The sequence below is a fragment of the Streptomyces sp. NRRL F-6676 genome (assembly GCF_000725625.1).
Classification (GTDB): domain Bacteria; phylum Actinomycetota; class Actinomycetes; order Streptomycetales; family Streptomycetaceae; genus Streptomyces.
The window spans coordinates 1-57,196 of the sequence record NZ_JOHS01000052.1; the positions used below are offsets into that span (position 1 = coordinate 1).

General features: G+C 70.3%; 49 protein-coding genes, 1 tRNA gene and 2 pseudogenes (1 of these 52 cut by a window edge). 29 read left to right on the top strand and 23 right to left on the bottom strand.

Annotated features, from left to right (window positions below; translation table 11 throughout):
* Positions 1-343: 343 nt before the first annotated feature.
* Positions 344-1,891: a serine/threonine-protein kinase gene (locus IO29_RS25820; RefSeq protein ID WP_051707895.1), complete on the bottom strand. Its 1,548-nt coding sequence runs from the start codon at positions 1,889-1,891 to the stop codon at positions 344-346.
* Positions 1,892-2,067: 176 nt separating this feature from the next.
* Here IO29_RS25820 and IO29_RS25825 point away from each other — a divergent pair, with 176 nt between their 5' ends.
* Entirely contained in the window at positions 2,068-2,838 is a 771-nt protein-coding gene (locus IO29_RS25825; protein ID WP_030381875.1) for an IS5/IS1182 family transposase, read from the top strand.
* 66 nt (positions 2,839-2,904) lie between these two features.
* Here the strand turns inward: IO29_RS25825 and IO29_RS25830 are convergent, their stop codons facing one another.
* The 3 genes from IO29_RS25830 to hemC all read right to left on the bottom strand — a co-directional run bounded on the left by IO29_RS25830 (position 2,905) and on the right by hemC (position 9,829).
* A complete protein-coding gene (locus IO29_RS25830; RefSeq protein ID WP_030381876.1) occupies positions 2,905-5,472 on the bottom strand; it encodes a helicase-associated domain-containing protein in 2,568 nt (855 codons plus the stop codon).
* 300 nt (positions 5,473-5,772) lie between these two features.
* Positions 5,773-8,424, bottom strand: coding sequence for a hypothetical protein (locus IO29_RS25835; protein ID WP_030381877.1), 2,652 nt, complete (start codon positions 8,422-8,424; stop codon positions 5,773-5,775).
* A gap of 490 nt (positions 8,425-8,914) precedes the next feature.
* Entirely contained in the window at positions 8,915-9,829 is a 915-nt protein-coding gene (gene hemC, locus IO29_RS25840; protein ID WP_030381878.1) for a hydroxymethylbilane synthase, read from the bottom strand.
* Positions 9,830-9,957: 128 nt separating this feature from the next.
* Here hemC and IO29_RS25845 point away from each other — a divergent pair, with 128 nt between their 5' ends.
* Positions 9,958-10,449: a hypothetical protein gene (locus IO29_RS25845; protein WP_030381879.1), complete on the top strand. Its 492-nt coding sequence runs from the start codon at positions 9,958-9,960 to the stop codon at positions 10,447-10,449.
* Positions 10,450-10,529: 80 nt separating this feature from the next.
* Here the strand turns inward: IO29_RS25845 and IO29_RS25850 are convergent.
* From IO29_RS25850 to tap, 7 genes are all read right to left on the bottom strand, one after another.
* A tRNA-Met gene (locus IO29_RS25850) sits at positions 10,530-10,603 on the bottom strand.
* Between the two features lie 53 nt (positions 10,604-10,656).
* Positions 10,657-10,863, bottom strand: coding sequence for a cold-shock protein (locus IO29_RS25855; protein WP_030381880.1), 207 nt, complete (start codon positions 10,861-10,863; stop codon positions 10,657-10,659).
* 169 nt (positions 10,864-11,032) lie between these two features.
* Positions 11,033-11,314, bottom strand: a complete 282-nt coding sequence (locus tag IO29_RS25860; protein ID WP_024126850.1) for an HU family DNA-binding protein — start codon at positions 11,312-11,314, stop codon at positions 11,033-11,035.
* A 528-nt stretch (positions 11,315-11,842) separates the two neighbouring features.
* Positions 11,843-12,445 (bottom strand): hypothetical protein, encoded by a 603-nt coding sequence (locus tag IO29_RS38035; RefSeq protein ID WP_106969880.1) that lies wholly within the window; start codon positions 12,443-12,445, stop codon positions 11,843-11,845.
* Between the two features lie 48 nt (positions 12,446-12,493).
* Positions 12,494-14,905 (bottom strand): DEAD/DEAH box helicase, encoded by a 2,412-nt coding sequence (locus IO29_RS25875; RefSeq protein WP_051707896.1) that lies wholly within the window; start codon positions 14,903-14,905, stop codon positions 12,494-12,496.
* 38 nt (positions 14,906-14,943) lie between these two features.
* Positions 14,944-15,522, bottom strand: a complete 579-nt coding sequence (tpg, locus tag IO29_RS25880; protein WP_030381883.1) for a telomere-protecting terminal protein Tpg — start codon at positions 15,520-15,522, stop codon at positions 14,944-14,946.
* Between the two features lie 22 nt (positions 15,523-15,544).
* Complete coding sequence (gene tap / locus IO29_RS25885) at positions 15,545-17,896, bottom strand: telomere-associated protein Tap (protein WP_234307624.1); 2,352 nt, start codon at positions 17,894-17,896, stop codon at positions 15,545-15,547.
* 377 nt (positions 17,897-18,273) lie between these two features.
* On the opposite strand from tap, the gene IO29_RS25890 reads away from it, so the two are divergent.
* From IO29_RS25890 to IO29_RS25900, 3 genes are all read left to right on the top strand, one after another.
* Positions 18,274-18,909: a hypothetical protein gene (locus IO29_RS25890; protein WP_030381885.1), complete on the top strand. Its 636-nt coding sequence runs from the start codon at positions 18,274-18,276 to the stop codon at positions 18,907-18,909.
* Positions 18,910-18,990: 81 nt separating this feature from the next.
* The gene (locus tag IO29_RS25895) at positions 18,991-19,380 is read left to right on the top strand and encodes a DUF6354 family protein (RefSeq protein WP_030381886.1); all 390 of its coding nucleotides are present in this window, start codon (positions 18,991-18,993) and stop codon (positions 19,378-19,380) included.
* 45 nt (positions 19,381-19,425) lie between these two features.
* Positions 19,426-20,040, top strand: a complete 615-nt coding sequence (locus IO29_RS25900; RefSeq protein WP_030994047.1) for a hypothetical protein — start codon at positions 19,426-19,428, stop codon at positions 20,038-20,040.
* Positions 20,041-20,393: 353 nt separating this feature from the next.
* Here IO29_RS25900 and IO29_RS25905 read toward each other — a convergent pair whose 3' ends face one another.
* Positions 20,394-21,713 (bottom strand): hypothetical protein, encoded by a 1,320-nt coding sequence (locus tag IO29_RS25905; RefSeq protein ID WP_030381888.1) that lies wholly within the window; start codon positions 21,711-21,713, stop codon positions 20,394-20,396.
* Between IO29_RS25905 and IO29_RS38650 the strand changes: the two genes are divergently transcribed.
* Entirely contained in the window at positions 21,712-21,954 is a 243-nt protein-coding gene (locus IO29_RS38650; protein WP_033226417.1) for a hypothetical protein, read from the top strand. The two genes, IO29_RS25905 and IO29_RS38650, sit on opposite strands and share 2 nt — an antisense overlap.
* 81 nt (positions 21,955-22,035) lie before the next feature.
* Here the strand turns inward: IO29_RS38650 and IO29_RS25910 are convergent, their stop codons facing one another.
* Positions 22,036-22,623, bottom strand: coding sequence for a hypothetical protein (locus IO29_RS25910; RefSeq protein WP_030381889.1), 588 nt, complete (start codon positions 22,621-22,623; stop codon positions 22,036-22,038).
* A gap of 401 nt (positions 22,624-23,024) precedes the next feature.
* Between IO29_RS25910 and IO29_RS25915 the strand changes: the two genes are divergently transcribed.
* Positions 23,025-23,612, top strand: a complete 588-nt coding sequence (locus tag IO29_RS25915) for a hypothetical protein (protein WP_078618450.1) — start codon at positions 23,025-23,027, stop codon at positions 23,610-23,612.
* A 41-nt stretch (positions 23,613-23,653) separates the two neighbouring features.
* Here IO29_RS25915 and IO29_RS25920 read toward each other — a convergent pair whose 3' ends face one another.
* Positions 23,654-24,265 carry a hypothetical protein gene (locus IO29_RS25920; protein WP_030381891.1) on the bottom strand — a complete coding sequence of 204 codons (612 nt, stop codon included), beginning with the start codon at positions 24,263-24,265 and terminating at the stop codon, positions 23,654-23,656.
* Positions 24,266-24,623: 358 nt separating this feature from the next.
* On the opposite strand from IO29_RS25920, the gene IO29_RS35720 reads away from it, so the two are divergent.
* The 11 genes from IO29_RS35720 to IO29_RS35730 all read left to right on the top strand — a co-directional run bounded on the left by IO29_RS35720 (position 24,624) and on the right by IO29_RS35730 (position 38,242).
* The gene (locus IO29_RS35720) at positions 24,624-25,121 is read left to right on the top strand and encodes a hypothetical protein (RefSeq protein WP_051707897.1); all 498 of its coding nucleotides are present in this window, start codon (positions 24,624-24,626) and stop codon (positions 25,119-25,121) included.
* Between the two features lie 86 nt (positions 25,122-25,207).
* Entirely contained in the window at positions 25,208-25,360 is a 153-nt protein-coding gene (locus IO29_RS38655; RefSeq protein WP_158709371.1) for a hypothetical protein, read from the top strand.
* 202 nt (positions 25,361-25,562) lie between these two features.
* A complete protein-coding gene (locus tag IO29_RS25930) occupies positions 25,563-26,021 on the top strand; it encodes a hypothetical protein (RefSeq protein WP_024126829.1) in 459 nt (152 codons plus the stop codon).
* A gap of 81 nt (positions 26,022-26,102) precedes the next feature.
* On the top strand, positions 26,103-26,546 hold the full coding sequence (locus IO29_RS39080; RefSeq protein ID WP_024126828.1) for a hypothetical protein: 444 nt from the start codon (positions 26,103-26,105) through the stop codon (positions 26,544-26,546).
* 80 nt (positions 26,547-26,626) lie between these two features.
* Entirely contained in the window at positions 26,627-27,166 is a 540-nt protein-coding gene (locus IO29_RS25940; RefSeq protein WP_024126827.1) for a hypothetical protein, read from the top strand.
* A 1,690-nt stretch (positions 27,167-28,856) separates the two neighbouring features.
* Positions 28,857-29,702 carry a ParA family protein gene (locus IO29_RS25945; RefSeq protein WP_024126826.1) on the top strand — a complete coding sequence of 282 codons (846 nt, stop codon included), beginning with the start codon at positions 28,857-28,859 and terminating at the stop codon, positions 29,700-29,702.
* A gap of 602 nt (positions 29,703-30,304) precedes the next feature.
* A complete protein-coding gene (locus IO29_RS25950; RefSeq protein WP_030381893.1) occupies positions 30,305-30,748 on the top strand; it encodes a hypothetical protein in 444 nt (147 codons plus the stop codon).
* Between the two features lie 393 nt (positions 30,749-31,141).
* Positions 31,142-31,597, top strand: a complete 456-nt coding sequence (locus IO29_RS25955; protein WP_024126824.1) for a hypothetical protein — start codon at positions 31,142-31,144, stop codon at positions 31,595-31,597.
* Positions 31,598-31,979: 382 nt separating this feature from the next.
* Positions 31,980-34,499 (top strand): hypothetical protein, encoded by a 2,520-nt coding sequence (locus IO29_RS25960; RefSeq protein ID WP_030381894.1) that lies wholly within the window; start codon positions 31,980-31,982, stop codon positions 34,497-34,499.
* Complete coding sequence (locus IO29_RS35725) at positions 34,496-35,836, top strand: helix-turn-helix domain-containing protein (RefSeq protein WP_051707898.1); 1,341 nt, start codon at positions 34,496-34,498, stop codon at positions 35,834-35,836. The genes IO29_RS25960 and IO29_RS35725 overlap by 4 nt, the downstream gene beginning before the upstream one ends.
* Positions 35,837-36,439: 603 nt before the next feature.
* Positions 36,440-38,242, top strand: a complete 1,803-nt coding sequence (locus IO29_RS35730; RefSeq protein WP_158709372.1) for a hypothetical protein — start codon at positions 36,440-36,442, stop codon at positions 38,240-38,242.
* 7 nt (positions 38,243-38,249) lie between these two features.
* Here the strand turns inward: IO29_RS35730 and IO29_RS25975 are convergent.
* A pseudogene (locus IO29_RS25975) lies at positions 38,250-39,640 on the bottom strand (sporulation protein).
* A 320-nt stretch (positions 39,641-39,960) separates the two neighbouring features.
* Here IO29_RS25975 and IO29_RS25980 point away from each other — a divergent pair.
* The 3 genes from IO29_RS25980 to IO29_RS25990 all read left to right on the top strand — a co-directional run bounded on the left by IO29_RS25980 (position 39,961) and on the right by IO29_RS25990 (position 43,578).
* On the top strand, positions 39,961-41,727 hold the full coding sequence (locus tag IO29_RS25980; RefSeq protein WP_030381897.1) for an asparagine synthetase B family protein: 1,767 nt from the start codon (positions 39,961-39,963) through the stop codon (positions 41,725-41,727).
* 28 nt (positions 41,728-41,755) lie between these two features.
* Positions 41,756-42,196 (top strand): NUDIX domain-containing protein, encoded by a 441-nt coding sequence (locus IO29_RS25985; RefSeq protein WP_030381898.1) that lies wholly within the window; start codon positions 41,756-41,758, stop codon positions 42,194-42,196.
* Between the two features lie 65 nt (positions 42,197-42,261).
* Positions 42,262-43,578, top strand: coding sequence for a UDP-glucose dehydrogenase family protein (locus IO29_RS25990; protein WP_030381899.1), 1,317 nt, complete (start codon positions 42,262-42,264; stop codon positions 43,576-43,578).
* Here IO29_RS25990 and IO29_RS25995 read toward each other — a convergent pair.
* Both IO29_RS25995 and IO29_RS37030 read right to left on the bottom strand, forming a co-directional pair.
* The gene (locus IO29_RS25995) at positions 43,554-44,336 is read right to left on the bottom strand and encodes a restriction endonuclease (RefSeq protein WP_158717109.1); all 783 of its coding nucleotides are present in this window, start codon (positions 44,334-44,336) and stop codon (positions 43,554-43,556) included. The two genes, IO29_RS25990 and IO29_RS25995, sit on opposite strands and share 25 nt — an antisense overlap.
* Positions 44,337-44,589: 253 nt before the next feature.
* Positions 44,590-44,847, bottom strand: a complete 258-nt coding sequence (locus tag IO29_RS37030) for a helix-turn-helix domain-containing protein (RefSeq protein WP_078618444.1) — start codon at positions 44,845-44,847, stop codon at positions 44,590-44,592.
* Positions 44,848-44,982: 135 nt separating this feature from the next.
* Here IO29_RS37030 and IO29_RS26000 point away from each other — a divergent pair, with 135 nt between their 5' ends.
* The 7 genes and pseudogenes from IO29_RS26000 (at position 44,983) to IO29_RS26040 (ending at position 50,274) form a co-directional block, all read left to right on the top strand.
* The gene (locus IO29_RS26000) at positions 44,983-45,306 is read left to right on the top strand and encodes a DUF6087 family protein (protein WP_030381901.1); all 324 of its coding nucleotides are present in this window, start codon (positions 44,983-44,985) and stop codon (positions 45,304-45,306) included.
* 79 nt (positions 45,307-45,385) lie between these two features.
* Positions 45,386-46,578 (top strand): annotated as a pseudogene (locus IO29_RS26010) (IS3 family transposase).
* Between the two features lie 48 nt (positions 46,579-46,626).
* Positions 46,627-46,902, top strand: coding sequence for a hypothetical protein (locus IO29_RS26015; RefSeq protein ID WP_037840599.1), 276 nt, complete (start codon positions 46,627-46,629; stop codon positions 46,900-46,902).
* A gap of 124 nt (positions 46,903-47,026) precedes the next feature.
* Complete coding sequence (locus tag IO29_RS35735; RefSeq protein WP_267884687.1) at positions 47,027-48,196, top strand: competence protein CoiA family protein; 1,170 nt, start codon at positions 47,027-47,029, stop codon at positions 48,194-48,196.
* A gap of 588 nt (positions 48,197-48,784) precedes the next feature.
* Positions 48,785-49,153: a hypothetical protein gene (locus tag IO29_RS26030; RefSeq protein ID WP_030381904.1), complete on the top strand. Its 369-nt coding sequence runs from the start codon at positions 48,785-48,787 to the stop codon at positions 49,151-49,153.
* Positions 49,154-49,193: 40 nt separating this feature from the next.
* Positions 49,194-49,667: a GIY-YIG nuclease family protein gene (locus IO29_RS26035; protein WP_030381905.1), complete on the top strand. Its 474-nt coding sequence runs from the start codon at positions 49,194-49,196 to the stop codon at positions 49,665-49,667.
* Between the two features lie 40 nt (positions 49,668-49,707).
* Positions 49,708-50,274, top strand: coding sequence for a peptide deformylase (locus IO29_RS26040; protein WP_030381906.1), 567 nt, complete (start codon positions 49,708-49,710; stop codon positions 50,272-50,274).
* Positions 50,275-50,351: 77 nt separating this feature from the next.
* Here the strand turns inward: IO29_RS26040 and IO29_RS26045 are convergent, their stop codons facing one another.
* From IO29_RS26045 to IO29_RS26070, 6 genes are all read right to left on the bottom strand, one after another.
* Positions 50,352-51,281, bottom strand: coding sequence for a carbon-nitrogen hydrolase family protein (locus IO29_RS26045; protein WP_078618447.1), 930 nt, complete (start codon positions 51,279-51,281; stop codon positions 50,352-50,354).
* Positions 51,282-51,345: 64 nt separating this feature from the next.
* Positions 51,346-52,104 carry a PIG-L deacetylase family protein gene (locus tag IO29_RS26050; RefSeq protein ID WP_030381908.1) on the bottom strand — a complete coding sequence of 253 codons (759 nt, stop codon included), beginning with the start codon at positions 52,102-52,104 and terminating at the stop codon, positions 51,346-51,348.
* Between the two features lie 40 nt (positions 52,105-52,144).
* Complete coding sequence (fxlM, locus tag IO29_RS26055; protein ID WP_030381909.1) at positions 52,145-54,457, bottom strand: methyltransferase, FxLD system; 2,313 nt, start codon at positions 54,455-54,457, stop codon at positions 52,145-52,147.
* Positions 54,458-54,499: 42 nt separating this feature from the next.
* Positions 54,500-55,132 (bottom strand): M15 family metallopeptidase, encoded by a 633-nt coding sequence (locus IO29_RS26060; protein WP_234307627.1) that lies wholly within the window; start codon positions 55,130-55,132, stop codon positions 54,500-54,502.
* 20 nt (positions 55,133-55,152) lie between these two features.
* On the bottom strand, positions 55,153-56,193 hold the full coding sequence (locus tag IO29_RS37035; protein WP_030381911.1) for a bifunctional GNAT family N-acetyltransferase/NUDIX hydrolase: 1,041 nt from the start codon (positions 56,191-56,193) through the stop codon (positions 55,153-55,155).
* Positions 56,190-56,486, bottom strand: coding sequence for a hypothetical protein (locus IO29_RS26070; RefSeq protein ID WP_234307628.1), 297 nt, complete (start codon positions 56,484-56,486; stop codon positions 56,190-56,192). Before IO29_RS26070 ends, IO29_RS37035 begins: the two co-directional genes overlap by 4 nt.
* A gap of 125 nt (positions 56,487-56,611) precedes the next feature.
* Here IO29_RS26070 and IO29_RS26075 point away from each other — a divergent pair, with 125 nt between their 5' ends.
* Positions 56,612-57,196: the 5' portion of a site-specific integrase gene (locus IO29_RS26075; RefSeq protein ID WP_030381913.1), read on the top strand. 984 nt of this gene lie beyond the right edge of the window; 585 of the gene's 1,569 nt are visible here — the first part of the coding sequence; the start codon lies at positions 56,612-56,614; the stop codon falls past the right edge of the window.

A 57,196-nucleotide genomic window follows, 5' to 3' on the forward strand; every position in this document is an offset into this window, starting at 1 on the left:
CAGCAGCGGCTCCAGCTTCGGGCCTCGACGAGGAACAGACGCACCAGCAGCAGAAGTCACACCACAACTAACGATCAACTACTGGCGCAGGACACTAGACATGTATTGGCTGGTGAGGTCCGGGGCAGTCCGAGGCTTCGAGGGCGACGGCGTCGAGCTGCCTCCGCTGTTCGCTAGTCAGGCCAAGGCAACCGGGCACCGAAGTGGTGCGGGGCGAGGGACCTCGCCTTCTCGCGAGGTGCGTTTCGTGAGGGCGCTCGAGCCGGTGTCGCAGTCCGCGGTGGCCAGGATCTGGTCGTAACGGCGCCGGGAATCGCCTCGCCGTTGAAGGTGGTGGCGGCGTCTAAGCGTGGATTACGGCAGGCCGGGGCCGGGTGTCACGCCGGAGCTCGGTGCTTCCGGTCCGTGCTGGAGGAAGAGAGTCGTGGCGGGTGCGGCGAGGTGTGAGAACTGCAGTGAGAAGTGCTGTGGCTGGCCACAGCACCGCGCCGGCGGTGAGGTAGGTGAGGGGCGAAATGCCGGCGTGATGGGCGGCGAGCAGCACGGTGGCGGTCTGCAGGGCGCCGGCGGTCGTCGCGATGTCGCCGTACCAGGCCGTGCGGTGGAGCGCGTGCTCGACCAGGCGCCGCACACCACTGGCGCAGGCGACCATGGCGGGCCCGCCGAAGACGCTGATGGTCAGGGCGGCCGCCCACCGGGAGAAGTCGGTGACGAGGACGGCGGCTGCCGCGCCGCCGATGAGGAGCAGGAGGGTCATGAGGGCAGCCGTGGTGATCCTCAACTGCCCCGGGTGCGGTGGCTGGGGCGGGTCGAGAAGGTAGAGGACGGCGAGCAGCAGGCCGGCGAGAGCGCCGAGGCCGGTCGTCCAGAGCATCGGCAGGGTGGTGGTGAGCGAGAGGGCGCTGGTGATGGCGGCCGCGGTCAGTCCGGCCGCGCGCACGGTGGTGCCGCGGGCGCCCGGCTCGCGGTAGAGGGTGGCGGCGCTGGCGGAGGTCGTGGTGGCGACCAGCGTGGGTTGGTGCCGGGGCGCTGTCGCGGTGGGTGCGTCGGCGAAGGCGGCCAGCTCGGCGTGAAGCTGGGTGAGCCGCCTCCGGGTGTCGGCCGCGGTCGGCCGGCAGTCGGGGTCCTTGTCGAGGAGCTCCAGGACCAACTGCTCGAGCTCGCGGGGAACACCGGGGCGCAGGGCGGACAGCGGGGCCGGTGCGTCGTTGAGGTGCTGGTTGAGGACCTGCCAGCCCGTGCCGGTGAAGGGGACGTGGCCGGTGAGCAGCTCGTGGAGGAGGCAACCGAGCGAGTAGAGGTCGCTGGGTGCGCCCAGGCTGGTGTCGCCGCGGGCCTGCTCGGGCGACATGTAGGCGGGGGTGCCGATGGCGACGCCGGTCACGGTCAGGGTGTGGTGGGTGGCCTCGACCAGGCGCGCGATGCCGAAGTCGCACAGCTTCGCGGTGTTGCCGGATGCCTGGTCAAGGAGGATGTTGGACGGCTTGATGTCGCGGTGGACGATGCCGCGGTGGTGGGCGTCCTCCAGGGCCTGACTGATGTGGATCGCCCAGGTCAGGGCCTGGGTGATGGGGAGCGGGCGCCCGGTGAGCGTGTTCAGCGGCCGTCCGACCACGAGGTCCATGGCCAGGAAAAGGATTCGGCGGCCGTCGAGGTGGGCGGCGCCGTGGTCCCGGACGGCGACGACGTTCGGGTGGGACAGGCGCGCGGCGACCTGTGCCTCGCGGCGGAAGGCCGCTTCCTGTACCGGGTCCCCCTCCCCTACCAGGATGATCTTGAGGGCGACGTCGTGGGTCTCGTGGAGGTCCTCAGCGCGCCACACAGTGCCCATGCCTCCGCTGCCGATCGGCTCCTTCAGCCGGTACCGGCCGGCGACCGTCGTGTCGCTCATCAAGTCCTCCAGCCCTGCGTGTCCGAGCTCTGGGGCCGGCCGGCTCCAGGCGCCGTGGGCAAGGGCGTGCCCCGGTGCGGCGGAGCATACGAAAACGCCTTGCCGGGGCGGGGTGGAGCGATACTGGCGCCTAAGGGCTGTCCCGTAACTGCTGGTCACGGTGAGATGATCTTGCCGTGTCTGGTGTGATCACGGCGTCTGAGCCCTCCTGGATAGCCCCTTTCACCAGGCTGAGCCCGCGCCAGTTCGGGAAGCTGATCACCGCGCTCCGGCGTGAGGGTGTTGATCCGGTGCGCAAGGGCCGGCCCTGGAGCCTGCCGCTGGAGGACCGCGTGCTCCTGGTCGCCGCTTACTGGCGCACGAACCTGACCCTGCGCCAACTGGCCCCGCTGTTCGGGGTGTCCAAGTCGGCCGCCGACCGCATCATCGACCACCTCGGGCCCGCGCTCGCGCTCCAGCAGCGCAAGCGGTTCCGCAAGGACACCGTGCTCATCGTGGACGGCACTCTCGTTCCCACCCGCGACCACACCATCGCCGAGCAGTCCAAGAACTACCGGTACTCCACCAACCACCAGGTCGTCATCGACGCCGACACCCGGCTCGTCGTCGCGGTCGGCCGACCGCTCCCCGGCAACCGCAACGACTGCAAGGCGTGGGAGCTGTCCGGCGCGAAAGACGCCGTCGGAAAGACCACGGTCATCGCAGATGGCGGCTACCGGGGTACCGGCCTGGTCATCCCGCACCGCCGTGAGAAAGGCCAGAGCGAACTCCGGGACTGGAAGGAGGAGCACAACGCCTCCCACCGCAAAGTCCGCGCGCGCGTGGAGCACGCCTTCGCCCGGATGAAGGGATGGAAGATCCTTCGCGACTGCCGGCTCAAGGGCGACGGCGTTCACCACGCCATGCTCGGCATCGCCCGCCTGCACAACCTCGTCCTTGCCGGGTGACGCAGAAACCAGCAGGCCACCAGCCATGTCAGAGATCATTTACGGGACAACCCTTAGGGCCGCGTGTCAGGCCGGGGCTTCCGCATCTACGTCCTGGATGTGGCTCAGATGGAAGGTGCTTACCTCGTCGTCGGTTCCGGTCCAGGCGTACAGGTACGGCGGATCGAGTTCCAGAGAGTGGATGGTGTGGGTGGTGGGTCGGCCTGCGCCGGGTGCGTAGGTGATGGCGGTTTCGAGGGCGTTGTCGAGGGCGTGGGCGAGGCGGCGCAGGGCGGGCGGATCCAGATGCTGGGCGTCGCGGGCGAGGACCTGTTCGGTCGGAGAGAGCCGGGGCACCGGCATGTCACCGGTGGCCGAGAGGAGAACTTCGGCCAGGTCGGCGAGGTCGGGTGCTTCCGGCGCCGGTCCGGCGGTCCGTGGTGCGGGCAGGAGCGGGTGACGGTTGGGGGTGGGGCGCTCGAGCCGGATTGCACCGTCATGCTCTTCGTCGATGGGGGCGTACCCGGCGTCACGGAGGGCGGCGAGCACCGTGACGCCGGGGAGCGGGCTCGTCAGCACGGTCGGGGCTAGCACCCGCAGGCTCAGCGGGGTCAGCCGGTCGCTGGCGGCGATTTCGGCGATCAGGGCGGTGTCCGTGCTGTGCAGGAGGCTGGCCGGGGTGGTGAGGCGGACCCGGCCGTGCGCGTCGGCGGCTTCCCGGACAAGGTCCGTCAGTCGCTCGGGCAGGACTGTGGTGTCGGCGATGCTGCGCAGCGCGTGGAGGAGGTCGTCGGCGGTGTGCCCGGTGTCGAGGGCGCGGCGCAGCGAGGCTGGGGTGATGTGCCAGAGGGATGCGGGGTGGCGTACGGCGCGGTCGGCCATCTGGTCCAGGAGGGCGGCCAGTCGGGGCGAGCACACGCCGTCGACGGTGGCGGTCACGTCCGGGTCGGTGTGGAAACGCGCTGTCTCGGCCGGCGGTGGCAGCACCTGCTGGGCGCATGCGGCGAGCTCGGTCTCGTTCAGGGCTGGGTCCGTGTTGTGGTGGCGCAGTGCCGCGCCCAGTGGGCTGAGTGCACCCTGTGCCAGGACGCCGAGGAGTTCGGCTTCGCGCACCAGCGGCGCGAGGGCGGCCTTCTCGTGGTCTCGATCGCGCTGCCCCGAGTACGAGTACTTCTCCGTGCAGGCGCAGAACCTGGCGCGGGGCCGGTACCAGGCGAGCAGGTCGGCGAAGGCGCCGAGGAGATCGTCTGCGGTGTCGAGGGCTTGCTGCGGCCCGAGCGCGGCCGCGCTGTCCAGGAGGGCGGTACGTGTCGCCCGGCATCCCTCGCATTCGGCCCGGGAGGCCAGAGCGGGCGTCGGGCCGTCCGGCGCGTCGTCGTCGGTGCCGTAGCGGGTCGCGATCGGTGTGGTCCGGGTCGGGGTGAAGCGCATCATGCGCCAGGCCAGGGCGAGTGGCGCGTACTGCCCGGCCGGGTCGCGCGCTGTCCAGGCGTCGTACCCGGTCGTCGCCAGGATCCGCTGCTGACCGTCGTGCGCCAGGAGACCGGCCGCGTGGGCGCATTCGAGGACGAGGCGGACCGCGGCCGGCGTACAGCCGGAGGCCTTGGTGATCCGGGTCAGTTCGCGGGTGCCGATGCCGCCGTCCTTCAGCAAGGCCGGCGGCTGTTGGCCGCACGCGTGCAGGACCGTTGCGGCTTGGGCAAGGAAGGTGACGGCGGCGGCCGAGGCAGCCTCGGTGATCTGCTGGCTGGTGACGGCCGTGAGCGGGGTCTGCGGCGGCCGGGGGTGGAAGGGCGCGGCGGGCTCCGGTCCGCGCAGCGCGATCAGCACCTCGGCTGGCAGCTGGGTCTCCCGCTCCATGAAGAAGCCGGAGGCACCGGGGGAAACGGGCCGGTCCTTCGACGAGAGCAGGGCTCGCTCGGCTGCCCAGTTCTGGCCTTCCTGGCCGGCGGAGGACATGGAGATCGAGCTGTATGTGGTGGAGTTGTACTGGCGCAGATGCTTCAGAAGCTCCTGGGCGGGCGAGGGTGCATGGGTGAGGAGGTCACGCACCCGCTGACCGTCACGATGGTGGGCGAGGAGCATGGTGCGCTGCTCGCTTTCGGAACCTGCGTCGGTGAGAGCCAGCGTGTCGAGGGCCGTGGCCAGGCCTTCGCCGTGCAGGTTCTCCACGACGGTCTCGAAGCCGACAAGCCGGTTGCGCAGGCCCAAGGGCTCCTTCCACAGCTCGCGGAGCGCTTCAGCCATGATCAGGTTGCTCGGCTCGCCGGGAACCGCATCACGAGCCCACACGAGTCCCAGGGCGGACAGCCGGCCGAGGGCCCGCTCAAGGGCGGCCTCACCGTCGTCATTCGGCTTGCCGGGCTCCTGTGGCAGCCCGAGCATGGACGCGAGCAGGGGCCGGGGGCAGGGCGCGGGAAGGGCGGCAAGCGCCTCGGCAACCTCCACGCACGGCAAGGACAGCAGCTGGATGGCGGCCCGTTGGACGCTGCCGGGCCGCAGCAGCCGCTCGGCGATCTCGCTCAGCGTCCGCGGGCGCGGCTCGGTGAGCGCATCCCGGCGTTCGGCCAGAAGCTGCTCGAGCCCGTGAGGCCCGAGCGTGCGCAGATGATCGCAGAGTTGGTCAACGGCGGACGGATTGCTGTCGGACACCATGCTCAACCAAGCCTCTTCATTAGATGCGGTGTCCGGTCCCCAGCGGCCCGACCGCCGTCCACATGTAGCAGGCTCGGGCATGCCGGGTGTGCTCTTCGGAGGGAGTTCACCGTTGGCCGCGCCAGGACCGGCAAGAAAGGGCAGACCTCTGCACTCCAGGGCCGTTCAGATGTTCCCACTGCCGAGACCGGTGGGCCGGAGACGGGGGGAAGAGCAGCGCGGCGGACTGCGGTTGCCCGCCGGCGCCCCACGACCGGCCATCCCGATCGTGAGGCGTCAGTGCGCGGCGGCCCGTAGTGGTCAGTCCGTGTCGTCTTCGTGTCGGCGGCCGTGGAACATCATCGAGGTCCCGCCTTCGGGCAGGTACCAGCCGTCCGCGGCCATGTGCGGCGGGATGTAGGTCGGGTTGGTGTCGGTGTTCAGGCTCGATTCCGGGTCGGTGATGTCCCGGATCGCCCGGCGCTGGATCTCCCGGAAGTCGTAGCTGTCGGGTCCGTCGACCTCCCAGGTGATGTCGCGTAGGACGGCTTCGTGCTCGTCCGGATCGTCTGTCGCGGTGGCGGTCTCGATCATGGGGTGGACCTCGATCAGTCCGCCGTACAGGCACAGGACGATGAGGAGCTGGCAGACGCGGTCGGAGAAGTCGCCGAAGCCGTACTCCTGGCCGCAGCCGCAGGACGGGTCATGCGCGTGGACGTCGAATTCCACCTCGTAGGGCTTGCCGGTCAGCGCGTATGCCGGCAGGGCCTGGGTCTGTCCGCTCGGGCAGGGGTGCGTAGTGTCGAACAGGTTGATCCACACCTTGACCCTCGTGGCCGCGAAGCCCGTGTATTCGGCTTCGAGAGCCTTCTCCAGGCGCTGGTGGGCGGCGTAGGCCTTCTCGTCGACGCTCTTCCAGCCTTCGCCGAGCCGGTGTCCGGCCAGATGCAGGAACTGGTTGGTCAGCAGGGACAGTTCATCGAGCGTGGGCAGCGACTCGTCCGACGTGGCGGGGCTCGTCTCGGTCGCCGGGGCGTCATCCCCGCGGTTCGATGGATGGTCGGAGGGCCAGACCTCGGTGAGTTCGTCCCCGGGTTCAGCCCGGCGGATCAGCGCGACGTCCGACAGCGTCAGCCCGAACACGGAGCGGCCGTCCGACACCTGCAGCCACGGCACGTCGCGGGGGCCGGTGCTGTGCGCGTTCACGCTGACGATGTCGACGCAGATCTGCACGGGTTCGGGGAGCTGCGCAGCGGGCCCGAGCCACAGTGCGTGGACCCTGGTCTTCACGGGGAGGAACTGCTGCGCCTGGCGCACCGCGTGGGGGGCGTGGTCCGAGGGAATCCACCAGCCGCTGCGGGCCCACGCCTGGTCGGCGTCGACCGCGTCGCACCCGTCGAGGTCGTAGAGGGCTTCAGCCGCCTGCTGGCGGGCCTCGTCCCGGATCGCACGGCACAGGTCGTTCGCGGGCGCGGTGCTTCCCAGGCCCTGGGCATCGGCTCCGGCCACTGCTGCGCCGTCCCAGACCGGGACGCCAGCCGGCGTGAAGGGGATCTTGCCCAGGACGACAGCGAGCTGGTTCGCCCGGTCGATCCCGTGGGTGAGGCGGGCGTCGGCTCGGCTCCGGGCGGGGCGGTCGTCGTCAGGCTGAGCTCCGTACCGGCGGCGGGGGTCGTCGGGTTCTTCATCCAGGCTGTGCCCGAGGAGCATCGGGAACAGCTGGTACTTGAGCAGCGCTTCGAGCCCGTACTCGACGTTCGAGGCGTCCCCGGTGACGGCGAAGGGCTTCATGGTCTGCCCGAGTCCGTCGCTGAGGGAGTGGACGACGTGGAAGGGGGTGCGGTGGCGGTCGCGCTCGTGGCTCTGGGTCGTGAAAGCCACGGCGTAGGCGATGGCGGCGGGCCACAGGGCGTCGCGCCAGCGCACTCCGGATTCCCGGCACAGGGCCTTCGCCGCGGCGCGGGCGGTGGGGTCGTGGCGGTCGACGGCGTCGACGAGCGCGGCCAGGGTCGCGCCGGCGCCCAGGTGCTTGAACGCCTCGTGCCAGTGAGCGGGCGGCGGGAGCCAGATCCAGGATCGCTCCAGCGGCTCTCCCCAGCGTTCCATGATGATCGGCCAGCCGCCGCGCTCCTTCAGTTCGCGGTCGAGCCGCGTGCCCAGGTTGGGGCCGCAGGTCAGGGCGAGGACGGCCGCGACCGCGTCCCATCCCGCCGGAGCGACCAGGTCGTCGTGGAGAAGCCGGTCGAGTTGGACCGCGAGGTACGGCAGATCGGTGCGGTAGGCCTGGTCGCCGTCGAAGATGCAGGCGGGGCACACGGGGAGGGCGCTGGGCGAGTTCTTCAGCAGATGGTGCTCGGGGTACCGGTCTGCGCAGATCGGACACGACGCGGTGGAGTGCTCTTCTGTGCCCCGGACCCGGTGGAGCCGGGTCTTTCCGAGCTTGGAGTCCATGCGGCGCGCGGTGACGCGGACGGCTTCAGTGGAGCAGTCCGCGAGGCCGTCCTCGAAGTCCTCGACGGTCGCATTGCCCGACGGGCACATCGACGTCAGGTACAGCGACTTGGTCAGGTCCGATTGGCCCGGGTCATCCGGATCGTGTTCATCGCCGTCGGCATCGTCATCTGCACGTCCCACGGACAAGCTGAGACCCGCGACAGGCCCCGCGTAGACCGTGAGGCCGAAGCAGTCCACCTCGGGCTCGTGGTGGCCGGCTCCCCATCCCAGGAGACGGAGCTCCGCAACCAGGGCCTGCAGGTAGTCCCGCGCGAGCATGCGGCTGGGGACTTGGGCGGCCACAGCCGGGTCAGTGAGAATCCGGACGGCCTCCGCACGGCCGGCCGCGTCCAGGACCGGGGGCAGCAGCTTGCGCTCGGCGGCGTCGACGACGCGTTCCAGAGCCCGCTGGTATCCGCAGCCGGTCGCCTTGTTGAGCGCCCGGGCGATCTGCTGGCGGTTGGTGACGTTCGATGACAAGACAGCTCCTGCACGCTCCGCGTCATGCCGCCCCACCACGACAAACGCCGAGTGCGCAAAGGCGGTCAAAGACGAGGGAAACGCCATGCATCACCACTGCGTCACCTCCCAGCGGCAGCTGGATTCACCAGAGCCCGGAGGTGGGTCCGGGCAAGGCACGCCTCACGGTGATGTGCGTCCGCACGATGCTACCCGGACGTCTTTCTGCGGAGGGACGAACGGCTGACGTTCTCGTGGCCGACGGTGCGGGGCCATGGGGCTCTGGTAGCCGACGCGGGCGGGAGGGAGCGGCTGACGCTGGCTGCGCAGCACGAAGGCCGCGAGCATCGGTCGCCCGACGAGCCGGTGAGTGCGCGGTGATCGCGGATCGCGAGGTAGACACCGCCCTGGGAGCCGATCGGGCGCCCGCACGGGCCGAGGACGAATGCGGCCCGCACCTGGTACGGCCCGCCCGGCCTGTGGCCTTCCACCGAGGCCGGGAGGAGCCCGGTCAGCGGCGCCGGGAGGAGGCGAGGAGGTCGTTGGCGCCCTGGGCGATGAGGTCCTGGGCGACTGCTCGGCCCAGGGTCTGCGGGTCGGGTCCGGTCCGTGCGGCGGCCAGCATGGCCGACCCGTCCGGGATGTAGACCCGGGCGGCCAGGTGAAGCTCTCCCGCCGCATGGGCAGTGGCGTGACCGGCGATCGGGGCGTGGCAGTGCCCGGCGAGGGCGCGCAGCAGCGTCCGCTCCGCGAGGGCGGCTCGGGTGGCGGCGGGATCGGTGAGCGGGGTGAGGAGGTCTTGGTCGTCGGCGCGGATCTGCAGGGCGAGCTGGCCGGCGCCGAGGGCGGGCATCATCCGGTCGGTGTCGATGATCTCGGTGGCTTCGGACTCCCGGCCCAGGCGGCGTAGTCCGGCGAGGGCGAGGATCACCGCGTCGACGTCGCCGGAGCGGGTCAGGCCGAGGCGGGTGTCGGCGTTGCCGCGTACGGCGACGACGGTGAGGTGCGGGTGGGAGACGGTGAGCTGGGCGATCCGCCGGGGGGCGGAGGTGCCGATGCGGGTGCCGGCGGGCAGGTCGTCGAGCTTGGTTCCGGCAGGGTGGACCAGGACGTCGTGGACGTCGTCGCGTCGCGGGTACAGGCACACGGTGCCGTCGGGTTCTGGCTCGTCGCCGGGCATGTCCTTCGCGCAGTGCAGCGCGAGGTCCGCGCGGCCGTCGAGAACGGCCCGGGCGACGGCGCTGGTGAAGGCGCCCTTGCCGCCGACTTCGGCCAGGGGTCCGGTCCAGCTGTCGCCGGCTGTCGTGATGGGGACGAACTCCGGCACGGTGCCGGGGCTCGTGCGGGTGATCTCTGCCATCAGCCAGTTGACCTGTGCTGTCGCCATGGCCGAGGCACGGCTCGCGATCCTGATGTGCTGCGTCATACCGATGCACCGTAGGCCCGATGTGGGGGTGCTCATGCCGACACGGTGTCCGTCGCCGTGAGCCGGGCTTTGCCCGTGGCGGAGAATGCGCCGGAGATGAGCGGCGTACGAGGAGGGAGGGTCGGCAGGTGGGGCGTCGTGAGCGCAAGGTGCTGGAGCCGATGGTCAACGGGCTGCGGCCGACGATCACCGATACAGGTGATGCCGGGCCCGACCGGTTCGCCTTGACGTGCCCGGAGTGCGGTGAAGTGAGCCGGCACGCCTTCGCGCTGCTGGCCCGTAGAGCGTTCGAGGAGCACGCGGACGAGAACCATCCGGCCGGGCCCAGTCCGCTGGAGCAGATCCGTACCCTCGTTGACCTGGCCGAGACCGCTCCGGGTCGGTGGGAGTGCACGCTCGGGCCGGACACGTACCGGGTGTGCGAGCGCGGTGCGGGCCGGTTCGAGGTGGAGGTGGCCGGCCGCCGCGGCGTGATCGAGGCGAGGATGAGCACGCTCGACGACGTGCGGATCGCCATCGGTGGTCATGCCGGGCTGGTCGGCCGTGCTCTGGCGACGGCTGCCGCCATCGGATCGGGCCGCGTCTGTGTCTCCCCGGACAACGTCGTCTTGCTGGAGTGAGGCAGGTCCGGCTTGGCCGGGATGGTGCGTGGTTCGGATACGGCGAAGGGCCCGGATAGAAATCCGGGCCCTTCGGTCAGTAGCGGGGACAGGATTTGAACCTGCGACCTCTGGGTTATGAGCCCAGCGAGCTACCGAGCTGCTCCACCCCGCGTCGGTGAGACCACTCTACAGTGGCCGTCGCGGGGCGGCGCTCATTTTCCGGGGTCAGCCGCGGCGCACGATGTTCTCGGCCTGGGGGCCCTTCTGGCCCTGGGTCACGTCGAAGGTGACCTGCTCGCCTTCGACCAGTTCGCGGTAGCCGTTGCCAGAGATGTTGGAGTAGTGCGCGAAGACGTCCGGTCCGCCGCCGTCCTGGGAGATGAAGCCGAAGCCCTTCTCGGCGTTGAACCACTTCACGGTGCCGCTGGCCATGCGTGTGTCCTTCGAAAGTTGCCGGGTGTTCGCCCGGTTGGTCTGTGGGTGGTGCTCTCCGTCGTCGGAGGGCACTCGCCGTCCGTACTACCCCGTGGGCGGGATGCCTATCCGGCTTCGGCGCGGGTGAGGCGTGCCGTTGTGCCACCCAGCGGGGCGGAGGACGGGGCTACTTGCCCTTCGCGGCTTCCTTGAGCTTCGAGCCCGCGGAGACCTTCACGCTGTAGCCAGCCGGAATCTCGATGGGGTCGCCGGTCTGCGGGTTGCGGGCGGTGCGAGCGGCACGGTGGGTGCGCTCGAAGGTCAGGAAGCCAGGGATGGTGACCTTCTCGTCGCCCTTGGCGACGACCTCACCGGTGATCTCGGCGAGGGCGGTCAGCACGGCGTCGGCGTTCTTGCGGGTCACCTCGGCGCGCTCTGCGAGGGCGGCGGTCAGCTCACTGCGGTTCATGAAAACGGTGCTCCGTGGTGCTCGGGGTGCCGCGGCCGCTGGGCGGACGCGACGCTTCTGGCGCCATCCTGTCACCGGGGTCGGACAGCGCCGTGCCCCGGTGCCGACGGCGGCCGGGGCCTTGGGGCACCGACATACGTCCGCGCCCGCATGGTGAGTGCTCTGGCAGAGACTGCATCGCCGGGCTGGTGGGAATCAGATCCCTTGCACCTTCTCGGGGAAACACTTGGTGCACCACCGCTGTCCGTCTCCGAGAGTGTGGTCACCGCGCACCCTGAGCCTCTGCCCCGGGACGTGTATACCGTCCTCCGGCCCCTCGCTGCAGGACAGACGCTGGAAATCGTTCTCGGCGCGGCCGACGGCCCGGTGCACGACGCGCTCGTCCTCGCGGGGGTCCGCGGACCGCACGCGCTCACTGATGATCAACATTCACAGCTCCTTCTGCCGCGTCAGACGTTGGCGGGTTTCATCGGTGCGATGTCCTGTGTTTCGTCGGCGCACCGCATGGGGATCGGGGGATCGCGGCGGTCACCTCTTGGGCGTTGGGGCCTGCCCCTGCGCCAGCCCGTTGGCGAGTGGGCGTCCGAGGTCGGCGAGCGTATTGGGCGGGAAGCCGTCACGGAGCACGGGCAGCATGCGGTCGAAGTCCTGGAGAATCCCTCCGCCGTCGAAGGGCCAGAGCCGGGGATCGGTGACCGCGATGCCGACGTATGCCCGGCCAGGTTCGTCGTCCCAGGTCGGGTCCAGCACGGTGCCGTCCGGACGGACGGTCCAGGCGTGGGGCAGGTAGAAGTCGAGTCCGGCGTGGGTGAGGGCGAACCCTTCGGCGTATACCAGGCCTTCTTCCTGGTGTTCCTTCGCATACTGGGCGGAGTTGCTGTAGCAGAGCCGGTCGGGCATGCCGATCAGGCCCTCAGGGCGGGGTGTGGGAGCGAAGCGGCGGCCCAGGGCCAGCAGGAGGTGGTACTGGCTGCGGTACCTCCAGTCTGCGGGGATGTCGTAGGCACCCTTCACGATGAGCTCGGCGTGCTGGCGGAGGTAGCGGATGAGGCCGTCCTCGGCAGCGATGACGGTCGCGGTCGGGGAGGCGTCGTTCGCCGCGCAGCGGTAGTTCTCCGGTGTGCTGAGCACGGTGTGGGTGCGTACCTTTCGTGTCCGGGAGTTCGCCGGCGTTTCGGTTCAGGTGCCGGGGGTGGGGGTGATCGTGGTGAGCGGCTGGGGGTGGCGGGTGATGCCGGCGGCGGTGACGGCCTGGAGGTGTTCGGGGGGCAGTTTGTCCCAGCGTTTGCGGAGGTTCTTGAGCCACTGGCCGACCTTGTACTCCTCACCGTTGAGGGTGACCGTGTCGCGTTGGCGGATGTTCAGGTGGCCTTCGCGGTCGCGGAAGGCGGCGACGGCCGCCAGGCCCTGCTCGAGCTGCCGCTGCTGGCGGGCGGCGCGCCCGGTTGGCTGCGGCGGTTCGTTGTCGGCGGGCTCGATCAGGGTGATGCCCAGTTCGCGCACGAGCCGGAGCTGCTCGGGGTGGAGCGTGCTGTAGTCGGTGCTCTGGGCGCGGACCCATTCGCCGAGGGGCTCGTCGTCGTCGGTTACGAAGTCGGCAGGGAGGTCGTCGAGGGTGATGCTGGCGTCGGCGTAGGCGCGTGCGGTGTAGTAGAGGCGCTGCCAGGTGATCGACCAGGCGGGGTTCCAGTACGGATCGATCTCGGCAAGTGCGAGGTCGGTGGGGTCGGGTTCGAGTCCGTTGTCCGCACGGGCGCGGGCGGCGGCCCGTCGGTTGGTGAGCCAACGGCCGAGGGCGAAGTCGCCGGCCATCTCGCCGGTGGGGGCCGCGAGGTGTCCGTGGCGGGCGGCCCAGTTGCGGGCGTGGAGCAGTCCGCGTTCGGCGGCCTGGGTCTGGAGGTTCCAGATGATGCCCAGGTGTTCGAGGGCCTTGATCTGAGCGGGCTTGAGGGTGCCGGCCGCGTACGCCTTGCGCGCGCGGTTGATCCAGCGGCCGAGCGCGAATCCGGTCTCATCGTCGTAGAGCCGGGGGACGTCGAGATGCCCGTAGGTCTGGTGGTAGGTGGTGGCGGCTTCCAGGCCGCGGCGGAAGGACGCCTCGCGGGGGTGAAGGACCCGCAGCCGGAACGCCTGCGCGATGGTGTCGGCGGGGAAGGGGCGGTCGAAGGCGACGTCCACGGGCATGCCCGTCTCCTCGTCCTCGTCGTCCGGGACCGGGTGGGCGGGCTGCTGGGGGACGGCGAGCCGGTCGGCGATGCGGTCGTCGTGGGCGCGCAGGGCTTGGAGGACCCGCCAGAGCGGCCGGTACAGGTTGGAGCCCATGAGGTCGTCGGCGTCTTCGCCGGGGGCGACGTAGACGGGGACGATGAGCGTGGCTTTCTTGCCCTGGCCGGGTTTCTGGCGCAGCGCCCTGCCGACGGCCTGGACCGTGTCGACGATCGACTCCTTGGGGTCGGCGAAGACGACGGTGTCGATCGAGGGGATGTTGACGCCCTCGCCGAGAAGGCGGGCGTTGGCGATCAGGGTGCGGTGAGCGGGCTCGAGGAACTCGCCGGGGCGGCCGTCGAACCGGTCGAGGAGCTCGCGGCGGTAGGCGGGGTCCTGGTTGCCGTCGAGGCCGGTCGCCCACAGCTCGCCCGGGTCGGGACAGCTGGTTCCGGTCTCGTCGAGGGCGTAGAGGCGCGTGGCGGTCTCGCGGAGGGTGCCGGCGAAGGCGTGGGCATCGGCGACCCGGTGGTGGAAGGAGACGACGCGGCGCAGGTCGAGCTCGGCCATGGCACGCAGGACGGCGATCTGGAGGGCGGCTTGGCGCAGTTCGGCTTCGGTGGCCTTGTCGGAGATCCCGAGCCGGGTGCGGATGGTCGCCTCGTGCACTTCCATGACGACGACGCGGTAGTCGGCCAGGAGGTCCATGTCGATGGCCTCGGCGAGCGGGAGGCGGAAGCAGGTGTCGCCGTACAGGTTGGGGTTGTCCATGGACGCGACGAGCGAGTCGTCTTCGTCGTCTCCGGGCTCACCGGCCGACCAGATGCGGGGGGTGGCGGTGAGGTAGAGGCGCTTGTGGGCGGGGATCAGCTCGTCGTCGTGGACGGCTGCCCAGCGTTTGCCCAGGTGACCGCTGGTTCGGTGGGCTTCGTCGATGGCGATCAGCGACCAGGGCGGGAGGGCGAAGCGGTGGTGGGCGTCCTGGACGCGGTGCAGGGAGTGGTAGGTGGCGAAGACCGTCAGGCCGGGGTTCTGGTGGACGGTGGCGGTCAGGGCGGCCGGGTCGGTGGTGAACGCGACGGCTTCGCCTGTGGTGTTGGGGCGCTTGGAGCACAGGGCGAGGATGGGGCCGCTCATGCCGGCGGTGCGCCAGTCGTCGATGGTCTGGGCGAGGAGTTCCAACGTGGGCAGGAGCACCAGGCGGGTGCCCTGGGGAGCGACGCGGGCGGCGGTGCGCGCGGCGACGTACGTCTTGCCGGTGCCGCAGGCCATCACGACGGAGGTCCGGGCGGTGTGGCGCAGCGCGGTGTGCGCTGCGTGGACGGCCTGGGACTGGTGCGGGCGCAGCCTGATCCTGGGCGGCGGGGTGGTGATGGTCGCGGTCACGGTGGTGGCCGGTCCTCTCAGCCGGGGACAGTCGGCGGTCAGGTGATGCTGAAGCGGATGTGGTCGATGGCGGTTAGCTCGACCTTCTGAAGCGAGCCGGCGCGGGTGCCGCCGTCGGTGAAGTAGTCGTCGCGCAGTCCGTCGGCGATCAGCTGGGCGAGGTCTTCTTCGGAGGCGCCGGCCGCCTTGGCCTCGAAGAGGGCGGCCGCGGTGGCGGCGTCCAGGCGGCGGGTGAGACGCCGGTAGCGCGGGTCGTTGGTGCTTCCCTTGGGGGAGGTGAATCCGAACTTGCCGCGGACGTCGACCTTGATGCCGCCGGTGGTGACGGCGGCCTGGAGCTTCTTCGCCTTGACGATCGGCTGCCAGAGCTTCTTGACCTCGGCTTCGATGAGAGCGGCGGTCTCGGGCTTCGCCGTCTTGATCTTGTCGTCGCGGTAGCGCTCGACGGTGCGCTGGGACTTGCCGATCTTCTCGGCGACCGCGCGGGCGGCCTCGGCACGGCTGACGCCCTTCTCCTGCTTGAGCAGGAAACGGATCCGGGCGCCCAGGGTCTTGGGGATCGGCTGGGAGTAGGCGGTCTCGGCGGCCTCTTCCAGCCGGTCTTCGATCAGTCCCACGTTCAGTCAGCTTCCTTGGGGTTCAGGCCACGCGGACGAGCGAGTCGTCCTTGATCTCGTTGGCGATGTTCACTCCGTCGGCGAGCAGGTCCAGCGCCCAGTCGATGGTCTGGGAGCCCTGGTGCTTGACGGAGCCGGGGTTGACGCCGAGGCGGAACCCGCCGCGGATCGGCTGGCCGTCGGGGCCGTGGAGGAGGGGCAGCGGCGACAGGCTGTCGGTGGCGTAGACGACGCAGTCGGTGTTGACGGCGAGCGGGTAACGGCCCGCCGTGGTGGCGAGGTTGTGCATCTTGCGGTGCATGTTGGTCCGTGCCTTCGACAGGATCATGGCGCGGATGTCGGGCCGCCACGTGACCCGCTTCAGGGCCGGCCACGGGTCGCCGAAGGCGTGGCCGATGCCCATGTTCGGGCGCTGGCGCAGCTTGCCGATTCCTGACTTGGCGGTGGCCTTGATGGCGTTCGCCAGGGTGACCAGCAGCGGATCGCCGTCCTTGTAGCTGGCCATCGCCGCGAGGAAGGCTTCGTCGTCGAGGTCCTTGGTGACGCCGAGGTCGGCCATCACGGTCAGGTAGGCGTCGCGCAGCGTCTCGTACCAGGGCTGGAGGTAGGGGCTGTGGATCTTACGGACCCAGGCCTCCATCGGGCGGACGTCGGCGCCGAGCTCGACGGCGTAGGCGACGGTGGGGGTGGCGTACCAGCCGGGACCTTCGGGGCGTACGCCGCTGGAGGTGAAGGGGCTGGGCATGCGCGGGTCGGTCTCGACGTGGGACAGGTCCACGTACCAGGAGCCGGGAAGCTCGGGGTCGAAGGCGGGGTTGCGGGGGTAGTGGATGGCCGGGCCGGTGCCGACGTGGAGGCGTCGGCACGCCGCCAGGAACGCCACCTGCACGTCCAGCGCGACGACGTGGGTGCAGGCCCGCTCGACGTCGGTGATCAGGTCGGCGGGGCGGACCCAGATGCACGCCTCCTCGTCGAGGGCCTCGCTGGCGGGCCGGGAGCCTTCCTCCGGGTAGTCGGCGGCGACGACGGGGTGCTCGTCGGGGGCCTCGCACGGGGCGGGGTCGACGACGGTGTGAAGGGTGTGGGGCACCTTCACCGAGACGTACTTGTTCTCCTTCTCGCTCCACTCGGCCTTGGTGGGCGGGCGCAGCGAGGTCATGAGTTCCTCGCCGGTGACGGCGACGGTGCCGCGGGGGGTGATGACCAGGCGGGCGTAGGTGCCGAGCATCCGGGCGAGGTCGCCCGCAGGCAGGTCGCCGGCCTGCCCCCAGACGCGGTTTTCCAGGGCACCCCAGGGCGTGAGGAAGAGCTGAACGCAGTGGCGCTTGCCGTCGACGCGCTTGAAGATCCTCGGCCAGGGCCCGAACCCGGACTTGGTGAGCTCCCACCCGGCCTTGATGAGGCCCTTGACGGCCTTGTGGTCGGCCGGCAGGCGGAGTTCTTCCTGGTCCGCGAGGTCGGCGGGCAGGCCGAAGTGTGCGACAGCGCCCTCGGTGAGGACGAGGAGCGGGTCCTGGTCGAAGCCGTTGTCGTGGACCTTGGCCGCGCCCAGGCGGATCTTGCGCTTGTCCAGCGCCCACGTGGCCAGGGCCTGGAGGGTCTTGGCCGGGCACGGCACGGTGCGGCCATCGACGAGGTGCGCGGTCAGGGCGCCGTCGGTGACGTCGAGGACGGCCAGCGGCCCGTCGGCGTACTGCGGCGGCACCGGCTTCGCGCCCGGCTTCTTCGCCGTGCGGTTCACACGGCGAGAAGCCGGCGCGGCGCCCGGGCTGCGCGGCGCGGCCGACGGCCGGGCGGAGGGTGCGGCAGCGGCAAGCGCAGTGGCCGAAGCGGCAGCCGGGGCTGCGGAGGCCGGTGTGACCGCCGCCGAGGCCGCATCGGTCTGCGGGACGGAGGCAGGCGCGGACCCGGCGGTGGGCCGGGCGCCGCAGCGGGGCATCCCCATGGCGGCCATGGCCTGGAGGTACACATGGCGGGGCCGGCCACCGACGACACTCGACGTCGGGTGCCCGCAGCGGACGCATAGCCGGGTGACCCCCTCGGGCAGGTCGACCCACGAGCCGGGAGTGTCGAACTCGGGTTCCGCCGTCTCCGTGTGAGCCGGGCTGGACTCGGTGTTCTGCCAGTCGAGTTCGGGCGGGTCCTCGATGTCGAAGTCGAGCTCGAGAGGGGCCTCCTCCGCAGCGACCGCAACGGGCACCGGTTCGGGTTCGGGGGTGGCGGAGCTGCCCTCCGCATCAGCGCGAGACAGTTCGGCTGCGAAGTAGGCGAGAATCCTGGCGTAGCGCTGCCCTTTCTCGCCGCGCGGCGTGCGAGGAGGATCCGATTCCCAGGTCCACACGGTCTCGCGGCGCACGCCGGCGGCTTGGCCCATCTGCGTCACGGTCCAGCCGAACGCTTCGCGAAGCGTGGCACGCTCCGCCGGATCCGGCAGTTGTGGCACCGGGCCGTCGAACCGGATTCGCTCGAGCACCGCTGCCACAGGGTCGCTGCCCCCCATCTCCACCTCCACCCTCAAAGTCCAAAATCTAACGCGAATCTAACGCACTCGGTGCGACGGTGCAAGCGTCGTGTTTACGTTTCAGTGTGTACTGTACTTGTTGTGCAATCTAGTTTCAATATGTAGTGTGATGGCTGGTTGGCCAGGCGGTCGGCACGGCCGCGTTCGCGGTGTCCCCCGTACGAGTCAGCCCCCTTGCCCCGTCGGCAGCTCGCCCCCATCCGACAAGACAGCTGAGGAGTACGACAGCCATGCCCTTCCAGTCCCCCGAGCCGGGAGAGCCCGCCGCGCCGGGATCGCGGATCGTCGTAGAGGCCGGCGACATCCTGATGCGCCGCAGTCTCACCGACCACGCCCCCGCCGCCCAGGTGCACGTGATCGACGCCGCCAAGGCTCTGGAGGACTTCCGCCTCGGCCACGGCACTGCGCGGCTGGATCGTGCTGAGGTCCTCCTCGGCCTGGCGATCGCGACGTTCCAGGCGCGCACCGGCGAGCACGACGAGGCCGCCTGGCAGGCCGCCGCGGTCTACATGGTGGAGTTGTGGGCGACGCGATACAGCGCGGCCCGCCCGACCGCGTTCGACCCGGCCCCGCCCCCGCCGTCCCGGTTCACTCCGGCGCATCCGCTGCGGCTGGAGACGGTCAGCCGCGAGGCCCACGACCATATCCTCGGCGCCGGCCGGTCCCTTGAGCGCAAGACGCGCGGTGTGGACCTGATGGACGTCGTCCGCGCACAGCACGGCATCCACGAAGCCGCCCGGCTGCTCCATGACCAGCTCGACGGGCTGTCCATGCCGCTGTGGGTGCTCATCGCCCGGTTCTGCGCCGAGGTCCAGGCGGAGAACCTCCGCATCCTCAAGGCTCCCGCCCCCGGGACCACGGCCTGACGCGCCCCCTCATACGCTCGTCGCCGGGCGCGCCAGTCGCCTGGCACCAACCCAACCCTTCGTCCCCGTTCAGGAGTTCCCGTGAGCACCAGCCCCTCCCCCGTCCCTTCCACCGTCGGCCGGGTCCGGGTCGGACAGTTGTGGCAGGACATGGCCCCCGACATGGTCACCCGCGAGCGGATTCTGCGCGTGACCGACGTGAACGAGACGCACGCCGAGTGCGTGGTCGAGCGCGACAAGCAGGGCACGGCAGGCCGTAAGACGCGGCCGATGGCCCTCAAGCGCTTCGCGACGAGCGCGTTCAGGCTGATCGAGGACGTCGTCGACGACGCCGACCAGCCGCTCTACGCCCGCTTCCTGGCGGCGATGACGGCCGTACAGGGAGCCAGCCCCTCGCCCATGGAGTACGCGACCGCGGCACTGCGCGTGCATCACGAGGTCATCGCCGAAGCAGCGAAGCCCCAGGACTGAACCGGGGGTCGCTGTGCGGAATCACTGCTGAAAGGGAGCTGATAGGTGGTGACGATTACCCAGTCCGGGGCCCGGGCCGCCTCCGAAACTCGGCCGGCGGGCGAGGCGTACAGGGCCGGTGACATCGTGCGGGTGGAGGGCCGGGCGGGCGAGTGGGAGCTGATGAAGCCCGGGCCCGGTCCGGGTGTGTGGACCGTGGAGTCCGCGCGGCTCGAGGACCGCGTGAGCGCCCAGGTCGTGGTGAGCGCGCTCCAGCGGTTGGCCGATGCTCCCCGCGTCCGGCGGGGCGACCTGGTGATGCAGCGATACCCAGAGCAGGAGCGTGCCGCAGTGGTCGGTGACGTGGTCCGGCTTGGACGGTGGGTGGCAGTGAAGTCATCCGCTCAGGCCGACGGCAGCATCTGCCGCACGCTGGACTCCGTCGACCGGCTGGAGGTGGTCACCGCGGAGCAGATCGCCGCGGCCGTCCGGCTCGATCTCGCTCACGGAGTACACGTGGGCCGGATCGTGCAGGCGGTCGTGTCCGCGCGCGCCGGTCAGTTCCGCGTGGTGTGCCGCTGCGCGCCGGGTGCCGGCGAGATCTGCCGCGACGGCCGCAAGGTCACCTGGTGCCCCACCCTCGACAGCGCCCGCCAGCTCTGGGACTGGCATGTCTCCTGACCCGCCCCCGCGCCGCGCGGGTGTGGACAGTCGCGGTGGGGCGTGATCTTGTGGCCGACCTGGAACCCGTAAGGCAGCTGGCCCGCGTCCGTTCCGGCCAGAGGTAGCGCGCCGTGGGGGCCAGCCGGTCGCATCCCGGCAGGCCGCCCACGGCCCCTGCTGCCCCGCGAGGGGCCGACGGCTGCGCGACGACACGGGCGTTCGTCTCGATGAGCTCGCGCTGCCCGGGCGCCTGTTCGGTCAGTTCGTCCAGCGTCAGGTCCGATCCCGCCACGACGGGCACTCACCCCTCCGTGCCGGGGCGGACAGGCTCGTACCCCCGCCGCAACGGCGGCTCGGTGGCGGCCGGGTGATCAGATGCGGTGGAGCGGCGCGGAGTGCTGCCAGTGCCAGTTGACCGGGCCCCACTGCTTCTTCAGGGCCGTGCGCTGACGGGCGTACGCCCGCAGTGCCTCCTCGACGGTTGCCGCGAGGTCGGTGAGGTCGTCGGGGGCAGGGACGCGCAGGATCAGGTGCTGCTTGGTGTGGGCCAGCAGCAGGTCGCCGTTGGGGGCACATGATCCGAGGGTGAAGTGGGTCAGCGGCTTGAAGGTCTTGGTGCCGCTGTCCAGCTTGGCGCGGAGCGCTCCTGCCCGGTCCCAGGCGTAGAGGCCGTAGCGGTTCAGGTGGAAGGCGTGGCCCCGGTGCGGGTCGGCCGCGAGGTTGAAGCAGAAGCCGGTGAAGGGCGAATCGCGCCACTCATGCAGGCCGTGGAGCCGTCCGGTCATCTCCCCCTGGTCGTTGACGAGGGCGAAGACGAAGGGCTGGCCGCGGCTGCCACCTCGGAACGTCCTGGCGTAGAAGGGGACGACGAAGAGGTCGTCGGAGAGCGGCACCGGTCGGCCGAGGCGGGACTGCTCCCATTTGGAGAGGCGGTCCTCGGCGGCGACGAGCTCAGTCAGGGCCGGGCGTGGGCGGTTCGCCATCCCTATGGGATCGCCCTTATAGGTGGCGTGCGGGCGCAGGTCGACGGCGCTCTGGTGTGCCGGCTCGGGGTCGAGCGAGGCGAGCGCGCGGATGGCCGGCTTGGACTCGGCGGTCAGAGCTCCCTCGGCGATGCCCACGAGGTTGGTGATGACGCTTCCGAACCTCCAGACCCCGTACTCAGCGAGGGTGCACAGCAGTCGGCCCGAGGGGGTGACGCTGATGGACCCGGCGAAAGGGTCGCCCTCCTGCGGCGTGAAGTCCCGGAAGGGCCGGCCGTCCTTGGAGTCGTAGACGGCCAAAACGCGGCTGAGGTCCGGCGCGACGAGCGTGGTCATGTCTGGCGTCGCGGTGATGGCGAGGACCCCGTCGGGCAGTACGCACAGGCTGATGTCGCCTCCGTCAGCGACGTCCGAGCCCCCCTCGCGCGCGCCGCCAGTACGGAACTGCGCGCTCGCCAGGACCTCGCCCTCAGCGGAGTACCGGGTGATGATCCGGTACCCGAAGTTCGCAACCCGCGGGTCCTGCTCCTCGTCGGCGACGCCGTGGGTGTAACGGCCAACGCCGTAAAGGGCGTACACCTCGCCATTCGCGGCTCCGGCGAGGTCGAAGAGCGTCAGACCCCAGCCCGTTGAGTACAGCGCGGTCAGGTCGAGAGCGTGGTGGTCCACCAGCGGGCTCGGCAGGGCCAGGGGAAGAGTATGGATCATGCCCTTCATCGTGCGTCACGGCACTGACAAGGGCACCCTGGCCGACCTGCCCGTCATCCACCACCACGGCGAGCGTCCGGTACGGCGCCGGGTGGCGGACCTGTCTGGCGCGCATCGAGCGGCAGGCCCGTCCCCGCTGGCACGCGGCGACGCCCGACCGGCTCGATGCGGAGGGCTCCTGACGGCGGCCGCCGCCGTCGAGCGCGGTGGTGCGCGCGGCGGGACCGCGGACCTGCCCTGAAGGGGTCGCTCGGCGAATCGGCCGGCCAGGTTCCGCCGGCGCGCTCGGCCAGTGGTCCCACGCGGTCGACGGGGGGCTCCGTCAGTCGAAGAGGTCCAGGAGATCCGTCCGGGAGCCCGCGTCGCCGGCGGAGCGCGCCCGCATGGGGCGCGGTTGCGGGTAGGTCTCCGTCGCGGCCCGTGCGCGGACGGCGTCGGGCCCGCCGCACGCCTGGACGGCGAAGTCGCCGAAGACCCTGGCGAACGCGGCCGGGTCGCGGAACTCCGCGCCGAACGCCTGGCCGTCCGACAGCGGCACCCACACCGCCCGGACGGCCCGTGGCCATCGGAGCACCGGCTGGTCGTCCGCGGTGGACCGTCCCTCCAGCCACAGCCGCGCCACGTGCAGCAGGTTCACGCTCTCCATCGGCAGCCGCTTGCGCCCCACGCGCAGTTCCACCGGCGTCAGCTTCACGCGCCGGTCCTTGTTCGGGTACCAGGCGACGCCGATCCCGAAGGGCACGTACAGCACGATCCCGATCAGGGGCCATGCCACGGCGTCGCGCCATGACCGGATCAGCCCGCCGTCCAGCAGGTACAGGGGTCCGAAGACCAGGACCCACTTCGCCGTCATCCGCCAGAATCCGCTGCCCTGCCGGTACAGGACCCTTGGCTTCCCCGTGTTCGCCATGCCCGCACGCTATCCGCCGCTCCCGGCGCGCCGGGAGCGGGCCTCGCCCTCGCGGGGTGCCGGCGGCGGCCGGTGGGTTCCGGCGGAAGCGCCTTGGACGGCTCCTCGTACTTGGTCCCGGTGTTCGAGAGCGACGCCTGCGACGGGTGTCGTGGCTCAGGCCGGTCGTGGGCAGCCGGCCGGTTGCCGCTGCGGGCAGCTGAGGGTGGTAGCCGGGTGCTCGTCCGGTGCCAGGCGGGGAATCCCGCCAGGACCGGTTCTCTTGGCCCGTCCTTGCTAGCCACATGGGGTCGCCCGCGTCTCCGGCGGTTGTCCGACACCGGGCGGCCGCCGTGCGGATGGAGCACCCTTTTGGCCGGACGGCCCACCTCGTCCGGGTCGTGGAGGCGAGAATGGCGGCCATGTCACTCTCCCTGGCCCGCTGTGTCGAAGCGGTTGCCCGCCTGCTGGACGGCTGCGGCCCGCTGGAGCCGGTCCGGCTGTGCATGAGCGGCCGGGACGTGCAGGCGGAGGTGTGCGCCAGCGGGCCGGCCGCCTCGGCGAGCATGGCGCGGCTGGCAGCGACGACGGGCAGCGAGGCGGCCGGACAGACCGACGGCTGTGACGACGGTGTGCTCACTGTGGACCTGGGGGAGGAGCTGGTCCTGGTGGCCGCCGTGGACGCACCGGTGCGCGGCGCCGTGCCGGGGGTCCGTTCGACATCGACGTTGGCGGCGGCCGAGCTGCTGCGGACGCTGGCCCCGTGGACCGCCGTACTGGACCAGGACCTGCTGCGCGGGGCCGAGTTGTGGGTGGAGGACGACGGCCGGGACTTCACGGTCCGGCTTCTGGCGACAGCAGCGCGCGGCGACGATCTGGAGAGAGTCGCAGCTGCCGCCGGCGCAGGACTGGAACAGGTCCGGACACGGCGCACGGACAGCGGCCTGGACGGGCACGGGAGCCTCCCCTGCGGCCGGCCCGTTCATCTCGCCGTCGTCTGTCTCTCCTGACCATCGCTGAGACAATCACCGGATCGCTCGCTCCCCGGGCACTAGGCCAGGCCAAGGTGCTCCTGGTGCATCTTCGCGACCCGCACGGCGTCGGAGTGGCTGATGCCTCGGAAGTACTCCTTCTTGACCAGTACGCCGACCTTCAGGATCTCCGTCACGGCGGTCAGATGATCCTTGACCCCTTTCTCCCATGCTTCAGCCGTGATGCACGGACGGGAGATCCACGCCCGGAAGAGGAGCGCCTGAGTGACCTGCGCGTCGCTCTCATGACGTGAGATGCGATCCGAAACCTCGCGGGTGTTGTCGGGCCTGTTCTCCGCCCGCCCGACCTTGATGTAGGACAACTTCTCGACCATGGACCGAAACTCCAGGACGTAGAGCCGGTCACCGACGGCGTCGAGCGGCCCTCCCGCTACTTCCAGGTCCTCCCACGCCGTGTGCCGTACGGCGGCGCAGATCGCCTTGGGTGGCGTACGCCCCGTGTCGAAGTAGTCGAGCAGCCGAACTCTGGCTGCCGGCAGCAGATGCCGGTTCTTGAAGTTCTTGGTCCTTCGCGACTTCGGCAGCGCCTCTCCGTCCCACAGGGGCGCGTCGGTGAGGTGGATGACGTCGTCGCCGAGGTACTGCTCTTCCTGAAAGTCCTCTGCACGCATGCCCCTGATGGTGGCCCAGGAGCGGAGCCGCGATCCCCGGAATGGCTGAGGACGAGCAGACAGCGAGCGCTTCGGTGGCGATGCTCCCGAAGGACCCGCTCGCACGAGGTGGAGGTCGTACGCTCTCGCCGTGACCACCGAGGCCACCCGAAGCTGCGCCGCGAACGGGCCGTCCTGAAGGTCCTGGAGAAGCACGACGGCTTGCCTGCACGGTGCTGGAAGAGGCCACACCACCCCCGAGATGTTGCTTATTCGGGTTTCACTATGTATTGTTGTTGGTGTTGAGGGCACCGTTCCCCTCCACCTCACACCCCCAGGAGCCACACGCCGCTCCTCCATGCCCCTTGCGGAGAACCCCATGTCCGAAGCCGAAGCAGTTCGCTCCGTCATAGCCCGTCTCACCGCCCATGCCGACGAGACCCAGACCCGTCTCACCCACGAACTCTTCCGCCAGGCCGGCTACCTGTGGCGCTGCGGCAATCCGTCCTGCCCCGCCTACAACTACCGAGGGCTGCGCTACTGCGAGGGCTGCGGCTGGGGCAGCAAGGGCAAGCCGGTCGGCGACCTCCACCCGTGCCTGTACACCGAACGCCGGTGGGCCGCGCTGCGCCGCGCCCTCCTCAAGCACTACGCCAACCAGGCCCCGATGCCCGACGCCGTGGTGTTCGAGTACTGGGGCGGGCCCGGCTGGCGTGGCGCCGAAGTGACCGAGATGTATGGCGGCACGACCAGGGAGGTAACCGGCGGATTTGGCGACCGCGACCACTTCACGGACATCGCCGCCGCGCTCGACTCCCTCACCCGCTGGTCGAAGCCCAGCCACGGCGAGCACATCCGCGTCGTCCTGGCCTCCTAGCCCCGCCGCCACGAGAGCGAGCCGCTGCCTGCCCACTCTGCTGTTCGGCCACTGGTCCCAGGACGGCGCCCCCTCAGCATCACCGCATGCCACCCGGTTCAATGGCGACCAGGCCGCCATCGACGCCCTGGTACGGCCCGCATCACCGCGCCGTGCAGCGGGTGTACGAGGAGTACGCCCGCGACTACCGCACCTGGGTCGACGACACCGTCGAGCACTTCGAGCCCGTCACCCACTGATCACCAACACGCGCGTGGCCGGCTACCGGCGTCCCGCGCCGCAAGGCCGGTCCTGTGGATCAAACGACGGGTCTGGCGCAAGGACCCCGCGTACTCACAGCTCGTCGTCGACACGCGTGTGCCCGTCCGCCGGCAGAGCGTCCCCCGGCGGTAACACGCCTTCCGCCCGTTCTTACCCTTCCTCTTCACAGGAGTTCACGTCATGAGCGACCTCCCCAGCCCGGCGCGCGCCACCAGCTCGGTGCTCGCCACCGAATCGATCATCGATTCCCTCCTCGACGCCTTGGACGAGCAGCAGCTCGACGAGCTGGCCAGGCGCATCAGCACCCGCCGCTTCGCACGGGTCGAGGTCCGGCTCCTGGCCGCGCTCCGCGCGGACAGTGCCGTACTGCACCGCGAGGGGCTCACCGACCATTCCGAGCCGGTCACCCACGTCACCTTCAGCACGCACGACAACGACTACGACCCCGTGTGCTGGAGCGTCAACGCTGCCGCCCGGCACAAGTCGGGGGCGAAGACCCCGGTCGACTACGGCGGTACCGACATCGAGCACGCGCTGCGCGACTACTCCAGCTTCACCTGTCCCGTAGCGGGATCGCGGCTGGTGGTGGACCTCAACACCGGCCAGTTCACCGTCCGGGGCGCGTGGGAGCCCGAATGAACCCCGGCCCTGCCAGCGCAGGGCGACGCCACCGACCGCCCCTCCCTTCTCTGCTCCCCCACACCTCCAAGGACTTTCCTGATGAGCGAACGACTCGAATGGGCCCACGCCTCCAGCGGGGCTGAACTGCTGTTTCCCGGCGAGGACATCGATGGCGCAGTGGTGGAGCCCGGCGAGATCGCCGTCGCCGTGTGGACCGGCAGCAACGGCATCGCCCTCCACGGCCCGCGAGAGGCAGTACGCGACCGGCTGCTCCAACTGGCCCTCGCCGTGCACGAGGCGCCCCCGGTCCCCTTCGCCGACGCGTGCATCCCGGAGCGGACTGACCCCCGCCGTTGGCGGCCGGCCCCGCTCCCCCGCCCGCTGGCGCCCAACCCCGCAGGACCGGCCCTGTGTGGAGGCGCCGACCGCCCGGCCGCCGCCGACCCCCGGCTGGCCACCTGCCCCGACTGCATCGAGAGGTGGAACAACGACGCCCCCCTCACTCGGCTCAGCCTGACTCACGCCGTCCCCGCCCCGTCCTGACACCTCCGGCTCCTCCTGCCCCATCCACGCGGCCGGATTCGCCCGATGCGGGTCCGGCTCCGCACCCCTGAGGACCACAGATGACCACCCCTAGCGCCCGCACGGCCGCCGCCGAAGCGCTCCTGGACGCACTCACCTCCGAGGCGTCCCAGTGGGCCAGCGACGACACCGAGGACCAGCAGCTGCTCGACGCAGTCGACGCGGCGGCCCCCGGCGACAAGCTCGCGCTGCTGCAGAACTCCAGCCTCGTCCCCTCCCACCTCTTCTCGGCCGTCGCCGACGCCCTTCTCGCGCTCGACCCCGCCACCTACTCCCCCGACTCCGCTCCAACCACCCAGGGACCCGCCATGCCCGACCCCGAACTCCACCGCGTCCGCGAAGCGTCGATCACCGTGGTCGACGCCTCCCCGAACGACAACACCCCCAGCGACGTCTACGAGATGCAGGTCCACGGCATCAGCGTCCTCATCCGCCGCCGCACCCAGTGGGGCCCCGCCACCAACGTCCCCTACATCCACATCGAGGACCGGAGCGAAGGGCAGGGGCTGCTGCTCGTCGAGGTGAACAACGGCGGCCCGCACGAGCACCCGCGCCCCTCACCCGGCGAATCCGCAGCATGAACGCCGGCTACGCCTAGGCCACTGCCCACCAGCTAAACGACCCCGACTGACGCCGACTATTCAGACCATCACCGGCTGGACACAGCCCACCGACCCCACCCTCCGCAAGGGATAGTTCACGAATTCACACACTTTCACGCACGCACGCACTCACTTCCTCCACCGAGCGCGTTCACCTGCGCGCTCACCTCGCTGCACGTGCCCCCGCGAGCGAAGCCCCAACCGTTACACCGCACTCCTTCCCATCGCCTCTCGCCTCCCACCGGCCGCGAGCACGATGGAATCACTAATTCACACACTTTCAGGCACGCACTCACGCCCGCGACCACACCCGCGCATCTGCAACGCCAACCCGTTTCGCCTGACGCCACACGCCACACCTCTTCCGTTGCACTACACCCCACCTCGCCATTACTCCCCGCCCGGCACGAGCGCACGCGTGCGTTTCACTAATTCACACACTTTCACGCACGCACACTTACGCGCGCTTCCTCGCACGCTCCCTGACTCCTCGTTTGCATCACTCGTGCTGCCTGCACCTCGCTCGCTCTTGCCTTTGTCGTCTATCGCCTACGCATTCTCATTCTTCCTCTCTAACTAATCCGCTTACTACCCTCTAGAATCGCTCTCGTTCCTCTCAACGCCCTTCACCGTCTGCTTGCGCGCACTCCTTCCTTTCCGCCCTCTTACTCACTTATTTACATTCCTCTACTCTTTCTTTCTCCCGGCAGTCCTTACACTTCCACTAGCTTGCGTTATCACTTACCTCTACACTCGCTCGCTCTACTTCTGGCCTTCTCTCCTGTAGAGCTATCTTCTTGCGTGCTGCCGTAGTCACAGCCACTCTTCCTTATCCGCCTACTTACATTGCTTCTCGCGCTGACACCCGCACCCGTATTCACGTACTTCGTTCCACGCGAGCACGCTTGCGCTCTGTCTCCCGCTCTAGCTTTCCTACTTGCTCAAACCATCTGTTGCGTGCGCACATCCGGGCAGGCAGTCTCCTCTGCTTCGTTCATGGCGCACATACTTTCTCGCTTCCTCGCGCGCTCGCCCCCGCTGCTACTTGAGTTCGTACCTCGCTGCCTTGCGCCGTGCTCTCACACGGCAGCGCTTCCGCCTTTGCGCTGGGGCGCAGGCTCGGCCCGACACGATGGCACCTAGCTGCTCATGCGGATCCGCGTCGGAACGGAAAGACGCCTTCTCAGGCGTATCTCCTTGCCACGGCTTCTGCTCACCTACTGGTATCTCGCGGCGCGACCGCACACCCCTCCCGCGCACGCGGCGCCTATCAACGCGCGCTTCCGCTCGCCTATCTCGCTGGGCGGTCCGGCACTCGTCGGCCCTGACTATCAGCCGCCCGCCCTGACCGGCCGGAACCCGTGCGAGCACCTCACAGCACACCAGTACGTTCAGCTGCCGTCCGCTTCGAACTCATGGGACGCACCAAACCGGCCTAAACCGGGGCACTTGCCAGCGCAGGCGAGTCTGACAGGCTCGCCCGATCCCCGATCGCCGATGACCGACACGCTGTAAGTGCCCAGGTTCCACGCAGAGAGCCCCCCTCCTGCTGTTAACCTTCTGGCCGTCAGCATGAATCTGTCAGTCTCAGTCCCCATCGCCGTCGGCAGTGCAACCCGGAAAGCAAAGATCTAGGGCGAGGCACCTGGGGAATGGGAGGAAGGCACCCATGAAGGTCATCGTCCTAGCCAGCCAGAAGGGTGGAGTGGGTAAAACCACGACATCCGCCAACATCGGCTCGAGCCTTGCCAGTGGTGGAGCCCGCGTCGGCATGGTCGACCTCGAGCTCCAGGGCCAGCTCGGAGTGTCCTTGGGTGCGTTCGCGCGCAAGCCCCAGGACATTGGAAGCGCACTGCTCGACTACATCGACGCGGTCGACTCAGACGAGCTTGCAAGCATGACGCCCCTGCGTAGCCGCATGGTTGACAGGACCGTCCTGCTCAAGGACTTCGAGAGGCCCGGCACGCTCAGCGTCATCGGCTCGGTCATGAACGTGACTGATCGCGCTCGCACTGAAATCGCGAAGCGAGGCTGGGAGGCCGTGTCAAGCCTTCGCCATCTCCTGCTCACCTTGCAGGACGACTTCGACTTCATCATCGTCGACACCCCGCCGTCAGCCGACGCCCTGGCCTCCGTAGCCCTCGCCGCCGGCGACTACGTGATCGCCGTCTGCAACCCCCGGCTTGCAACCGCGGACGGCGCTCGCGTCGTTCGGAACAATGTGGCCAAGGTGCCGGAGCGTACGGGAGGCACTTGCCGCCCCGTATTCCTCGGAACCGTGATCAACGAGGCGCAACCACCGTCGAAGCGCACTGAGGAAGCAGACGCCGTTGACGCCTTCCTCAACAAGCACGACCTGGCACCTTTCACGAAGGAGATCAGGACAAGCCCGCAGATCTCCGCGTCGTACGGCATCAGTCGACCCATCGTCATTGACGAGCCAAGCTACGCAGCAAGTGGCTGGTTTGAGGATCTCACCGTGGAGATCATCGACCGGATTCGAGGGCTGTCATGACGCCTTCACCTGAGGAGTCGACGCAGGGAACGCCGAAGTCCCCGCGGAGGAGGGGACGTGGCAAGGCGCGGTCTTTCGACTTCAGCGCGATCGAGCATGTGGGCAACGACGCCACTGAGGGCGGGTTCCTGGGCGATGACTCTGCTGAGTCCGAGCGACGAGGGACATCAACTGCCGTCGCGGTACCGCCCACGCTGACTCTCGACTACGACTCTCCTGGGCCGAAAGAGGGAGAACACACCACCACCGCCCCTCCTGGGTCGGAGACTCGCCCCTCTACCCACGAGGGGGCAGAGTTCTCGCCGGCACCCGTCGCCCCTGAGGCGTCCCCTGTCGTTCCCTCACCGTCCCTGCCTCCTGAGGGCGCAGCCACCCCTGCGGCTCCTGACAAGGCTTCTTCCGACCCCGAAGCGGCAATCCCGAAGGCGTCCCCAGCGGACGAGCCGGCTGAGGAGATCGAGAAGCCTGGCGGTGCGAAGGCTTCGCCTGAACCCCCGGCTACGGGTCGTCGCAGGAACGACGGTCCCGGTTTCACAGCCACCTCTGCTGAGCCGGCTTTGAAGCCGCGCACTCGCAAGAAGGCTGCTGACACGAAGCCGCCCATGCAGGCCGCCGTCCTCGGTTCGTTCATAAAGCACAGGACGGAGCGCAACTGGCCGACTTGGTCCGGCCGCATCGAGGGGGAGACCAAGGCGCGCCTTCTCAAGAAGGCTGATGATGACGCCGAGTCTTCTGGGCGCAATCTCATGCCCGGGCACTACCTCGACGCTGCACTGAGGCTTGTTAAGGACTCGAGCCCCGAGGAGCTCGCGGCCCTTGCCAACGAGTGGCTGATCGACAAGTGGTCTGGCGAGCACCCGCCTGGTGTAAGCATTCAAGCTGGCGTGTCTCCGGAGATGTACCAGTTCCTCAAGGGACTCAAGCGTCATCTACGCGGTCAGCGCGGAGCGGGCAGCGGGGGTCTTATCCTGGACGTGGTCTCAGCATCGGTGGATCGCTTCCTTGATGCCGCCGACGAAGAAGGACCCTTCCCTCCAGCTCGCTGAAGGACACGGAAGAGGGGTGGCCCGACCTACTTGGACGGGCCACCCCTCTTCTGCTTTCACTTATTCACCCACTTCCACGCACGCGTCACGCCAGGCTCCGTCACACGCACCCACGCGCACAATCTGACGATCAGCCTGCCCTCTCTACTGCGCACCGGACGCATCCACAGCATCACCCGCAATGACACTGTCACACTCACCGAACGGCCAACGTGCTTCTGACATGCTCACACCGCCACAGCCGCCAAGTCCCATTTGCGCAGGTCTAGGGCCCTTTCGCGAGTGATCTTGCTGAACCTCTGCTTGAGGATCAGACACACGATGGTTCTGTCATTACCAAGACAGGGCTGATCAGTGAGTAGGATGCTCTTGGAAGAAAGCGAGGACTGATTCATGAGCACGGCGCCCAGCGGTTGGTCACTTCGCGCCCTGGCGCAAGAGGCGCACGTCCTGCCCAAGGTGGCCCGAGATGCCGCCGAGGAAGGAGTGATCGACGCCCAACACACCGTAGAGACGGACATTGTCCTTGTCCGCCTCTACGGGGCCTTGAAGCGCCTCGTCTGGCCCGAAGAGCGCCGGCCAGCGAACAAGGACCAGGGACTGCGCGTCTGGGAAGCCATAACGATCGAGACCGCGCGAGCTGCGCTTCCCGACGAAGTGCACGACGACACGGGCCTCTTCGTTCACCAGACAGGTTGCGAGCTCGTCTCGGGTCCGGGGCCGAAGGCCCTTGCCTTCTTCAAGTTCGCCGAACAGCCCTTCTACTACGCCCCGTTGGGCCGATGGTTCAACGAGCTACCGACACGACGCCGTCTCGCAGAAGAGATGACGGAGAAGGCCAAGGACTGACAGCCCCATCACACGCCGAGTAGGTCGGCCAAGACCCGCCCGACAAGGCGCTACGGAAACTGGCCCGGGACTCCGCAATCCCGGGCCAGTCGCGTCGAGGAGGTGAGCGCCGCTCCACATCCCTAGCTGAATACCCGTCGCGCGTCCGGCCTTCCAACCTCCCCAGGCGGTGCCGGTTGGCGATGAGGGTTTCCCTGTTACTCCTCGACTGGAGCAGATCATAGCTACCCGTACGAGGGTCGGCTCAGTCATGCCTGAAGCAAGCGACAGCCTACCCAAGAAGTCTCATTCTCCAGGTCCGGCGCCCTTGACCACGGGCTTCTCATCAGAGTTGCCGCAGACTCTCGCCCGACCAACTTCAGCCCTACAACTGGGCCGCGGCATGCGGTTCCGGCTGTTGGCAGCTGTCCGCGCCCTGCTGGCAGATGCCCGGCTCGTCGGCCGCAAGGACGTGGTGCGTCTCGGCACCCTCGTGCTGATGGCGAAGGCCGCGCATGGCACCTGCCGCGTCGAGACCACGGCCCGGGAGCTGGGTCGTTGGCTCGGGGTGTCGGAGTCGACGGTAGACCACGAGGTGCTGGGCGTTCTGCGGGAGGTTGATGTCGTCGCTACGCGGGTCCTGCGGGGTGACGACGGCCTGCCGACGGGCGTCGAGTATCGGGTGGAGCCTCTGTGGGAGGCCCGCAACGCCGTCGGCGCGCCCTTGGCGTTGTCGAAGGCCGAGTTGGCGACGCTTCTTCGGTTCGTGGAAGCGCTGTTCGCTCCGGGGTGGGGGGAGCGGTGCGCCACGCCTCCGGGTCTGCTGGTGGGGCGGCGGGGGAGGGGCGCGGCGTCGGATCGCCTGGCTCTGCTTCTGCTGGCTTTGCATGCGCGGCCGGACGGGCGGGTGCCTCTGATCGGCGGTCCGTTGGCGAAGACAGTGGCTCGTCATGGGCGGGCGGCGGTGACGCTGGCGCGGTTGCTGGGGTGCCGGGTGCCCGTCGCCGCGACGGTGCTGGGCCGCCTTGTGGCCGCGGGGGTGGTGTCAGGCGGTCCGGGTCGGCTCGTGGTGCCGGCGGTGGCGGCCGCTCACGGGTCCGAGGCCCGGGTCCAGGACGCTGCTGTGCTCACGGGTTCGGCATCACCGGATCCGGTGCCTGCCGGTGATGCGGCGGGTTGTGCGCGGTGTGCCTGCCGCGACGATGCCGGTGACGAGCTTGTGCTGGAGGGAGATGGCTGGCGGCAGCTGTCCTGGGATGATCTGGGGGGGGCCGAGGAGGCTTCCGGAACTGCACCCAGAGGTCTCGACGACGCTGAGAGCGATCTTTTCGCAGGTCAGACCGGCTTTGAGTCGTTCGAGGCGAGTTGTGTTGCTGCAGACCCTCACGCCGACCACGCTGTTGTGGCTGATGTACGTGGTGAGGGTGCTGGAGGTCTTGGGTTTTCCGGCGAAGCCGCGTCGGGGTACTGCCGTCAGCCGGTACGTGCGCGCGAGGGCGGGAACTCCGGGGCATCGGATGGTGGTCTCCAGGGTGACGTGCCGGTCGTCGACGGCGGGGGCGGCCCGCTTCGCGGGGAGAAACCCGATCTGCTGCTTGCGGAGAGGGAGTCGGAGGCGTCGGCCGCGGCGTCGACTCTCCAGGCGTGGCGGGCTGCGTCGGGTGGGCCGCCGCCGGTGTGGGCTCAGGTGCCTAAGGGGCTGGAGCGCGTGCTGGAGCCGGTGGCCATGGTGTGGGGCCGGCTGGACCGGCTGACGACGCGCCGGTTCGTCACGAAGGTGGCGCGGGCCCAGCTCGGCGAGATCTCGGGAGCGTGCGGCCCGGAGGTGGATGCCGAGCGGATCCTGCGGGAGCGGCTCAAGCGCCGGTTGGCGGAACAGGGCGCGGTGCCCATCACCGACCCGGTGGGCTGGCTGGTCGGCCGTGCTCTGCCACGCCGGGCGGTGTGCCCGGATCTCCGGTGCGACGACGGACGGCGGATGGACACCCGGGCCGACTGCACCGCCTGCCAGATGCTGATCCTGGACGGACGAGCGCTGCGGGCCCGCGCCTTCACCAAGGCGACCACGGCCTTGGTCGGCGGCCGGGTCGACCGTTTTGCGTTCGAGGCGGAGCTGAACGCGTGCTGGCAGCAGGAGGCCGCCTTCGCGGCAGTCCGCCGCGAGCAGGCCGCTCGAGAGCGGCACGCCCGTGAGCGGGTGTGGGCCAAACAGCGGGCCCGGTCCGCGGCCCAGGAGGCCGCACGGCAGGCGCTTGCGTGTGAGGCGTGCGGGAAGCCCAACACGGCCGGGATGTGCGGGCAGTGCCGCGATGAGCGCCGTGTCGAGGAGCTGGTGGCCGAGGCCGTCGACGTGGCGGTGGCCACCTGGGGCCTGGGCAGTGAGCTCGATCGGCTGGACGTCGTTCGCAGGACCGAGCGGGACATGCGCGGAGCGGTCGACCAGGCGGTGGCGGAGCTGCTCGCCGCGGGCGGAGGCGCCCTTCCCGAGTCGGTGGCACTCGCGGCGCGGCTGGCCGCGGAACTCCAGCTGGGTGCCCTGCGGCGGCGGGCGGTGAGCCTGTTCGCCAGCCAGCCCTCGGCCCTGGCCGAGTACAAGAAGGTCCGCCGCATCGAGTTGCACCGCCTGCGGCGCAACTTCGACGCCAGCGATGACGAGATTCGTGAGGCTGCGGAAGAGGCTGCGCACGCGGCCCGGTTGAACACGGCGCATGCGCTCCTGGAGGACCGGCTGCGTACGCTGCGGTCCGCCCGGTCGGCCGCGGAGGTGGACGCCGAACCGGACTGGTACGCGCAGGCGGCCGCTCAGGTCCGTGCTCTGATCCGCCCGGCGCCACCGGAGCATGCCGTGTCCGTACGGCGGCCCACGACATCCGCGGCCGCGCCGACGGTCGGCAGCGGGGAGCCGGCGGGGGTGGGGGCATGAATCGTCCCGTACGCGTCCTCGCGCAGCGGCCCGCTCGGCGGCCGTCGTTGACCGAGTGGGTGGAAGGGCTGCCGGGCCTTTCGGGGCGGGCGCGCCGGCTGCTGCTGGAAGGCGACACCGAACGCCGGTACGCGGGCAGGACGTCAGCCGATTCCGGGTACCGGCTGACGATGGCCTTGGCGGTCGCGGTCTCCCAGCCCGGCCGGGAGTGGACCTTCGCGCAGTGGTGGGAGGCCCTGGTGCTGCGCCCAACCGCGGGCGGCGCCTGGGTGAGGTCGCTGCGTTCACGCAAGGGCGAGCGGTACGCCGAGGGCAAGCTCGCTGGGATGCTCGACAAGGCGCGCGCGTTCGTGGGCACATCGGGGGCGATCGTGTGCCGGGCCGATGCCATGGTGGCAATCGCCCGCGTGCGGGCCGCCGTGGAAGCTGTCGTGTGGCCGGGGCCCGGCGGGGGCACGGACCTCAAGAACCTCACCGCGCGGCTGCAGCTGGCCGAACAGGCCGGCGGTCTCGAGCACGAGGTGTCGGTACGGCAGCTGGCCGAGCTGATGGGCTGCGCCCGCTCGACCGTGGAAGCGAGCAACACCCGCCTTCGCGCCGCCGGGTGGCTGTCCCTGGTCACGGCCGGCACCGGTGAGCGCAGCTCGACGTGGTCCCTGCGGATCCCACAAGAGGCCGAGGCATCCTGTGCGCGCCCGGGACACCGTCCAGCTCCGGGGGAGAAGGGGGCAGAGGGTGTCCCGGACGTGCACACGGGCCGGGAGGTGAGCACCCGCGCCCTGGGCACCGTGATGGGTACGGACGCCTGCCACCACTACGCCCACGGCACGTCCGGCGCTCGGATCCTCGCCGCCCTCCACCCGCTCGACGGCCTCGACATCGCACACCTGGCCGCGGTAACCGGCCTGCACCGCACCACGGTCCGCCGCCGCGTGGACAAGCTCGTCGAAGACGGCCTGGCCGAGGAAGCCGACGGCCTGGTCTACCTGCCCCGCCACCTGGCCGGCGACGAAGGCCTTCGCCCCGACCCCGACCAGCTTCGGCAAGTCGCTCTCGACCGCGGCACCGCGGGCCTGGGGGAGCGGCGCCGGAAACGGCACAGCGACCAGCGGCGCTACTACCGGGAATGGCTCACCGCACGCGCACAGCGCGCCGCCAAGCGTCGCCAGCCCGGCCGGGCGCGGCTGCGGCTGGTGCCCGAGGGCGTGGTCGACCAGAACACGGGAGAGCTCCGCGACCCGGCGTGGCAGGGGTGGATCGTCGACGATCCGTACCGGCCGACCTGGCCCACGCCACCCTGGCCCGGTGACGCATCGCCCGAGGCGGGGTGCGGATGACTCCGCCTCCACGACTCCGCACATGGTCCAGCGCCGGCCGCTCGCGGGCGGGAGCAGGCTCTTCCCTCTGGGCGATCATCCGGCCCCTGCACGAACTCGGACATCGGCGCCCGACAGACGCCCAGGGAGATCAAGATGCCAGGTCAGCCGCTCAGGCCCCAGTCGCGGACGGCTCGGAATGCGGTGACGGGCGCGAGGCCGGCGAGCGGCCACCTTCTCGGGCGACCCCATCGACGCCACGGGCCTGAAGAACACCATCCGGCCCGAGCGCGGAGGATCAGCGGGTTCGAACACCGCCGCGTAATCGATCAGGCGGTAGCGACCCACAACAGGTGAACTCCCCTCAACCACAACACCCTTGCACGCAAGGGCATGCGACAGATCAGAGTTTGCCGTGCCGTCCGACCTCACGGCATGAAACGCCAGGAAGTGGACCCGATCGAGTGACAAGGACATCTTGTCGCCCCGCTCCGATCTGGGAGGCCAGGAGCGGACGTCCGCTCGGTCCTTCCGGCCCGCCGACTGGCCCCCCATAGGCGTCCCGGCCCACTGGCGGGTCCGCCGTGGGCGGAACGCCCGCGCGTACGGAGCCCGCGATCTATCGTGTATTACAGAGAGTTCAGTGGGGGCGACGTGGTGCGGGACACGAGGCTGGTGCAGACCGCGGTCATCGGTGATGAACACTCCGATGTCCCGATCATCCTGCCGACCGAAGCGATCGAACTCGACGTCTTCCGCCGCGCCCATCAGCAGGACACCTTCTGGTGCGGGCTGCTCCTGGGCGGCTGCGGGGGCCAGCTCGCCACCAAGCTCTACGTGGATCGCCAGTGTCACTTCCAGCACAATCCACTGCCGAACGGCGCCCCCAACACCTGCCGTCGGCCGTCCGTCGGCGAGTCCAGCGCGGACCACCTGTACGTGAAGTCGGCGATGTCGCGCTCGCTGCTCGAGTACGGCCGGGCCGCCCGGTTCGCGTTTCCGCCGCCGATCGGCTCCCTCGTCGACGTCGATCTGGAGGACGGCCTGTCCCTGCGCATCCACATGGATGCCGCCGTGCGGCCGGACTGGGAGCGTCAGGGCGCGGTGATCCTCGGCCCCGGGGTGGTGCCGGATCCGGACGTGCTCACGGGCTGCCCGTACGTCTACCGCGTCAGGTGCGACAGCGACGGGGCGAATCGCCGCGTGTGGATCGGAACCCAGAGCCTGGCCCGGCCCACCGAGTGGGTCCCGTTCAGCGAGTGCACGTGGACAGACGAGGGGCTGCTCACCCCTGCCGCCTCACGCATCATGCGGGACCGTTCCGCGGCCGGGAGCCGGCCCGCCGCACCGGGGCCGTCTGCCGGCCGGGGCGCTCTGCCGGAGAGTGTGGTCACGTTCGTCCGCGGCCTGGAGGCGGCGCAGCGGACGGGGACGGTGGACCACGTGCGCAGGCTCTGCAACGGCAGCAGTTCCTTCCTCGACGGCCTGTCCTCCTCGGCTCGCGCCGAAGCCGAGCGTGCCTTGACGGAGGCGAAGGCGTGGCTGGCCACCCACGAGGAGTACCAGCGTCGCATCTTCAAGGACCTGGAGGCCGCGGTCCGTGAACGGCGGGCGTGGGATGTCCGTTCGGGCATTCAGCAGGCCGCGTCCCTGACCCGGCGGGGTGCCAGCGCCGAGGAGCACCGCATCCTGGCTGCGGCCCGCGCCTATCTGCGCGAGCACGACTACGCCGATCAGTCCCCGGCCCAGGCGGCCGTGCGCAGGCAGTTGCACTACAAGCCGGCGCCGGCCGCGAAGAGGTCCAAGAGCAAGAAGCCGAACCGGGCGAAGGAGTCGGCAGCAAGAGCCCGTGTTCTGCTGGAGCGGCTCGACCGCGAGAGCGACCTCCTGGCCGACGATGAGCTGGCGCAACTGGTGGAGGAGCTGACGCGAGCGGCGAACATCGCAGGCCCCAACCTCAGGGGTCCCGAGCGCAAGCGGGTCGCCAGCTGGGGGCGCAAGGTGCGACAGCGACGCCCGGCGCGCACCGCGGCCACACAGCCCCGTGCCCGCACGAAGCCCCCGGCGGCCGGGAAGCCGGAGAGCCCCGCGCGGGTGAAGCTCGACCCGCTGGCCGCCGCGGTCAAGACCATCCTGCAGAAGGCGGCAGCGACCGGCACGACGCTCACCTGGGCGCAGATTCGCGCCCAGCTCCCGCCGGGTCTGCCCGCCCTCGAGCGGAGCCAGCAAACCATTGTGCTCATCCAGGTGGACCGGAGCCGCGCGGGGACCGCGCCGTTGCTGTCCGCGCTGGTCACCGGGGCCGATCACGACATGCATCCGGCCTACCCCCGGATAGCGGCCGCAGCCGGCCGGCCGCAGCCGCGGGGAAACCTTGAAGCGGTGGCGCAGTGGGCCGTGGAGGTCTCCCGGTTCCAACGGGCGTAGTAGCAGTTCAGGCCGCGATGCTCAGTTCGGTGCGGGCGCGGTGAGGGAAGTCGCGGACGGCCGGCTCCCGGCGCCACGGGGCGAGGGCGTCGGTGAACTCGCGGACGTAGTCCTTGGCGCGGCTGGACTGGACACGGGCGAGGATGTCGACGGACCGGTTGCCGAGATCGAGTCCTTGGTCGAGGTCACGGGCCTGGAGGTGGGCGGTGCCGACGATGGCGAGTCGCATGCCGACGGAGCGGGTGAACACCCCGGACGGCATGGCGGCGGCCTGCTGGTTCCAGGCCAGGCGGCCTTGGGGTTCTTCAGGTCCCGGAAGACCTCGGCGGCGTCCGCCGACAGCCGGGCGTGGTGATAGAAGTCGATCCACCCGGGCTCATCCCCCGGCCGGGCGTCGGCCAGGCCGAGGAGGGTCTCGGATGCGGCCAGCGCGCGGGATGCCGCCTTGGGGTCGTTGTCGCGGGCGTGGGCGCGGGCTTCGATGAGCTTGGTGAACGCCAGCACTCGCGGCGCCGCGTGTCCCTTGGCCCGCTCGAAGGCGCCCTGGGCCATGTCCACGGCCTCGGAGGCGAAGCCGCGCAGCAGTGATTGCATGGCCATGGTGGTCAGGACGTAGCAGCCGAGCTGGACGTCACGGCCGGCCCGGGCTAGGCGCAGGGCCTGGATGAAGTGGCGCTGGGCGGCGTCGTGCTGGCCGACGTCGAACGCGGTCCAGCCGGCCAGCCGGGAGAGCTCCGCGGTGACGGAGAACAGCTCGCGTCCGACGGCGTCGGAGAACGAGCCGCGCAGGAGCGGGGCCGCGCGTTCGGTCAGGCAGGCGGTGACGGAGTTGGCCTTCCAGTTCCCGCCGCCGTACTTGGAGTCCCAGCGGCGGGCCTCGTCGGCGGCGTCCCGCAGCTCGTCAAGGTCGGCGCGGCCGACCTGCTGGCCGCCGGTGTGGTCGGCGGACCCGTCGGCGGGCGTGACCAGCCAGCGGGTGACCGGTGTGGTGAAGGCGGACACGGCGAAGCCGGATCCGGTGAGGAAGTCGCGGCGGTTCACGCTGCTCCAGAACGAGGTGGCTACCCGGACCGCATCCGCGCGGTCCCGGGGGAAATCCAACCCCACATCAGCATCCGGTGTCTCGGCCTCGCCCATACCGATCTCCCTGAGATCCACGGGCCGGCCGAGCCGTTCGCCGATCGCCTGCGCGAGGAGGGTGGGCACGGGCCACTTCGGGATCATGCCGCGCTGGCACCAGTTCGCGATGGAGGTGTGCGAGTAGTCGGTCTCCATCCCGGCCTGGTGGGCGAGCTGGTTGACCCGCAAGGCCAGGGACTTCTTGCTCGCGCCGCAGGCTTCGATGAGCCGGGCCAGGTCCGCGTTGGGCGGACGGGTCCGGCGGGCGGTCGAGGCCACCATGTCCCCCTTCTTGACCAGGTGCTGAAGGTGCCCGCACACGAGAAACGGCGTAGCCGGCTTGCTTGCGCAGCCGGGCAGGTCAGTTCCCGGCGAGCACCAGGCCCGTACGCCTCGCGCACGCCTGGCAACCGAGGGTATTGCCTCCCGGGGTCGCATCGAACCGCTTCTGCGAGTTGTGAGCCCCCCTGTGAGCCCTCCCCGGTGCGGCGCCCGGACGGTGAGATGAGGGCACGGCCGCCGCCGGGCCGGGGAGGAAGCCCTCCGGCGGCGGTCGTCACCAGGCACCACGACGACTTCACGCTCGGGGGTGAACCAGGATGTGCGGAATCGCAGGACTGGCCGGAGGGGACGCCGTCCGGCACGAGAGCACCATCGCCGCCATGGGCGACGCGCAGCGCTACCGCGGCCCCGACGGCACGATGCACGCCGCCACGAGGGATGGCCGGGCGGTGCTGGCCATGAACACGCTCCTGATCGTCGACCCGCACGCCGACCCCGGTCCGTACACCGACCCCGGCACCGGGCTTGTGCTGGCCTTCAACGGCGAGATCTACAACTGGCGCCGGCAGGCCGCCGCATGGGGCATCGAGATCCGCGAGCGCGAGTCGGACGCCCACTTCCTGCTGCGCGCCTGGGCCAGGATCGGCCCCTCGTGCCTGGACGGGCTCGACGGCATGTTCGCCCTGGCCGTCTACGACCCGCGCACCGCGAAGCTGTTCCTGGCGCGCGACCGGCTGGGGGAGAAGCCGCTGTACTGGCGGCTGGACGGCGGCCGCCTCGCGTTCGCCTCCGAGGTCACCACCCTGTCCGGGTACGGCCCGGCGCCGCTGGTCTTACGGCCCGAGGTCACCGCGATCGAGACGCCGATCGGCGTCGACACCCCCTTCCAGGGCATCCAGCTGCTCGCCCCGGCCACGCTGCTGACCTTCGACGTCCCCACCGGCAGCGTGGATCAGATGACGTGGTGGCACCTGGAGGACCGCGCCCCGTACACTGGTACCTACCGCGAGGCCCTGGCGAAGTTCTCGACCGTCCTGGCCGAGCAGATCCCGCTGCGCGTTCCGGCCTGCGACTTCGCGCTGCTGCTGTCGGGCGGCCTGGACTCCGCCGTCCTCGCCTACCTGATGCGGCCGCCGGTGTGCGTCACCGTGCGCTACCCGGGCCAGGACCGCCTGGACGAGTCGGACACCGCCGCGGTCATCGCCCGGGACATCGGCGCCGAGCTGGTGGTGGTCGAACCGGACCCGGCCGACTTCACCCGGGCCCTGCCGCACATGGTGCGGGCCCTGGACTACCCGATGGGTAACGCCTCCACCTTCTCGGAGCACATGGCCTACCGGAAGATCGCCGACCTCGGTCTGCGCGTGGTGGTCGGCGGGCTCGGGCCCGACGAGTTCCTCATGGGCTACGTCCGCCAAGCCCTCGTCCTCTTCGGCCCCGAGAAGGTGCTCGCCGCCGGCCTTCAGGCGTACCGGCCGCTGGCCGGCAAGCTCCTGCACCCGGCCGGTGAGCCGCTCGCCCCGGCGGAGGCGGTGACACGCCTGGTGCTGCGCGGGCCCGACCCCCAGGGCCGGATCCGCGACCTGGTCGCCGACGCGTTCGCCCGGGCCGGAGGCGACCTCGTCCGCGGGCTGACGCTCGCCGACCTGGCCACGGCCTGGCGGCCGCTGGTGATGACCAGCGACAAGCTCGCCTCCGCCTACGCCCTCGAACGCCGCTCCCCGTACCTGGCCCGCGACCTGGTTGAGCTGTCCTACCGGCTCCCCGCCTCCTACAAGATCACCGACCCGGCGCAGGGCAAGCGGATCCTACGCGACGCCGCCAAGGCACTCGGCTTGCCCCGCGAGGTGTGGGCGAGCCGGGACAAGCTCGGCTTCGCCAGCCCCGTCCCGGCCTGGCTCAACGGCCAGCTCGCGGCCTGGGCCGACGCGGCGATCAAGACCGCGCTCGCCGACGCCCCGCCCGCCTGGCGGCCGCTGCTGGAGACCGGGCTCGCGCCCGGCGGCCGGTTCGACCGCAGCCGCATGCAGGCCCTGATGGCCGCCGCCTGGTTCTCCGACCAGATGGTCAGGGCGGCCGCATGATGACCCCGCTCGTCACTACCGTGTCGGCATGCACTCCGACACCACCGACGCCCAGGGGCCGGCCACCGCCCGCGGAGCCGTCGCCATCATCACCAACCGTCGCGGCGAGCTGCTGATGCACCTGCGCGACGACCTGCCCGGCGTCATCGCCTGGCCGAACCACTGGAGCCTGCTGGGCGGCGGCTGCGACCCCGGCGAAGCCCCGGCCGCCGCGATCGTCCGCGAGCTCGACGAAGAGGCCGGCCTCGAACCCCGGAATCTCACCGAGCTGTTCGAGATCCGCGACGAGCACGGCTCCGGGCAGCTGATCACGTTCTTCGCCGCCTGCTGGGACGGCGACGAGACGCAGCTGCCGCTCGCCGAAGGCGTCAAGCTCCAGTTCTTCGCCCCCGAACACCTCGACATCCTCACGATCCCGCCGTTCATCCGGGCCGGGATCCACCGCCACCTGGCCGCCCGGCCCTCCTGAACACCCCACACCGTGGGGGGCAGGGTGGGGCCAGGGCGGCCCCACTCGAAGGGACGACCCCGCCCATGAAGATGACCGTCATCGGATGCGGCTACCTCGGTGCCACTCACGCGGCCTGCATGGCCGAACTCGGCCATGAGGTCCTCGGCATGGACTCCGACATCGACAAGGTCCACACCCTGTCCACCGGTCGGGCCCCCTTCTACGAGCGGGACCTCGACGACCTCCTCGTCAAGCACACCGCCTCCGGGCAGCTGCGGTTCACTGCCTCCTACGCCGAGGCTGCCGGCTTCGCCGACTTGCACTTCATCGGCGTGGGCACCCCGCAGCAGTCCGACGGCTCCTACGACCTCAGTCACCTGATGGACGCCGTCCGCCAGCTGGCCCCGCTCCTGACCCGCCCGGCGGTCGTCGCGGTCAAGTCCACCGTCCCCGTCGGTACCGCGCCCCGCGTCGCCGAGCTGCTCCACGAGCTAGCCCCGGCAGGCGACCTGGTAGGGGTCGCGTGGAACCCGGAGTTCCTGCGCGAGTCCTTCGCCATCGAAGACACCCTGCGCCCCGACCGGCTCGTCCTCGGCTTCGGCCCCGGCCGCTCCCGCGCCGTGACGGTGCTGCGGGAGGCGTTCGAGGGGATCATCGACGCTGGTACGCCGACGATCGTCACCGACTGGGCCACCGCCGAGCTCGCCAAGGGCGCCGCGAACTCCTTCCTCGCCACCAAGATCTCCTTCGTCAACGCGATGGCCGAGGTCTGCGAAGTCTCCGGCGCCAACGTCGACGAACTCGCCGATATCCTCGGCCACGACCACCGCATCGGCCGCCGCGGCATGCGCCCCGGGCTCGGGTTCGGCGGCGGCTGCCTGCCCAAGGACCTGCGCGGCTTCATCGCCCGCGCCGACGAGCTCGACGCCGGCCAGGCCGCCGGGATCCTGCGCGAAGCCGACGCCGTCAATGCCCGCCGCCGCGAGCGCGTCGTCACCCTGGCCCGCCAGGAGCTCGGCGGCGACGTGCGGGGCAAGCGGATCGCCGTCTGGGGCGCCGCCTTCAAGCCCGAGACCGACGACATCCGCGACTCGCCCGCCCTCGCCGTCGCCCAGGCCCTGCACGACCTCGGCGCCTCCGTCACCGTCACCGACCCCAAGGCCCTCGACAACGCCCGCAAGCTCCACCCCGCCCTCGACTACGCCGACGACCCGATCGCCGCCGCACAGGACGCCGACCTGCTGCTGCACCTGACCGAGTGGTCCGCCTACCGGCACATCGACCCCGCCCGCCTCGCCTCCCGCGTCGCCAGCCCGAAGGTGATCGACGCCCGCGGCACCCTGAGCGCCGACGCCTGGCGCGGCGCCGGGTGGATCTACCGCGCCCTCGGCCGGCCCTGACGGCCCGAGGCTGGCACCCCGGCGGCGGCCTGGGCAGACCCCGGCCGCCGCTGGCGACGCTGTCCCGGCAGCCGCCGGGCGGGCTTGACCCCTTCCAGCAGCTTCCACAGCGGCCGGCCCTCGGCGGACCACAGCTCCAGTCGGCCCCGGTCGATCAGGTGGACGCCGTACGTCTTGCTCCGCTCCACCGCTGGCAGGGTGAACCGGCCGTTGGTGATGATGACCGCGAACTGGGCCCCGTGGACCGTTTTCGCCGTGCCGGCGAGCCGCTGTAGGACCTCCACCCCGATGGCCTTGCCCTCCCAGCCGTCCCGCTTGTGCTTGCACTGAACGACCCAGATCCGGCCGTCAGCGTCCACACCCCGGACGTCGCAGCCGTCATCGTGTGCTCCGCCGACCCGCTCGGCGTCGAACCCGTCGCGGCGCATCAGATCCCGCACCGCGAACTCGAAGTCGCGGTGGTGCAGAGCGTCGATCTTCTCCAGCGGGATCCGCGCGCCCCGGGCCCGCCGCTCCTCCCACCGGCGGCGCTGGTCGCCGGCCAGGCCCCAGACGGCCAGCAGCATGACCACCACCTGCGGCACGACGGCATAGATCCCCCAGTGCTCGTTCAGCCAAGCTCCCAGCCAGAGCCCGAACCCGACCACCGCTGCGAGGGCGACCACTGCCGCGCCGATCAGCACCCCACCGCGCAGTTCCTCACGCGAGACCCACGGTTCCGGCCCGGCAGGATCGCGGCCCGGATCCGGGGAGTCCAACAGCAGGTCAGGGTCCGGCCCTCCGTCCGGGACCGCGGTGCGCTGGGTTAAGCCGGCGGGCGCATCGCCCTCCTCCGACCCATCGCCGCCATGCGCCTTCTCCTCAACCATCGGTAATTCTCCGCGAGTTGACATCACAGACCAGGAGGCAACTCCACCACAGGGCACCGACATCACGTGTTGGCCTCGGCCCCCCGGCCGGGCGACGCCGAGCGAGAGCACCACCCTCTTCCCGGTGGCCTGACGACCGTGCCTACCCCTCTGCCGTGGCCGGAGGAACTCGAGGTGGCGGAACCGTCAGGACTCCGGACGACGCGGAGCGCCAGCCGCGCGAGCGGAACGTGGTCCCTGCGTCTTCGAGCAGGCGGTGCACGCCGCCGTACGAGCGGCTCGTCTCCTCGGCCAGGGCTCGGATGCTTGCCCCGGCGTCGTACTTCCTATTCAGATCGGCGGCGAGCTTGTCGCGATCCGCGCCGGGCGCGAGCCGGCGGGCCGGCGTCTTCCTGGACATGAGATTCCTCCCTGCACGGGCGGGCGATGCCCTCATGATCGCTTGAGGAGGACGCGTCGGTCACCGATTCGACGAAGACCACGCCATGGCCTGCGAGGGTGGCGGCCCGGAGCGCGCTTGCGCCACGATGCTCCGATGAACGAGGAACCGCTGCAGGAGTGGGCACGGCGGCGCGAGGAACGCCGGGCCGCCGCGAAGGGCAGGCTGCGGGCGGTGCCGCTCACCGAGGGCAGGCATCGAGCGGCGCACATCGAGCCGGACGCTCCCCGGGTCATTCAGAAGTGGAACGGCAGCGAGTGGGAGACGATCGGCGTCGTCGAGAACCTGGACGCCGCGAAGGCCCTGCTGTATCCGCCGCAGCCGGCGACGGAGAAGCCCGCCGAGTGGGATCGCCCGACCGCGCTCGGCCCGGGCAGGGGGCGGCACCGTCGTACGGCCCCGACAGAGGAAGGCCGGTGAGAACCCGTGAGCTGACCCCGGTTTCGTGGAGTCCCTGAAGCCAGGCTTATGATCCTGGCCCGAAGGAGAACCACGAGCAGTGCCAGCACCACGTAAGTACCCGGACGAGCTCCGGGAGCGAGCCGTCCGCGAGGTTCGTACCACCGGCCGTCCGATCGCGCATGTCGCAAAGGACCTGGGCATCCACAAGGAGGCCCTGCGCGGCTGGGTCCGCCAGGCCGAGGCGGACACCGGCGAACGCGACGACCGGCTGACCACCGCCGAGCGGGAAGAGCTGAGGCAGCTCCGTCGGGAGAACGCGGAGTTGAGGCGGGCGAACGAGATCCTTAAGGCCGCGAGCGCGTTTTTTGCGGCGGAACTCGACCGTCCCCGGACGAGGCCGACCAGGTGATCGAGCACCTCAGGGACAAGGGCCTCGGGGTCGGGTTCACCTGCCGGGTGCTGGGGCTGTCGGAGTCGGCGTACTACGCGCGCAAGAAGCGGCCGAAGTCGGCCCGCCGGCTGCGTGACGAGCAGCTCATGCCGCTGATCGAACAGGTCCATGCCGAGTCCGGCGGCACCTACGGCGTCCGCCGGATCACCCGCGCGCTGCGGCGCAAGGGTGTGCAAGTGGCCCGCTGCACCGTCGAGCGGCTGATGGCCGAGCTGGGTATCGAGGGCGTCATCCGTGGTCAGCGACGCCGCACCACCGTGCCGGAGCCGTCGGCCCCCAGGCCGCCGGACCTGGTCGACCGCGACTTCACCGCGAGCCGGCCCGACCAGCTCTGGGTGGCCGATATGACCTATGTCCGCACCTGGTCCGGCTGGGCGTACGTGGCGTTCGTCCTGGACGTCTTCTCCCGGGTGATCGTCGGCTGGCAGGTCGCGAACCATATGCGGACCGAACTCCCGCTGGACGCGCTGGAGATGGCCCTGTGGAGACGGAAGATCAAGAAGGACTCCGGGCTGATCCACCACAGCGACCGCGGGTCGCAATACGTATCCATCCGCTACACCGACCGGCTCACCGAGATCGGTGCCTCCGCGTCCGTCGGCTCGGTCGCGGACTCGTATGACAATGCGATGGCCGAGGCGCTGAACGGCACCTTCAAGGCCGAGCTGATCGAGATGCAGGGTCCCTGGAAGGACGTCGACCAGGTCGAACGGGCGATCTTTCAGTGGGTCACCTGGTACAACGATGAACGGCTCCACTCCGCCCTCGACTACGTACCGCCCGCCGAGTACGAACGCGACTGGTGGCGACAACAGGAAGCCACCCCGCAGTCCGCCTGAAACAAGCCTCCGACTGATCCGGCTGCCCGACCTTCGTGAAGGAGACGCATGTCCGTCATCCCGCCCCAGATCCAGGTCGACACCTGCAATGTCCAGACCGTGTCCATCACCGGGGACGACGTCGCCGCCTTGCTCACCGCCGCTGGCCAGTGGGTCGCCGAGCATGAGGGGGTGTGCGTGACGTCGGTCAACCTCGTGCCCTTCTACCTGTGCCCGGACGACTGCGAACCGGCCGAGGAACAGCCCGGCGTCCGCCTCGACCTCACCATCGACGTTTCCGGCCGCCACCGCTTTCAGTTGCCAAACGGATCACCGATGTCCTGACCAGGAGGATGCCGTGGGCTTCACCGCACAGCACGACGGGCGGGGGCGACTGGATGCCACCCAGCCTGACCTTGGCTGCACCTGGGCGTGGGAGGCAGTCCACCGTGCCCGCCCCCGCGTGATGATGGTCTGTCCGGAGTGCGCGCACCCGATGCACGCGAAGGTCTCCCGGTACGGCCTGCGGTTCTTCGCCCACGACCCCGGCGCCCCCACCTGCGCGCTGGCCGGTGAGTCCATGGAGCATCATCTGCTGAAGCTGGAGATGGCCACCGCCGTGCGCACGGCCGGGTACCACGCCGAACTCGAGGTCCGCGGGCCTGACGGTGACTGGCGGGCCGACGTCATGGCGTCCTCGCCGGACGGCAGCCTGCGGATGGCGTGGGAGGCACAGCTGTCCCCGATCACCGTGGACGAGATCACCCAGCGCACCGCCCGGTTCGCCAAGGACGCCGTACGGGTGTGCTGGGTCGCTGCCAAGCTGCGGCCCTGGGTCGGCGAAGTGCCCTCCATCCACGTCCGGCCACCGAGCGAGGGCGAGCCGAACTGGACGGTGGCTGGCGGGTTGGCCCGCTTCACCGTCGACACGTGCGACGAGGACTTCCTGTGCCGCTCCGTCGGCCACGGCGAGTGGCACGAGACGGGCGCCGACCTGCGCTCGTTCACCGCCTGGGCGCTGACCGGCCGCGCCGTCCCGCACCGATTACCGAGCTGGCTGCACACCGACCAGCACGCCTGGACCGGCGTGTGGACCGCACCGCAGTACATCACCGCCGCCGCGGCCTACCAGCAGGCACACGACCGCGCGGTCGCCGAGTTCGAAGAACAGCAGCGAATCCAAGAGGCAGAGCGCCGCCGCCGGGAAGCGGAGCGCCGAGCCAGGGTGGCAGCCCTCGCGGCCGCGCCGCCCAAGCCCCCGGCTCAGCAGCCCGCCGTGCCCGAGCAGGGCCGCCGCACGGCCCCGCGTCTCGAGCCGGAGTGGCAGGTCAACCTCCCCAGCCGCGAGCGCGAGCACCTCCACACCGCCGCCGTCGCCGAGACCCGCCTCCTCCTGGGCGTCAACGCCCAACCGCGCCACCGCGACGGCGACCGCCGCTGGGCCCTGGGCACGCCCTTGTACGCGGGCGTCCGGCCCTATGCCGTCCTGCGTCCGCGGCCCCAATTCGTCGACTGGGAGCAACTCAAGGGGCTGCTCATCTTCGTCCGCAACATCGACGAGCTGCGCCTCCTCGGCCACACCGCACCCAACGGCACCCGCATCATCGTCCTGCCCGAGCAGGAGCCCCCTGCCCGGTGAGGAGGCTTCCCGTCAGCTGCCGACGGAGCGTGTGTGGGTGGCCCGGTGCCTTCTCAGCTCCGCGCTGCCGGGCCGGCCGCTGGCCGGACAGCCCTCCACCACACCGCACGCCTCCCGAACACCCGCGTCGATGGCCGCACGATGCAGGTTCTCGCCGCCCGGCCCGTACCCGCGGTCTACAAGCCGCTGGACAACCCGGTCGCCGTGAAAGAGCGCGTTGAGATCGCCCTCGGCCTTCTTGTCGTGGCCCTGCCTGAAGTAGTTGCCTGGCCGGGCGGCGGACCCACACCCGCAAAAGCACTCCCCCGTGGGGGCTGGAATCTCAGTCATGCCCGAACCTTGCTCTTGAATGTCTTGAATGTCAAGACATTCAAGACTTGGGGCCCGTGCTCCCGGCCAGCCGGGCCAGGACCGGACGAATGGTCGGCGCCCGCCCTCGACGTCGGGCCGCTATGCACCCGAAGCAGGCTGACCTGGTGCCCTGACCATCTCCCGGGCAGGCGGCATGCCGGGGCCTGGGCCCGCCGGCGCCGTACCCACCAGGTAGCGTCGCTCGCCGAACCAAGATCCACAGGAGCACCGCACCCGATGGCATGGCACGACCGCATACCGGCCGACGCGATATCCACGTATCCGCAGCTCAGGAGCCTGACGAAGGCTGAGGGAGAGGAGTATCTGCAAGAGCGGCGGGCCGCCTGGACCAGCTATGAGCGGATGAACGTTGATCGGCGCTTTGCGCGGATTGCGCGCCTGAAACCCCTGCGTGGCCGCCGCGTCCACTACGGTTCGGACCTTCGGAGTGCGGAGGAGCGGCGACTGCGGCGGCAGCTCAAGCACCGGCACGGCTGGCGAGGCTTTCCCTGGGAGCACCCGTGCCGGTGGTACCAGCGCTCTGCGCAGTTCACCGCCGACCTGCAGGAGTTCGCCACAGGCGCTGGCGGTCTGGTGGCAGGTTGACCGACGGGAGCTGGGTCAGCGGGAGCGCGACCACCTGTTGATGGAAGCGCTGGACGCGCTGGACTGGCCCGACCAGCCCGGTGGCGTAGAGAAGCTCGCCAGCTACCTGAACTCGTATCCCTTCCACTTGAAGGGTGTCGTCGACGGCGCGCTGGAGCGGCATGACGACATGCTCGATAACGAGTCGTGCCCGCGCTGCTGCGGCCTTCGGGACGATAACGCTCCCCACCGTGTCTACATCGCCCACTACCACGGCCTTGGCCTCTACAAGGTGGGCGTCACCACGATGGGCAGCAACCGCCGGCTGGTGACCCACGAGTCGGCGGGCACCACGATCGTGGACACCTTCACCACCGCGAACTACCCGGACGCCTTGCGTCTGGAGCGAGCTGTACTCGACGTCGTGTCGGAATGGCGTACGAGCAACCCGCTGGTCGCCGGCGGCGGCGAGGTCTGGAGTGACGAGGCCAGGCTGATCCGGTTGGCTGACTTCGTAGAGCGCGGTATGAAATGACCCGCCCGGGGGGACCGTTCACCAAGGGGGAGATGGTCCGATGCGCCCCAGCCAGCAGATGCGCGACCTCGGCATCGTTCAGTACGGCGCGCCCGTCCTGCGCGACCCTGCCCACCCCTTCACACTCCCCGACGAGCGAGAAACCATCGACGACGTCGTCGGTCAGCTCCTTCACGTCATGGAGCGCATCCGCCGCGCGCACGACTTCTCTGGCAAGGGCCTGGGTCTGGCTGCCCCGCAGATCGGCATCGGCCGGTCGGCAGCCGTCGTCCAGCCTCCTGGATCCGCCCCCATCGTGCTGCTCAACCCCCGCATCACCGATTCCTCCGAGGACATGGACGAGAGGTTCGAAGGGTGCCTGTCGTTCTTCGACGTACGGGCACAGGTTCCCCGACCCCTGTGGATCACGGTGGAAACGATGACAGCAGTGGGCAGTACCGAGAAGGCCGTCTACGAGAGGGGCGAGGCGCGGCTCATCGCGCACGAAATTGATCACCTCGACGGACTTCTGCTGATGGACCGGATGCGGCCCGGCGTGAGACCGGTCCCCGTCGAGGAGTACCGCGGGACGGCCGAGGCCACTGGCCGACCCTGGTCGTACGAGTAGAAGGAGGCGGGGCCGACCGTGGGCGGGCGCGACATACTCGCGACCAAGAAGCTCTGGCGGGTCAGGCGCGGGCGTTCTCAGAAAGCCGTGCGGATGTCGCTGCGCGGGTCCCCGTCTACCAGCCGGTCCTCGTACAGCCCTTCCTGCGCCCGGCGGCGCCAGGGCCGGGCGTGCCGAAGAGCCACGTCGATGTCCGGGGCGGCCGAGTCGAGGTCGATGTCCGCGACCGCCAGAGCAGGCTGCCCATCGACGGGGCACTGCGCCAGCCACCGACCGCCGGGCGCCACGATCCCGGACGGCACCGTGGCGCTGAACTGGGACGGGACGGAGTAGCCGACCCAGTAGTTGTAGAGCGTCCCGTACGCCTGGGCGACACGGGCACGGGGCGCGTCGTCGACCATCACCGACAGCAGGACGCAGTTGACGTCCAAGCGCTCGTACTCGGCAAACACCTCCGGGAAGTTGGCCTCGATACACAGCGCGAAGCCGAACCGAATCCCGTCCACCTCGACGACGAGCGGCTGGTGTCCAGGGGAGTACAAGTAGGACACCTCGGTGTGCGACAGGAACCGCTTGTCGTACCGTGCGACCAGCTGGCCGCGGTCGGAGACGACGTAGAGGCTGTTGTGCGGTCGGTTCGGCGGTGTGAGCGGGTGGATTGATCCGAACACCGTCCACAGGCCAAGCCTTCCCGCCAGGACGGTGATCGACTCCGCTTCCTCGCGCAGGACATCCCACGCGGCACGGCTCCAATCAGCCGGCACCAGCTCGCCCGCCGGGCCCGCCGCCATCACGTGCTTGCTCGGATAGGTGACTGCCCCCTCGGGGAACTGCACCAACCGCGCACCAGCCTCGGCGGCCTCAACCATCAGGGCCCGGATCTCCTGCCCGGCCGCCCGCAGTGCTCCTCGATCAGTGGGGTCTTCCGGCACCGTGCTCTGTGCGACTGCCAGCCGCAATGTCCTGGCCACACTGGGGCGTTCGTCGGGTGCAGAAGTCGTCGTCATCTCTCTCCGATCGGTGAGTGCTTGCTCGTGGGCGGTGAAGGGTGGTCGGCACGGGGCTGCGGTGTCAGATGGATAGCGCGGCGGAGTCGCCCTTTGTGGGGCCGGGGGTGAGGCGAGTGAAGTACTCGGTTTGGATGATCTGGGTGCGGTCGGCTTCGGGAAGGCGGGCGAGGATGCCGGGCAGTGGCCGCTCGCGTGCGACCTCACCGCGGTGCGCGAGGATCGCGCGCCACTTCTGCTCCAGCCAGGGGGAGACGTCGACGGTGGTGGTGGCGTAGGCGTCCGGCACCGCGAGCGCGGCTTTGCCGACGGACTCCAGCAGCGGTCCGAGTTCGCCGACACCGGACTCGGGGTGCGTGGCGCAGTACACGGCGCGCGGTTGCCAGGGCTTGCCGGCCGCGGGGTGAAGGTGCGGGAGCCCCGCGTCCTGAGCGGCGAGGAGAGCGGCCTGGTGGGTGCGGCGGTGGTCCGGGTGACCGGTCAGCTGGCCCAGGGCGTCGTGCGTGACCACGATGTCGGGGCGGAACGAGCGGATCTGCTGGACCAGGGCGGCGACCACCTCGTCGAGTGGCGCGTCGACGAGCCGGGGACGGCCGGGGGCCGCCCTTTCGTTGCGGGCATCGCCGTATCCGAGCATGCGAGGGGCGCCCGCGCCGAGCGCCCGCAAGGCGTCGGCGAGTTCGGAAGCCCGTGGACTGTCGGGCGCCCACGTCATGGTGACGACGGCGGTGCGCGCGTGCGCGGCGGCGTGCTGGGCGAGGACACCGCCGGCGAGGAGGCTCTCGTCGTCGGGATGGGCGAACACGCCGAGCAGGGACGGCATCGTGGAGGACGCCGCCTTCTCGGGGATCAACTCGTCGTAGTCAGGCACGCTGTCCCCCTGCGGCCGAGAGGCTCAGTGCGCCGGCGGGGGTCCGGCCCGGCCACTGGAGGACAAGCCGTGCGCTGGGCTTGTCGAGCACATCGCCGGGCGGCAGCTGGTCGTCGGGCGTTGCGGCCGGGTGGACGGTCATCGGCGGATAGCCGCTCTCGCGCACCTCGCGGTCCCAGACGCGCACGCACTCGGCGAAGCGCTCCGCCACCTCTTCCGCTGCTGGGCCGTAGGCGTGGATGAAGAACTCCGTCATGCGGTCGGCCGGCTCCGGGGCATCCTTGACCTTCCGGTAGGTCAGGTAGGCGAGCGAGCCGTCCGCCAGGATCGCGGCCGCGTCCTGCTGCTCCACGAACGTGGACCCCTTCGGCGCGGACAGACGGCAGAACCCCGGCATGGTCGTCGCGGCATAGACCTGCAACGTCTCGAAGTTGAAGATCCCCCGGACGACCAGGCCCGTGGAGCGCTCGTGCCGGGGACCGCGCAGAGCCTCGTCGAGACCGGCGGTGTCGCCGGGCGCCCCGTCCTCCCACCGCACCATGACCTTGCCTTCGGCCAGCCGCACGGCGGGGGCGGTCCGGGCGGCCGCACCGCGGTCCCGCACGAAACCGCAGTACGTCCAGTGCTCGCAGTGCAGCACGTCGCCGCGCCGGACCAGGGTGAGGGAACGGGTGTAGCCGCCCATCTCCAGCGGCACGACCAGCCGGGCCCCCTCGGCAAGCTGCTCTCGCCATGCTGGTGCGATGTCGGACGCGTTGTGCGTGATCACGATCCCGTCGAAACCGCCGGCCGGGATGTGGCTCGGCGCGCCAAGCCGGCCGTCGCCGAGGACGGCGGTGACCCGACCGCTGCCCGCCTCCGCGCACAGCCGCTGCGTCCGGTGCACCACGTACGGGTCGACGTCCACGGTCACCACGCGCCCGCGTTCCCCGAGGACGTGGGCCAGGAGTTCCGCGTTGTATCCGCCGGAGCCGACCTCCAGCACGGTCATCCCCGGCACCAGCCGGAGTTGCTCGATCATGTCGGCCTGCAGCCAGGCCGCGGAGACGGAGCTGAGCGCGGTCTGGGGTGACTCGCGGACCGTCACTACGGCGAGGTCGTCGTGGTAGGCCGTCTCCAGCCGGGTCTCCGGGACGAACCGGTGCCGAGGCACCTCACGCAATGCGGCCTGAACCCGCGGCGAGGGCGCCCAGCCCTTGCTGATCACGATGTCCGCCATCCGCTCGCGCAACCGGACCGCCTCGGCCGGCTCCCCGGGCACCGGAGGGACGGCGGCGGAGCACGCGTAGGAGTGGAGCGGCGGGAGCCCCGGCAGCACCCCGGGCCATACCGCGGTCAGCGCCTGGGCACTGGGTGCGAAGATCTTCCCGAGGGTCGCCACGGTGTTCAGGTCGTGGAACTCCCAGCGTACGAAGTGGTGTGGCTCGGGCAGAGAGAGTTCACCGTCCCAGCGGGAGATGCGGACCACGGCGGTGACGCGGCGTACATCCAGGCGGTCGTCGTGCAGCACGGTGATGACGTGAGCGTCGTCCACGCGCGCCGTCAGCCCGGTCTCCTCGTTCAGCTCCCGCACGGCGGCCGCTGGTGCGGCCTCGTCTGTCTCGATGCGGCCGCCCGGTAGCTCCCACATGCCTCGGGTGGAGCGGCCCAGCAGGACCCGGCCGAACGTGTCGGTGACCACCACTGCGGCACCGAAGACGGCCTGCGGCTCGGGCCGCAGCTTCTCCTCCGCGCTGAATCCGGCCGGTCCGCGCAGGACCAGCACCGCCAGGCCCTCCGCGTCGAACTGCTCGACGTCCTCGAACCCGTCGGTGAGCGCGGCGAGTTCGTTCTCGTCCAGCGCGATGTGGCGCCGTTCTTCCGGCGTGTTCTCCACGATCGGCGTGATGATGACGAGCGTCCCGCCCTCGCGCAGCCGGGCGGCCAGAGCGCGAAGGACACGGGCGCGATCGCGGATGAACGCGATGCACAGCCGCAGCACGATCAGGTCGTAGCCGTCCTCGGCGAGGGCGGCCAGGTCGTCGCGCTCGACATCCAGGTTCAGCCAGCGCACCCCCTCCACCTCGGCGTGCTCCGTGCGGGCCCGCTCGAGCGCGCCCTCGGCGAAGTCCGCTCCGTCGACGGTGTAGCCGAGCGAGGTGAGGTAGACGGACATTTCGCCCGTCCCGCACCCTACGTCGAGCGCGCGGCCGCCCTCGGCTGCCGGGGCATGCTCGACGAGCAGGCGCTTCTCCTCGTCGCCGAGCCGCCGGAAGCCTCGCCCTTCGGTGTAGTGCTCGGACCAGTCAGTGCGGGTGAATCCCACAGGTCACTCCTCGTTCGTGAAAGGCGGGGTGGTGGTGCGGTGTCAGGGCAGTTCGATGGGGCCGTAGAGGGCGGCCGGCTGCTGGGTCTGCAGGGCCCAGTACCGGTCGCCGAACGACCAGTGCCACCACTCGGTCCCGTAGTTGATCAAGCCTGCGGTGGACAGCGCGTCGCCCAGGGTGGCCCGGTTCGTGCGAGCCCGGGCGCTCAGGTTGGGGGCGTCGGTGTAGCAGGCGCCTTCGGACTCTTCGGGGGAGGCGTTGACGCGCGTGCCCATGTCCAGCTCGCGGCCCTGGTGGTCGATCAACGTCACGTCGACGGCCGCGCCGGCGGAGTGCGGCGCGATCTCCGGCGGTGAGACGAAGCGGCTGGCGGCCTCCCGGAGCTCGGCGGCCTGCCAGTCCGGATGGGCGCGGGCGAGCTCGTCAAAGTACTCCTCGAAGTACCGGCGCTGCAGGGACGGGGGCCGGTAGCCCTCGATGAACAGCAACTGCACACCGCCGGGGAGCAGCGATTGCGCCTGCTGGAGCCGCGTGAGCACGCCCTGACGGACGTGGGCCCAGGCGCCCGCAGCGTCCTGCTTGCGGTCGTCGACCCTCAGGCCATGTGCGCGGGTGTCGAGGAGGACTTCGCCGCGCTCCTGGACAGGGATCGCGGCGACCCGCGGGTCCGACATCAAGACGATGCTGCTGGCGCTCATGCGTTCCCCCAGGTGTCGATGTATGCGGCCACGCCGGTGCGGCGGGCCTCCTCCACGGCGCGCAGCCGCACGAAATCGCGGGCCGGCATCAAGGCCTCCCACTCGGCCAAGGGCAGGACGCGGGCCTCGTCGTGCTCGCGCGGATTGAGGGTGATGCCCCGGATCTGTTCATCGGTCAGGCGACCGCCGTCGAAGATCAGCTGCAGAGTGCTGTACGGACGCTGCTCCCGGGGCAGCCCGAACACGGTGGCCAGCAGCCGGGGCGGCCCCGCGGCGGTCATGCCGGTCTCTTCCCGGCACTCGCGCACCACCGCGTCCCAGGGCCGCTCGCCCAGATCCATCGCGCCACCGATCATGTGCCAGGGGTGGCCGGGGGAGTAGACGGAGCGCAGCTGCAGGGGCCGGTCGTCATCGTCGGTGACGTAGAGGCACACGTACGCGGCCGCCCGGGGCAGTGCGTCGGCGTACTGCTGCGGCGGCACCCACGTCGAGTCCGGCTGCGCACCGTGCACAGCACCGGCACGTTGACGGTGGCGGGTCATCCGCATCAGCGCCGGGCTGCCGCTGAAGCCGAGCTCCCGGTACAGGGGCGCAGCCTCCGGGCTGGTGTGCAGCTCGAACAGGGTGACGTCCTCGACGTCGGCGAGGTGGTCGAGGAGTGCGGATAAGACCGCCCGGGCGTAACCGCGGCGGCGGAACTCGGGCTGGGTGGCGACGATCTGTACGCGGGCGGCCCGGCCCCGGGGGTAGGCCGGGGCCGGGAGCACGGGGTGGATCAGGCCGAGGGCGCAGGCGGCCATCGTGCCGTCCGGGGCGTCGACGACGAAGGCCCGGGCGTCTCCCTCCGGCGTGAGCCGTGGCGCCAGCTCGTCCGTGCACTGCCGGACCCAGTCCTCGGTGAACGGTGCGGACAGGACGTATGCGGAGCGCATCCGGGTGATGGCTTCGGCGTCGGCGGGGGTTGCCGCGCGGACCGGCGGCCGTCCGGCGGCGTCGCGCGGTTCGGCCGCGGCAGTGGGTGCCGTGTCGGCGTTCACTGGGCATCTCCTGTCGGTGAGAGGGCGGCACAGTGCTCGGCGCGCAACCGGGCCAGGGTCCGCCTGCCGCGTTCGACCAGCTCGGGGTCTCCGTGGGCGGCGCCGTAGGCGATCCCGCTCACGGCATCGAGCGCTGCGTCGATGAGGAGGCGGGCCTGTTCGGCGGCGGTCAGGGACCTGCCGTACCCGGCCAGAAACGCCTCGAAGAGGTCGTCGCGGCCAGCCCAGGCGTCGGACAGGCGAACCAGATCCCGTACGGCCGGCCCCGGCTCGCTGCGCTCGAGGTCGATCACCGCCACGAAGACCTCACGGTCGTCCGTTTCGTCGGCTGCGTCGGGGGTGGCGAGGATGTTGCGGAGCTTTCTCTAGGCTCTCCCGGGTTGTCGGCCATCTGCTTCATAGATCTCCTAGGAGAACGATGTTGGACCGCTGGGGTGTCGAGTTCTACGACTTTTTGAAGCCAGCGCCGCGCTTGGGCAAGGGCGTGCTGGAGCGCTTCGGGGATCTCCATGAGCGGGCGGCGCGGAACGGAGCTCAGCATGGCACTCCAGTCTTGGTGACCGCCTCGGGTTCCACCGATTCGGGCGTGAACCTGTTCTTCCGGGTCTCGCCGATGGCAGGGCGTGGCCTGAGGACCTGGCGACGCTATGCCTACACCTTGGTCGTGTGGCTGAACTTCCTCCAGGTGTTCGGCAGAACCTGGCGTGACGCTACGGCCCGCGACGTGGAGGCGTTCAAGGACTGGCGGCTCACGGACGTACGCAACGACAAGAGGATCATGGCGGGCAGCTTCGATACCGACCGAGCGGCTCTGAACACCTTCTACTCCTGGGCTGCCGGGAAGTACGGCCTGGACAATCCGGTGATGGGGGTTGCTTCGGCCTCGGGCGCCGATGTGCGGTCGGGGCACGGTCTCGGGCCCGGTGGCCGTCGCCGGGACGGTATCCGGCCGGCGGGCTCGCGTCGGCGGCAGGTGAAGTGGATGCTGCGCGCGCCCTTCGAG

Excerpts from the sequence above, each read along its gene's own strand:
- hemC (WP_030381878.1), bottom strand. The coding sequence starts at position 9,829 with ATGACGCAGCACATCAGGATCGCGAGCCGTGCCTCGGCCATGGCGACA.
- IO29_RS25945 (WP_024126826.1), top strand. The coding sequence starts at position 28,857 with ATGAAGGTCATCGTCCTAGCCAGCCAGAAGGGTGGAGTGGGTAAAACC.
- IO29_RS25940 (WP_024126827.1), top strand. The coding sequence starts at position 26,627 with ATGACCACCCCTAGCGCCCGCACGGCCGCCGCCGAAGCGCTCCTGGAC.
- IO29_RS35735 (WP_267884687.1), top strand. The coding sequence starts at position 47,027 with ATGGTCTGTCCGGAGTGCGCGCACCCGATGCACGCGAAGGTCTCCCGG.
- IO29_RS25860 (WP_024126850.1), bottom strand. The coding sequence starts at position 11,314 with ATGAACCGCAGTGAGCTGACCGCCGCCCTCGCAGAGCGCGCCGAGGTG.
- IO29_RS25905 (WP_030381888.1), bottom strand. The coding sequence starts at position 21,713 with ATGATCCATACTCTTCCCCTGGCCCTGCCGAGCCCGCTGGTGGACCAC.
- IO29_RS25985 (WP_030381898.1), top strand. The coding sequence starts at position 41,756 with ATGCACTCCGACACCACCGACGCCCAGGGGCCGGCCACCGCCCGCGGA.
- IO29_RS25820 (WP_051707895.1), bottom strand. The coding sequence starts at position 1,891 with ATGAGCGACACGACGGTCGCCGGCCGGTACCGGCTGAAGGAGCCGATC.
- IO29_RS25950 (WP_030381893.1), top strand. The coding sequence starts at position 30,305 with ATGCAGGCCGCCGTCCTCGGTTCGTTCATAAAGCACAGGACGGAGCGC.
- IO29_RS25920 (WP_030381891.1), bottom strand. The coding sequence starts at position 24,265 with ATGCGTGCAGAGGACTTTCAGGAAGAGCAGTACCTCGGCGACGACGTC.
- IO29_RS26035 (WP_030381905.1), top strand. The coding sequence starts at position 49,194 with ATGGAAGCGCTGGACGCGCTGGACTGGCCCGACCAGCCCGGTGGCGTA.
- IO29_RS26015 (WP_037840599.1), top strand. The coding sequence starts at position 46,627 with ATGTCCGTCATCCCGCCCCAGATCCAGGTCGACACCTGCAATGTCCAG.
- IO29_RS26040 (WP_030381906.1), top strand. The coding sequence starts at position 49,708 with ATGCGCCCCAGCCAGCAGATGCGCGACCTCGGCATCGTTCAGTACGGC.
- IO29_RS39080 (WP_024126828.1), top strand. The coding sequence starts at position 26,103 with ATGAGCGAACGACTCGAATGGGCCCACGCCTCCAGCGGGGCTGAACTG.
- IO29_RS38655 (WP_158709371.1), top strand. The coding sequence starts at position 25,208 with ATGCCACCCGGTTCAATGGCGACCAGGCCGCCATCGACGCCCTGGTAC.
- IO29_RS25980 (WP_030381897.1), top strand. The coding sequence starts at position 39,961 with ATGTGCGGAATCGCAGGACTGGCCGGAGGGGACGCCGTCCGGCACGAG.
- IO29_RS37030 (WP_078618444.1), bottom strand. The coding sequence starts at position 44,847 with ATGTCCAGGAAGACGCCGGCCCGCCGGCTCGCGCCCGGCGCGGATCGC.
- IO29_RS25955 (WP_024126824.1), top strand. The coding sequence starts at position 31,142 with ATGAGCACGGCGCCCAGCGGTTGGTCACTTCGCGCCCTGGCGCAAGAG.
- IO29_RS26050 (WP_030381908.1), bottom strand. The coding sequence starts at position 52,104 with ATGCCGTCCCTGCTCGGCGTGTTCGCCCATCCCGACGACGAGAGCCTC.
- IO29_RS25830 (WP_030381876.1), bottom strand. The coding sequence starts at position 5,472 with ATGGTGTCCGACAGCAATCCGTCCGCCGTTGACCAACTCTGCGATCAT.
- IO29_RS38650 (WP_033226417.1), top strand. The coding sequence starts at position 21,712 with ATGCCCTTCATCGTGCGTCACGGCACTGACAAGGGCACCCTGGCCGAC.
- IO29_RS26045 (WP_078618447.1), bottom strand. The coding sequence starts at position 51,281 with ATGACGACGACTTCTGCACCCGACGAACGCCCCAGTGTGGCCAGGACA.
- IO29_RS25890 (WP_030381885.1), top strand. The coding sequence starts at position 18,274 with ATGCCCTTCCAGTCCCCCGAGCCGGGAGAGCCCGCCGCGCCGGGATCG.
- IO29_RS25855 (WP_030381880.1), bottom strand. The coding sequence starts at position 10,863 with ATGGCCAGCGGCACCGTGAAGTGGTTCAACGCCGAGAAGGGCTTCGGC.
- IO29_RS25990 (WP_030381899.1), top strand. The coding sequence starts at position 42,262 with ATGAAGATGACCGTCATCGGATGCGGCTACCTCGGTGCCACTCACGCG.
- IO29_RS35725 (WP_051707898.1), top strand. The coding sequence starts at position 34,496 with ATGAATCGTCCCGTACGCGTCCTCGCGCAGCGGCCCGCTCGGCGGCCG.
- tap (WP_234307624.1), bottom strand. The coding sequence starts at position 17,896 with ATGGGCCAAGCCGCCGGCGTGCGCCGCGAGACCGTGTGGACCTGGGAA.
- IO29_RS25960 (WP_030381894.1), top strand. The coding sequence starts at position 31,980 with ATGCGGTTCCGGCTGTTGGCAGCTGTCCGCGCCCTGCTGGCAGATGCC.
- IO29_RS35720 (WP_051707897.1), top strand. The coding sequence starts at position 24,624 with ATGTCCGAAGCCGAAGCAGTTCGCTCCGTCATAGCCCGTCTCACCGCC.
- IO29_RS26000 (WP_030381901.1), top strand. The coding sequence starts at position 44,983 with ATGAACGAGGAACCGCTGCAGGAGTGGGCACGGCGGCGCGAGGAACGC.
- IO29_RS25930 (WP_024126829.1), top strand. The coding sequence starts at position 25,563 with ATGAGCGACCTCCCCAGCCCGGCGCGCGCCACCAGCTCGGTGCTCGCC.
- IO29_RS25910 (WP_030381889.1), bottom strand. The coding sequence starts at position 22,623 with ATGGCGAACACGGGGAAGCCAAGGGTCCTGTACCGGCAGGGCAGCGGA.
- IO29_RS26060 (WP_234307627.1), bottom strand. The coding sequence starts at position 55,132 with ATGTCGGACCCGCGGGTCGCCGCGATCCCTGTCCAGGAGCGCGGCGAA.
- IO29_RS26030 (WP_030381904.1), top strand. The coding sequence starts at position 48,785 with ATGGCATGGCACGACCGCATACCGGCCGACGCGATATCCACGTATCCG.
- IO29_RS25915 (WP_078618450.1), top strand. The coding sequence starts at position 23,025 with ATGTCACTCTCCCTGGCCCGCTGTGTCGAAGCGGTTGCCCGCCTGCTG.